Here is a 45,025-nt window from a genome sequence, read left to right as displayed (position 1 = left end):
GCAATACCCTCCAAATGTCAGAATCATTCGTGTAATGTGTTCCGGAAGAATCACACCTTCAATGGTTTTCAAAGCGTTCCAAGAAGGAGCCGACGGCGTTTTTGTAGGAGGATGCCACATAGGGGACTGCCACTATGACGCAGGAAACTACAAATGGTCAAGAAGATCCAAAATCGTTGAAGACATTCTTGAAGAATTTGGAATCGAAAGAGAAAGATTCCGCCATGAATGGATTTCAGCATCCGAAGGAGAAAAATTCAAAACAACAATGGAAGAATTCCATAAGACTCTTTCAAAATTAGGGCCATTGGAATTAGAATAGAGTTTAAAATAGTCAAGTCATATATTCGTGTAAATGGCCATGTGATCATATGGCCATTTGCTACCCTTTATTAGTTATCTTTCTAAGATTAGTATTTCTTGTACTAATGTTAGAAAAATAGTTAAAATAGCGAATATTTTGATTATTTTTCAGTTAATTATCTTTATGTTGATAATTCATCATTAGCCAGGTAATATCGATTGTTGGCATAACCAGTTGGTGTTATCTTTTTTCTCCATCAATGTAAGATAATTAATGAATAAAAAGAGATTTATATAAATTTATATATGGTTTCTTTCACTGTCTACAATAGCTATTAAAGCATCTTTCTCCTCAAGTCTTTAATAGCTATTAAATTTTAATTAATATTTTTTTGCAAAAAACTATTATTTTTGTAGTATTATTTTTCTAAAAAGTATTACTATTTTTATCATTGCATTTTTCCATATTTTTCAATTGTATACTGATGTAAATTGAATATTTTTTTAAAATAAATGTTTTTATTGTGTATTTTGATAAATTAAGTATTCATAACATTTTTATTTAATATTAAATGAATTGTTGAAATTTTCATAGTTATTATTTTTTTCCCGTTAAGGAATATCCGGGAGTATCATGTCGTATATTAACTTAAATATCTTTTGATAAGGATTTTCGTTACAGGATATTCTCTTTTTTTAATTTAACGCCCAATATGTTGAGTAATACTTTAATAATATTTATATGGTTATTACTTGTAATTATAATATAATTATCATAATTGGTTTGGTTTTTATGATAATTAAAATATGTCACGGCTCAATAGTAATTGGCCATATAACTCAAAAAAGTAAATAGCAATTTTGCTATTTACTCTCTATCTTTCGATTATTTTTCTAAGATTAGTGAGAGATTACTAATCTTAGAAAGGTAGTTAAAGGGTCTTTAATTATCTTTCATTGGTCATTTCGTATTTTGAATTGTAATCGATATGTCTTTTGGATATATGATACCTACAATTATTTCATTGGTACAAAGAAATAATTAACATATATAATAGTTATTAAAGTCACTCCTCTACTTTAATAACTATTTTTATAGTTTTTTTTGATTATTTTGTTAATGATGATGGTATAGTGGAATTAATCGGATAAGTAATAGTACTCTCCTTTTTCTTTTTGTTCACGGTCTTTGTAACTGTCGAGCTTATTCACTCTTGGTCTTTTGGTTTCCTTATCTCTTCTGAATGTAATGTTCAGATTTCCTAAAAATTCGTTCATCGCATTTCTGAGATCAGTAGGTTTTGAGGCATGACCGTTTAAACCTGGAGTTCCGTTGAATACCATTGCCCTGTCTGAGATATAATCTATAAAGACAATATCGTGGTCAACGATAAGTGATGCAGCATTTCTGCTTTCAACCATTTTACGGATAACCCTTGCAGCTATTAACCTTTGTTCAACATCCAAAAATGCTGTAGGTTCGTCGAAAAGATAGATTTCAGCATCTTTTGAAAGTGTTGTAGCAATGGCTAACCTTTGAAGTTCCCCTCCACTCAATCCTTTGACTGGTTTGTCAAGAATGTCGTTTAATGTTAGAGGTTTCATAATCTCGCTTTCAAAGATTTTGGTTCCGAAATTAGGCACATTAACATATAGGAATTCCTGCACGGTTCCTTCAAAGTTTGAAACAATGTATTGCGGTTTGTAGGCTATTGTAACGTCTTCATCAACTTCTCCGTCAGTAGGTTCTTCAACGCCTGCAAGCATTTTTGCAAATGTTGTTTTACCGATACCGTTTGAACCGAATGCGGTTACAATTTCATCATAAAAGATTTCCCCTGCATCGGCAGTTAGTTTAAATCCGTCATAGTCCTTGCTTAAGTCAGTGTAGCTTGCAAGTGCATCCCCTTCATCTTCCGGAGTTGGAGGTCTTATGGTAAATTCGATAGGATTTTTCCTGATTCTGACATTTTCTTCTGCTAAAAATCCTTTGATGTAAGCATTGATTCCTAAACGGACACCTTTTCTGCCGGACACTACACCGTATCCTCCAGGCTGTCCGTATAATATGTGGATGTTGTCGGAAAGCGCATCCAGGGTAGCAAGGTCGTGTTCAATAACGAGCACGCTTTTGCCCTCTTCAGCCAGTGATCTGATTACGCGCACTGCATTCAATCTTTGGGACACGTCAAGCCAGGAAGTCGGTTCGTCGAAGTAGTAGAAATCTCCTTCCCTTAAAACGGTAGCTGCAATTGCAACCCTTTGAAGTTCCCCTCCACTCAGGTTTTCCATTTTCCTGTCAAGCACATTTTCAAGCTGCAGTTCTTTTGTGACATAGTCAAGCTTGTCCCTTTCATTAACGTTTGAAAGCAGATCAATAACCTTTCCTTTAACAACTTTCGGAAGCTTGTCGACCATCTGCGGTTTCAGGATGGTTTTGATGTTGCCTTCGGCGAGGTCCTGGAAATATTTCTGAAGTGCTGAACCTTTGTAATATTCAATTACTCCGTCCCAGTTTTCCGGTGCATTTTCAAAGTCTCCGAAGTTTGGTATCAGATTTCCGGACAATATGTTCATTATTGTGGATTTACCAATACCGTTCTGTCCTAAAAGACCTAAAACGGTTCCTTCTTCCAGGCTTGGAAGTCCAAACAGTTCAAACTGGTTTTGTCCAAATCTGTGGATAGGTTCACCTACTGCTTCAGGTAAGTTAATAATCGTAATAGCATCAAATGGGCACCTATTTGTACAAATACCGCACCCTTCACATAATTCCTCAGATATCAACGGTTTTTTTGTATCTTCGTCAATTACTATGGTGTCTTCATCCATTCTGACACCCGGACAGTAATGTATACAAAGATAATCACATTTTTTAGGTTGACATCTGTCTTTATCTAAAATTGAAATACGGGTCATTATAATCTCCTTAAAAATATAATCATTAATAATTTTGTTAATTCTATTTAATTAAGCTTTGTAAAATTAGAATTTCGGACTTTTTTTAAAAAACTTTCTGATTTAAAATTTAAAATATTAATAATTCCAAATATCTATTTCAGCCTAATGGCAAATATTGTTGTGTCATCAAACTGCTCTTTGTTTTCGCAGAAATCGTTTATGTCCTTTTCCACGGAGCCTATTATCTTTTCCAAATCTTCATCTTTATGTTTATTTAGGATATTTTTTAATCTTTCTTCACCGTAGAAATCCTTATAATTGTAATTTGCTTCGGTTATGCCGTCTGTATATAAAACTATTGCATCTCCGGATTTTAATTGAATTTCATGTGTTTCATAAGGAAGGTCTTCCATGGCCGCCAAAACTATTCCAGGATCGATATGCACATATTCAAAGTTGTCGTTTTGCTTGATTAATGGCGGATTGTGCCCTGCATTGACGTAGGATAATTTTTTTGTCTTGAAGTTAATTTTTCCAAGCCAGCATGTGACGAAGAGATTTTCAACATTTCCCTCACAAAGAAGGTTATTCACTTCATAAAATACTTCTGAAAGATCTTCGAGGTGTATTGCATAATCTTGGATTAATGTCATTGCTTTAACCATAATCAGTGAGGCAGTTATTCCTTTTCCGCTCACATCTCCAATTACAAATCCGATATTGTCGCCATCTATTTTGAAAAAGTCGTAGAAATCTCCGGCAACTTCACGTGCAGGTTTCATCAGTCCCCAAATTTCACATTTTTCGCCATTGTTGTATTCTTCAAAATTTTTGGAAATCATTGAGTCCTGAATTTCATGAGCTAATTTCATTTCCGTTTCATATCTCTCCTTTTGGGAGGTAACTTCAATCAGCTGTTCTTTGTAAAGATTCAAATCTTCTTCCATTTTAAGCAGTGAACCTGCAAGGGATTTCAGTTCATTGTTAACGGTAATAGAATTCAAATCATCATTAAGCATTTGATAATCTTCTTCAGTATTTATAGTTCTGGATAATGATTTTGATAGCCTGTTAATCGGTTTTGTCATATTTTTTTCCAGGTAATACATATAACCTAAAACCGGAATCAGCATCAAGGATAGGTATTGGATAATAATGTATGAAAAATTGCCTAGTATTGAATCAGGTGTTATTTCTTCAGGAATAAATACGTACAGAGGCACGGTTGCCAATCCGAGCAGAATCAGCAATAGTATGAATAGGGAAGAATTGATCTTATTGAATAAATTTATATTGATGTCTTCTTTTATTTCACAATTCTCTTCCAACGGTTTTGTTATATAGATTATCAGAAGTGCAATTACTATAATACTTGTTATTGTTGAATAAAATTCATTTTCTACTGCTATGAGATTTATCATCCCAATAATGATTGCGGAAATTAGTATGATTGAGTAAGCTTTCTCAGGCAAAATCCGTTTCAGTCTTTTTTTGGGAACATATAATGGTATTTTATATTTGACTGCAATATGTATTCCTATTATCAAAATTATCACGCTTAACGGGAATATCATTATCATGTTGCCGTATAAGTCTCTTGCATCAGAATTTCCTTTAATGAGTCCATTTAACAAGATATATACTACTGTCAAATAAATTAGGAACATGATGAAAAACTTAATTATATTGTATAAAGTGTTAAAATTAGGAATTTCATGGCCGTCCCGGTTCATTATGGAATACCATAATTTCCACAGTAACATGTTGCTTATAAAAAGTATGCTGATTACTTTCAGAGTATATACGTAGTCGCTTGGGTCATATACTAAAAAATACGCACCCTCCACAAGGATAAATCCTAAAGCTCCAAAAGGACCCCACAATAAACTTAAAACGGGTATGATGACCATTTCAAAGTTTATATATGCGGAAGGATTCAAAATCTCTAAAAGCAATATTGTTATAAAAGTTATGCCCATTGAGAATAATAAACTGAATTTTCTTGATTTAAAAAGTTTTCTTATTCTATTCATAACTTTCACGACCATTATATTTTATTACCAACATGGTAATGTCATCGATAGGATTATCGTAATTGTACGCCTGATTTAAATCGTTTTTAATGCCTTCAATCATATTTTCTAACTTTTCATCTTTATATTTGTTTACGGTTTCTTTCAACAGTTCATCATTGCAGTATGATTCTGGGTTGTTCTTTCTTCCTATTGCTCCATCGGTATATAAAAACACCATGTCTCCGGGACTTAAATCCAGTTCATGTTTTTTATAATGGGCATTTTCCATGCCTCCTAAAAGATAGTCGGGTTTGATTTTCAGATATTCGAAATCCTGATTGTCATGTTTGACTAATGGAGGATTATGTCCCGCATTAACAAAACTCAATTTTCCGCTCATGAAGTTTAATTTTCCAAACCATGATGTGACAAACAGTTTATCATCATTTCTTTGGAAAGATAAATCATTAACATTTTCAAAAAGTTTTTCGAGGTCAGGGTCGAATTTACTGTGGTTTTCAATTAGCTGCATTGTTTTAACCATGAATAATGTTGAAGAAACTCCTGTTCCGCCTGTATCTCCAATAACGAAAGCTGCATTTTCACCATCCATATTAAAATAGTCATAGAATGCTCCCCCAACTTCTTTTGCAGGTTCCATTAACCCATATATCTCGAAAGGCTTGTCATTGGAGAATTCATCAAAATTTGTTTTAAGCATTCCTGACTGGATATTGCTGGCAATTTTAAATTCGGTTTCAATTTTTTCTTTTTCTGCAGTTGTTTTTTTGAGGTTATTCAAATAGTTTTCAATGTTGTTTCTTAATGTAATGAACGATTCGATTAATCTGGACATATCATCATTGTTTTTCAGATATTTCTCGAATTTTTCAGTGTAGTTATCATCAGGCTCTGTGTTTTCATTGTTCTGGTAGTGGTTCAATGAATCGATTAGGCCATAGATCGGATTGGTTATCGTTCTTTCAACATGGTAGATGTGGAACATGCAGAAGAGAATCATCATTCCGCTTCCAAAACATAAATTGAATATCTGAATGTAATCTTCATTGAAGTGGTATGTAAAAATCATACTGATTGTTATCAGCTCATCAAAAATGACGATAAACAGAATCGACAGTATTATTAAGAAAAACAGGATAATTTTTTCAATGATTGAGTATTTGACAACTCGCACTTCTATATTTGGTTCAAACTTGTTTAAACAGAATAATATTGCCATAACGACAGTCCATCCAAAGAATATGTTGTCTGTAATGTCGTTGTCTATGTTGAATATTTGAACAAGAGTTACATAAGCTGCCAGTAATATGAAACCCCCCAGAAAATATTTATCGTTGATGTCAATGAGGTTGATCCATTTTTCAGGCCTGTGCATAGGCAGTTCCTCAATGTTGAAAATGCTGATAAAGAATATTCCGAAAATTAAAGTGAAATTAAAGAGATTCAAAACATATGCTGTTTTTGCAATAAATGTTGATAACGGATAGATTACATACATGTGGTGATATGCTTCAAAGGATATGTATATTAGCGCCCAATAGACGATTGAAACAATTAATGCTATAATTAGGAATTTAAGGAGGTTATATGTTGAATTGAATTTTGGAGTGTTGATTTTTGCTTCCTTAAATGTAGTATACCATAATTTGTATGCGATTATGGATATGAAAAACATTATCGCACAATCAATTGCTGAGGCTATTGGGTCAACCCCTTCACAAAGCTGCCAGGTAAGGCTGGCGAGGGCTTGGCCTAAACCGCCAACAGGACCAAACATCATTCCAAAAACGGGTGCAATACCAACATCGGCGACAATATATTCTCCTCCGTAGGGCATATGCTCAAAAAAGAAATATAATATAAATTCCACTGTAAAAGTGAAAATAAATATGAATTTTTTATTATTAAATAGTTTTTTTAGCATTTTATCCCTACAATGTTCTATATGAAATACTTCTATGTAATATTATTTAAAAAGTTATATTTGTTTTTTTTAGTAGGCGGATAATATTTTTTTTAATTTCGCCGGCAATAGTAAATATTAAAATAGTAATAATCAGAATATTTTAATTAATGAAAAAATATTTTTAGTTTGATTTTTTTGATGATATTATGAAACAAGTAATGATTGTAAGAACAGATTTAAAAATGCGCAAGGGAAAAATCGCCGCTCAGTGCTGCCATGGTGCCATTGGAGCATATAAAAAATCATCTGCTGATAAAATTAGAAAATGGGAAAATGAAGCTTATGCAAAGGTTGTTTTAAAAGTTCAGACTTTAGATGAGCTAACTGCACTTAAAAAATTGGCTGATGAAAAGGGCATTGTCAATTATTTGGTAGTTGATGCCGGAAGGACACAGATACCTACATCAAGCGTCACTGTTTTAGCACTTGGGCCTGATGAGGATAAAATCCTTGACGAAGTGACAGGAGATTTGAAACTTTTATGAATGAAGTGTCATTTTAATGATAGCTATTTTTAATTAAACAGGGTCGTGGTCATTATCATAAAACAGGTTGTAAAAATCGGAGGAAGTCTGTTCCCGAATCATGCAATAACACTGGCGGACAAATTGAAAAACACCGGTTCATGCATAATTCTTGGAGGAGGCGAGTTTGCAAATTTGATTCGCAAATATAATGATGAAGTTAGCTTTTCAGACGAGACAAATCATTGGACAGCTATCGATTGCATGGATATTATAGCAAAACTTGTCAATGATAAGGTTGAATCTGCAAAATTGGCATACTCATTGGATGAGGTGAATGACATATCCGATGAAGGATTGACTCCTATATTTATTGTTTCCGAATTTTTAAGAAATGAAGATCCCTTCGAATGCTCATGGGATGTGACTTCAGATTCGATTGCGGCCTATGTTGCAAACATGCTAAATGCGAACCTTTTTATAGTAACAAATGTAAATGGTATATATACCCAAGAACCGAAGGAGCCAGGTTCAACATTCATAAGTAAAATTGATGCAAAAACTTTACTAACTTTTCAGGAGTCATCGATTGATGTAATGTTGCCGTCTCTTTTATTAGAGTTTGGGACTGATTGTTATGTTGTGAATGGGAAGTACCCTGAAAGGGTTTTATCTCTTATAGATGATAATGTAAATCATTATAACTTCGATTACACAAAAATAATAGGTGATTTAAGATGAAAACTGTAGAATGTATTTCATGTAAACAAGAAATTCCATTAACTGGACCTTTCGTTGAATTCGAATGTCCTCTTTGTGGAGCAAAAATTGCAAGATGTGAAAAATGCCGTACTTTTGGTCATGCTTACAAATGCGAATGCGGATTTGAAGGACCATAAATTTAAATGGAGGAATTAGAATGGGTGAAGTATTAACAACTATGAAAATCATGCCAGACAGTCCGGATGTAGATTTAGAAGCTATCAAAGCAACAATCAAAGATTCAATGCCTGAAGGTGCTAAACTTAATGATATGAAAGAAGAACCAATCGCTTTTGGTTTAGTAGCTATCATTATAAGTTTCATCACTGAAGACGGTGAAGGCGGATCCGAACCTGTTGAAGAAATGGTTTCCGGTATTGATGGCGTAGCCAGTATCGAAATTACTGGTGTTGGAAGATTAATGTAAAATCTTTCATTTTTTTCTTTTTTTTATTTCAATTTTCAAAATTTTAGGCATACCTAAAAATTTAGTAAAGTTTATATACTATGATGTCCAACTTTAATACAAGTGACATAAATTTAGGCATACCTAAATTTTCACTTTAACAAAACATATTATTAGTCAATAATAATACAATCTCCAAAAATATATTTTGATATTGAATTAGTTTCCACAATTTTCTAATTTGATATCGGGAAATTATCTGCCGAAATTTCCAAAATGATGTTTATGGTTTCTGATAGTAAACATCAAATACATACTCTCTTTAAAAATAGTGATTGGAGTTTTTCACTGTTTTTATTTCAATATGTCGTTTTAAACTCCATATTATTTTTCCTCGAAAGGTGCTTAAAGGGGTTTTTTAAGCACCATCCTATATTTTTCATATTTTAGGTTAACCTAAAAATTTCAAAACATTTAAATAGGTCTTGATACAAAATCAAGTATGGCAATAAGAAATTAGGTTTACCTAAATTTCTAATTTTGATTGCTATTGTATGTTGATATTAAATCACACTACAATTCTCCGATTATTACTAAATTAGTTTTAAACTCTTTAATTTAGTAATGGCATATGACTACTCTCATGAAATTAAATATGAACTCCATATTTAATTTCACCTATTTTAGGTGTTTTAAATGGCAAACAAGACAAATAAAGCAAAATGTTGTGAAGTAAAAGATGATTCAAAGGAGAAAAAAAGCATTTTTAAAAAATTATGGTGTTTCTTTTTTGGATGCAACTGTCACTAATTTAATATTTTTTAATTTTTCTCAATTTTTTTCAATTTTTATCTATTTTTGATAAATATTTAAGTATGTTAAATTAGATATTAAATATTACTTTAAATAACTTTAAATAGGTAGGAATTATGGACAGGACAAAAAAAATAATTATTGCCATAATAATTGCCGTTCTTATAATTCTTGTAGCAATTATTGCAAGTGCACTTTTCATAGGTCAAAATTCCGAACTCAACAATGGTAACAGAAATATTTTGGTATGTGCTATTGATGAAAGTGAAGACCGGCCTGGAATGGGAGCTTGTGACATGGCGTTTATCGTAACTTTGAATAATGGTACTCTTAAGAATTATACTCCTGTTTATCCGGGCGGTTTGACTCACCCGACAGCTAAGGAACCTGCTGAAGCTCAAGCTCAAGGTGCAGGATCTAGGTTGCTGCTTCACGATGCTTTTTGGGACTCAGATAATGCTCTTGACATGAGGCTTGCAAAGGAAATTGTGGAGCATAATACAAATTATCAAATAGATTCTGTTGTTGCAATAAATACTAAAGCTTTAGATGCAGTGCTTGACGCCGCAGGAACAATAGATGTTAATGGAAATAAAACTCATGTGAGCAGTATTGACATTATCCGTGAAGAAGACTGGGGTCAAGGAGTATCAAGAGGAACTGCTGTATTGGATGTCGTTAAAGCTGCGGCAAGAGCAGCAAAAGATCCTAACGTGAAAAAAGGCATGATAAATGCGGCTCTTGATCAATATGCAAAAGGCAACATTATCATGGATAAAGAAGGCGAATTTGTAGGATTGTTAGCATCAAAAGGAATTGAATCATTCTTCGGTTAATTCCTTTCTTTTTTTATTTTAAACTTTCGGTTCTAATCTCTTAATGAACACTCCCATAAACATCACTATCATCGGGAAAAACACAGAATATATCAACATTAACATGTTTGATGATATGACGTCTCCCATAACTGTTGAACCTGCCATCAACATTATCAGACTGATTACCGGAGCCAAAATAGCTATAAACGTATAAATCAGTATGAATGAATTTAATTTTTGGGAATATTCCTTTAACTTGATTTGCATTTCAAATGAAATGTCTTTTGCAATTATGTCCAAGCTGTATGCCAGATTTCCTCCGACCCTTAGAGTGCCTACAATCTGCTGTATTGCTCTTGTAAGGCCTTCTGATTTGATTCTTTCAGACATTTCAAGAAGGGAATCTTCGGTTGATTTTCCATATTTCACCTCTTCCAAAACACGATTGATTTCTTTTGAAAATGATCCATAACCGGAATTTCTTATTGTCATCAATGTGTCATGAAGGCCTTTCCCGGACTTTAACTCGATTCCCATGTGTCTTAAGGCATACGGCAGTTCCCGATTTAAATCAGAATAGTTTTTCTGTTCTTTAATTTTAGGATAGTATATTAAAAACACATATACCATTCCAACCATGACCAGATACATTGCACAGATTTCCGGAGGTATAATGAAAAATAACAGTAGGGATATGAGAATTATGGCTGTTATTGTTGATTTTTTAACCATTGTCGGAATTAGACGTTCTCTCAGCTCGTCTATCCTGTCCCTTTCATTTGCAGGTATCCTTTTTTCGAAATCCAGTCTTGAAAATAGTGATGATGTCTTTGACTCTTTTTTGGAATTGTTATCTTTTCTGGTAATGTTTTTGAAAAATGAAACTGAAGATAATGCGATTGTGCCAATCATTATGAAAAACTTGTTTAAAATGATATCACCCGTTCAACAGTATTCTGTTTAAGACTTTTTCGCTGTCATTGTAGTACAAATCAAAAACGCTTTTTACATCATCACTGGAATGGATGTCATGTTCAACCATATGGCTTAAAACGATTTCTCTGTTTTCAATTTCTCTGTGGATTTCGCTGACTGATTTTCCGGTCAGGTTTGCAAGTTGCGTGAGTGTTTTGCTTGATATGCTTACATTTTCAATTGCATCTGTTTCCGGGTTCCACTGGAAGATTTTGTTTAGCTGAACCACTCCTTCCTCGATTCCCACCACTTCGGCAACTTCACTGATTCTTCTGTAGGACACTCCTGAAGATGTGTAAATCCTGTTTTGCATTATAATAAAGTCGATGGCCTGAATCATTATTTCAGGAACGGACATTGGGGCATTGGTCAATCTTGTAATTGTTTCTCTGGCGTCATTTGAATGCAATGTTCCAAATCCCGAATGTCCGGTATTCAATGCGGTAAATAGTGTAATTGCCTCATCTGATCGGACCTCTCCAACAATGATTCTGTCGGGGCGTTGCCTTAATGAATTTTTAACCAAATCGTTCATGGTTAATTCGCCTTTGTTTTCCACATTTGCAGGTCTTGTTTCCATTCTGATGACATGTTCATGAGGAATCTGCAGCTCCAATGTGTCTTCAATTGTTATTATTCTTTCCTTAGGGTTGATAAAGGAGCAAAGGGCATTTAAGGTTGTTGTTTTCCCGGAACTTGTTCCTCCGGAGATAATTGCATTTGCGGATTTGACTCCAAGGCCGTCAAAACAAACCCACAGAAAGGCCGCAAGTTCTATTGAAATTGTTTTAGAATTGATTAAATCAATGATGGTAAAGGGGTCTTTCTTAAATTTTCTAATGGTTAATGAAGGGCCGTCCGGTGATACGGGAGGGATTGTGGCATTTATTCTTGACCCGTCAGTTAATCTGCCGTCTAGAATTGGAGACTCCTGGTCTATTCTTCTGTTGATCTGTCTTGCAATTGAATCTATTAGGTCTATTAGCTCCTTTTCATCATCAAATTCAATATTTGTTTTCATCATTCCGTATTTTCTGTGGTAGACGAATACTGGTTTGCTTATTCCATTTATCATGATTTCCTCCAAATCATCATCCTGAATCAGTGAATCTATTTTTCCGTAACCGATTATGTCCCTTAGAAGCTTATGGGACAGGTCATCCAAATATTGCTTTGAGACTTGAAGATTTTGATTTTCATCTGAAAGCCTCATGAATAGGAAGTTTCTTATGTCGCCTAACAGCTTCTCTTCATTTGACTGGAAATTTTCGCCTGTTGATATGGCAAGGTCAACCAGGTTTTCACGAATTTCGCCTAAGAGAATTTTTTCCTCAGGGCTGTAATTTTGTCTGGACACGTTATATTGTGGTATAATCTCATTATTGCTCATATTTTTCACCTTAAGCGATTTTTAACACATTTTAAAATTAGTATTACTGATTAATAAAGTTTTTATTACTTTCGAAAGCATAATTACTTATATAAATCAAAATCATATTATCAAATCAATTGTGAGGTTATTGCATGCTGGATATTGAGGATAGAATGGATTCATTAAACGAATGTGAAAACTGCAGGGATGTTCAAATAAAAAAATTTTCCCCTTTAAAAGACCTGATTAACTTCGATGATTATGACGGCGATTATATGAGGTGTCAATGTGGAAAAAGACCTCTTGATATTGTAATGAGCCACATACTGAAAATCATGATTGAAAACGGGATTGTAGGTGAAAAGGCAACACTCAGGCGTAACTCTCCAGTACCATTATCTGATTTTTACTTCAGCAGTCTGAACCCCCAATTCATTCAAAAAAACACACTGATATTGCTTCATCCGGATTTCACTCCAGAAGTTGCTGCCAAACTGATGGATGAAGTTCCAGAAGTAAAATGCGTTTTGAAGGGAAGTCCTCAAAATGTTGTCGGACAGCTGAATAGGGATTCTGACATTGGTCACTTTGAAATTCTCGAAGGTGACGACACTCAGATTAATGTTATGAGGACATTGCTTGATGAAAAAATAATTTTAGTTAAAAACCAGTCAAGGCACCATATTGAAGTTGCAATGACCACTGAAGAGAAATTGCTCAGGCTGCACAATTATCTCGACAATAACGGTATTAAGAAAGGCACAGCCATTGACGGGATGTGCGGTTTGGGAGCACTTGGAATCTATATGCTGAAATACGGATTTGAAAAGGTAATATTCAATGACATTAACCCTGAGATGATTGAAGCGCTGAAAAATAATCTGGAAATCAATGGAATCGGCGACGGATTTGAAATACATAATCAGGCATTTGAAGATTTAAGTGTCGAACATGCAGATTTATGTGTCATTGATGCATTTCCGGGTCAGGACATTTCTGATATTCAGGAAAAAGCAGAAAAAATAGCAGATAATGTATTGATTATCTAGCTACTTTAAAATTTTGATTTTATTTTTTATAAACATGTTTTTTCAAAGTCTTCTTGAACAATCTCTAATAATTGTTCTATTGAAGGCTCCATGTTTATTTCAGTAATATTGCAATTTGTATTGTGCTTTTGAAAAACATATTCCTGTGCAAATGATCTGCTCATAAATTCAATATTTTTGAAGTTAAATATTACCTCTTTCTCGTTTTTAATCTCTTGAAAAAGTTTTTTTGCTGTTGGACCCATTCCCAGTTTTTTAGGGTATTTCTCTTCAAGAATTATTTCAATTTTAGTCATGTTCTACTTCCTCATTGATTTTTTCAAATTTTAAATATTCATAGAGGTTATCTATTTTCTTATTATTTATTCGCAATAATATAAAAGTTCCATCTATAAATGTTTTGTTTTGAATTATGTTTATTCCATTTTTTGTTATTTTACAGGTGCCGTTTCCTGATGAAATTATCATTTTTCCTTCAAAACCGAGAGTTGTTATTCTGGCAGTTGAATTCAACCCTCTTCCATGCAGATTAAATTTCTCTTTGTCGGTTGTTTTTCCATTCACAGCATAAAAAATAGCTTTCCCATCATTTGAACATTTAATTTTAGCATCTTTAAAGCTTTTAGGAATTCCAATACCGTCATCATGGATTAATATGGTGATATTTTCATCGTTATTAATTTCTATATGGGCATTTCTAAATTTTGAATGTTTATAAACATTAATTAAAAGTTCATATAGTAAAAAATTAATACTCTGTTTGTCTACATCAGAGGGGAGTAATTTTTCTATTTCATCTGTAAAATCGGATAGATATTCTTCAATTTTTTCTGAAACATTTAAAAAATCATTAAATTCATAAAATTTTAATTTTTTAGTTTTTGTTTTGTCGATATCGCTCTTTTCAAAATCTTTAATTTTCTTTTTTATTTCTTTGATTGTTTGTATTTCATTTTCCATATTTTTCACCTAAATAAACATCTGCAAATAAATGACAATGGCAGGAATAATCAGAACTCCCATCAGATGGGATTTGCCCACTCCTATGTAGTGCGGAAGCATTCCCAGGGCAGTGGAGGTAATCAAAGCCAATGTCATATATCCGAGTGGTGCTTCATAATAAAAAATAAAAATGTAGAGAATCAGAATCTGAAGTAAGATAACTCCTATGGATAATTTCTTATAATCGACACCGCTCATAAGTCTAGAAAAAGAATCGCCGAGTTTTAGGGATAATGCCAATGAAACGGAAACCGCAATCAGAGATGCAAAAATAAAAATTGCCAGATGGTTCAGGTTCATCTCGCTAATCAGATATGACATATAGACAGCTATTCCGCTTCGTGGGTTTCCGATAATATAGATTGCAATAAGTGAAAATAAACAGTCAGAAACATTCAGTCCGGATGTTGCCAGAAGAAAATTGACAGTATCGTCATCGTCATTATCATTGGCTCCGCTTGCAGCCTGTGCAATGACGGTTCCCTGTGCAGGTCCGAATCCCGGCAGAAATCCCAGAATTGCTCCTGTGATTCCGCCTGCAAAAATGCTTTTGAATTTGTTGAAATCCAAATTAAGCTCATAAAATTTGTTTTGATGGGGTATTGTTGATGAATCGTTCAGGCTGAATAAAATGGTGCTTATTCCAAAAAGGCCGGAAAATGTGCACATTAACGATACTCCTGATGAAATTGGGGTTTGAAAAATTATCCATCCCAATATCCCTGAAAGTGTGAATAAGAGCAGGGACCATATGAAGTCTCTTCGGGTATTGGTCAATTTGTAGGTTAGATAAATTGATGCGAAAAGGAGTATTGCCCATGTAAACGGCTTTGAAATGTCATGCATGATGGGCAGGGCCATTGCAAAAATCGGAAGCATCAGTATTGTAACTATAATCGCTCCAAAACCTCCTATTGATACAATTCTTATCACTTCCTTTGATCTTCCCTGCAGAACCATCCTATGTCCGGGAAGTATTGAAGTTGCCGTTCCTTCCTGCGGCACTCCCAAAAGCATTGACGGTACAAATTCGATTAATGCATGGGCTATTGACATTGCAACCATTACTACACAGAGGAATTCCGGCGATAGGAATGTCAGTAAAAATGTTGAAGATGCAAACAGGATTGCTCCTGCCGTATTGACATGTATTCCTGGTATCATTCCGGTTATTGTTCCAATTGATATTCCTATAAAACAGGCAATAATTAATTCTATCATACCTATTAATTATTTTAACTTTAATTTATACTTTGTTGAAGCTATTAATCAATATTTACTCTATTTTACAAAATTGAAGTTATTTACTATAATTGTTTTAATTTAGAAGAATTGTCGTGGCTTTGTAAAATTGTATTCATTCAAAAAGTATTTGTGTGTATTCGGATAATATATTATTAATGTCAAGACCGAGAAATATTGTATTGCTTTTAATCATAGTGGCTATTTTAATTTTAATCAGAATAACAGTAATGGGTTATATAGCAAGTCTCATATTGCCTCCATCACATGCAAGTCCTTCAGATACATTGGTTGAGGATATTGGAGGCGATAATTTCCTTACCGCCACGTTAAAAGGATGCTTAAAAATAAAGGAGGAAAACATTTCGGATGCTTCTTTTAGAACATCCAGCGGCATATGGGAATGGTATAATGCTAAAAACATTACTTATGTGACTGAGTATGGAACGAAGAACTATATGATTGTATGGAAAGCGCCGGCTGATAAATATGATTTTAAAAATGAGGGTGTTAATCTATATTTTTCGAATTTTTTGACTGACCGTGCTGCAAAATGCTTTGTCGAATATTCCTATGAAAACAATTGCGTTTATGGAATAATTGTCGACACTTCTAATGTCAAGTATAGTGAATCCGAATTGATGTATGATATTTTAGGTCTTAACCGTACGGGATTTGATCTGACCTACAGCAATTCCGGAACAGGTCACAGCGGAGGTTACTCTGGTGGTGGAAGTTCTTATCATACGGTTGTGCCTGACAGGTACACGCTTTCAAGAACGGACCCCGGAGCATATTATGACCATTATGAATACGGTGACAATTATGATATTGACAATTATCTGGAATCGGAAGGTTTCGACTAAAATTGATTCCTGTTGAATTCCAGAGACTTTAGGGATATTTTAGTTAGCAGTTTAAGCAAATCTTCACGGGAGATATCTAATTCTTCACAGATCATATCATCCCATTCTTTTTCTTTTTCGATTAAAAATTCGGATGTTTCAATTCCTTTTTTGGTTAAAGTGATTTTATATGCTCTTTTGTTGTCTTCATCAACTTCCCTGATAATCAATCCCTTCTCTTCAAAATCCTTGAATGCCCTAGAAACTCCACTTCGGTCCATTAGGCATGCCTTTGCAATATCGGATTGGTTTGTACCCATTTCATAATATAAAAAAAGCAGCATGTAATATTGGCTGGGAAGTATCTCCGTTTCACTTTTGATGTGTTTATTGATGTAAAAGTCATGAGTTTTCATCAATGAAATCAAATGGTTAACCAAAAACGGGGAATCTCTAATAATGTCATCATATTCTATCATAATAAAATCACCTTAATTATTAATTATTTAAATTAAGATTTAAATAGTATTTGTAACATATTATTCACAACAAACAATTGGAGACCAATCATGAACAAAAAAATCATCATCATTTTTGCAATTGCCTGTGTTGGTTTGGTGTTGCTTACAAGCCCTGCTTTTGCAAAGGAAAACGTTAATGTAGAGATATCAACTGACAAGTGGTTCAACGGCAAGGGCGTTATTTTAATCAAGCTTGTTGATGACAAGGGTAGGGAAATCCATTCCAATGGGAAAATCAATTATACAATTACAGACTCTAATGGTCATTATGAATGGAAATGTAAGTCATATGGCAAATTTCTTAGAATAAAATATGATGCGGGATGGTATAACGTTCAGGTGAAATTCGATGGGGATAAGAAGTACTCTTCTGCCTTTTCATCCCAGGACGTTAATGTGCCGACATCCAGACCTAGCTTTGATGCTTACAATTATTATGACAATCATAATTGGGGTTTGAACCAGGAAATAGATGATTATATTGAGTATAATTATTGGGATGAGGAAATCTACGATGATGCCTCAAACTATGACGGTGAGGGATATTAGTTAATTTTTTCTTTGTCAATATTTTAAAAGACAGTGATTAAAATTCACTTTTAATCAGTTCCAATAATGATTTTTAATTTAAATATATTTCAGGTTTTAAATTAAATTAAAAAAGAGAAATTTGGTGTTTATTGGTTGAGGAGAGTTATAAACACCAGACTTGTTTTTTCGGGAATTATGTGGCAGATTTTCCCAATACCAAATTAGAAAATTGTGAAAAGCTAATTTGATATTTAATTTTGGAGAGTGTATTATTATTGACTAATAATATGTTTTGTTACAAGTGCATATTTTTAGGCATGCCTAAACTTTATGTCACTTGTATTAAAGTTTGTTGTCATAGTATATAAATCTTTCTAAATTTTTAGGTATACCTAAATTTTTAGATTTATCACCTTGATAAAAAATAACGTATGTTATATAACAATTGGTATGAAATGATATTTAAATGTTTTTATTAGGTATGCCTAAATATTTAAATACCATAAAATTCAAAATAGTAGTAAGTTTAGGTTAACCTAATTTATTTTAAAGTGGGGATGAACTTAAACTAAAAATTTTTTTTAGTAGGCGGATAACGGAGAGATCTGTCATCTGTCAAGTTAATAAAACGGGAGAATGGTTAATGACAGAATTAATTGTAGGATTAGCAGGAAATCCTAATGTGGGTAAAACTACTGTATTCAATCAATTAACTGGTATGCGTCAACATGTAGGAAATTGGCCTGGAAAAACTGTTGAAAGGGCAGAAGGTCATTTCAAACATGGTGGGTATGATTATGATGTTGTCGACTTGCCAGGTAACTATGCATTAAGTGCTCATTCTATGGAAGAAATCGTTTCAAGGGATTTCATTGTAGATGATGACTCTGATGTAATTATTAATGTAGTTGATGCTGCTAATCTAGAACGTAATTTATATTTAACAGTTCAAATGATGGAATTGGGTGCGAATCTGGTAATGGCACTTAACATGAATGATTTTGCAAAGAAAAAAGATCACATCATTGACATTAAGTTGATGAGTGAACTTTTAGGTTTCCCTGTCGTGGAAATTAATGCAAAAACTAAAGATGGGTTTGATGATTTATTAAAAACTGTAGAAAAGGCATCTTCAAGTCCGGTTGACTCAAGTGAAAAATTATCATATGGTAATGATATTAAAGGCCATTTGATGGATTTGCAAAAATTAATCGAGCAGGATAAGAATTTGTTGGATGTTCCTTCAGTTTGGACTGCTATAAAGTTATTGGAAAAAGACTCTATTGTTATAGATAAAGTGAAAGGATCTTCTAAAGGCTCTCAGATTATGGCCGAAGCAGACAGGGTAAGCGCACATCTTTGGGATGTGTATAAAGAAGGTCCGGAAGAAGTTATTGCAAATGCAAGATATGCATTTATTGACGGTTTGATGACAGAAGCCGTTAAAAGGCCGACTGTTGAAAAAGAAACTACAACAGATAAAATTGATAAGATTGTTACAAACAGACTTTTGGCTCCATTTATATTTCTTATTATAATGTGGGTCATGTTCCAGTTGACATTTACTGTAGGTGCTCCTTTCCAGGATATGATTGATGAGGCATTCGGAGCGTTAGGAGAATTGGTTGCAGGATATATTGCAAATGAATACTTAGCATCCTTCATCTGTGACGGTATCATCGGTGGAGTAGGTGGAGTTCTTACTTTCCTTCCGATTATTATTCTGATGTTCTTGTTCTTGAGTATACTGGAGGACTGCGGTTACCTTGCAAGAGCAGCATTTACCTTGGATAAACTTATGCACAAAATCGTTGGTCTTCATGGAAAAGCATTCATTCCTATGATTTTAGGATTCGGTTGCGGTGTACCTGCAATCATGGCAACCAGAACAATGGAAAATGAAGGGGACCGTATGCTTGCTATGATGCTTGTTCCGTTCATGTCATGTACTGCCAGATTGCCGATTTATGCTATTTTCATTGCAGCGTTTTTCACAAAAGACCAAGGTCTTGTATTGCTTTCAATTTATGTGTTAGGTATTGTTGTGGCACTTATCGTTGCGGCAATCCTTAAAAGGACCATGTTTAAAGGTCTGTCAACTCCATTTGTAATGGAACTTCCGACCTATAAGATACCGTCCATAAAAGGTGTACTGTTACACACATGGGAAAAAGTAAAAGGATTCTTAAGAAAAGCAGGTACTATTATTCTTGCATGTTCCATTGTATTGTGGGCTTTAAGCATATTCCCATTAGGTGTGGAATATGGATCCGCTCAAAGTCTGTTGGGTATGATCGGTACTGCTATTGCTCCAATATTTGCTCCATTAGGATTTGGAACCTGGCAGGCTGCTGTAGCTATTATTGCAGGATTGGCCGCTAAGGAAGTAGTAGTTGCAACATTCGGTACTCTTGCTGGTATGGAAGAGGATGATGAAGAAGGTATCACTAGTTTGGTCCATGACACTTTCACTCCATTGTCTGCATATGCATTCATGGCATTTACATTACTCTACACTCCATGTTTCGCAGCTATTGGTGCAATCAAACAGGAAACCAACAGTTACAAATGGGCATTAACTATGTGTGGTATCACACTAGTGACTGCATATATCGTATCCTTCTTGATTTACAATGTTGGTTTGCTTGCAGGATTCGGATAAATGTTGAAAATGTAATGATGATTGGAATATCCAATTATCATTTTTAAAATTTTTAGTCATAACTAAATATTTATATACTTGTTTAAACAAAGGATATATTACGAAGTTTTTAGTGTGCCTAAAAATTTATTTTAGTTATTTTGGTGATAAGATGAAAACCTTAAAAGATACAAAACCTGGTGAAACCGTAACTTTGGTTAAATACCATGATACTGGGGATGTTGATTTAAGAAGACACTTATTGGGTATGGGTTTTGTTAAAGGAGCAAAAATTACTGTTAAAAAAGTTGCTACTTTAGGAGATCCTATTGAAATGTCTGTAAAAGGATATGATGTTTGTCTTCGTAAAGAAGAAGCTGAAAATATTGAAGTAGAATAACTTCAATGTTTTTATTATTTTTTTAAAACTATTTTTTGCGGTGTTATCATGAAATGTCGTATGTGCGGTTTTGAATTTGATGAAACACAATTAGAAAACCGTGGATGTTCCAGTTGTGGAAAGCATGGGTGTAATAGCATACATTGCCCTAACTGTGGTTTTGCAAACTCTCCGGAATTGGATCAGGAATTTGAATTTATAAATAAACTTAAAAATAAAATTAAAAATAGAAAAAAAGCTACAAATTAATTTTTTGTTGCTTTTAATATTTCTTCAACTGTTTCTTCTATGCTGATTTTTTCAGTATCTACATTTAATCCGTTTTCTTTTAATTTATATAAAATTTCAGTAGTTACTGGCGCTTTCAGGTGGGCTTTTTTCAATAATTCCTTATTGGAAAATATTTGGTGCTTGTCTCCTTCAGCTATTATTTCACCATTATGCAAAACGAATATTTTATCAGCAAAATGATTTACCATTTCTATATCATGTGATGATATTACAATGCTTATTCCTTCCTTATTCAGGTCATTTAATATATTTAATACTTTATCTACTCCTTCGGGGTCCAATCCTGCAGTAGGTTCATCAAGAATCATTATTTCTGGTCTCATTGCAATAATTCCTGCAATTGCCACTCTTTTTTGCTGACCCCCGCTTAAGTGATGAGGCGTTTTTTCTTCAAAACCGTTCATTCCTACCATTTCCAGAGATTCCCTGATTCTCTTTTCAACTTCATCATAATCAAGGCCCAAATTCATTGGTCCGAAGGCGACATCTTCCTTTACGGTTGGTGCAAACAGCTGGTCGTTAGGATCTTGGAATACTATTCCTACCTTTTGTCTTACTTTAAGCAGTTCGTCACGTTCAAATATGATTTTTTTACCGTCAACTTCCACATGTCCTGATGTGGGTTCGGTTAATCCGTTAAAATGGGAAAATAATGTTGATTTGCCTGCACCGTTAGGTCCCATGATTGCTATTTTTTCTCCTTTTTTAATTTTGATGTTAACATTTTTTAAAGCCTGAGTACCGTCATGGTATGTGTAAGATAGATTTTTTGTCTCTAAATGTATTTGCTCCATTATTTCACCTAATTAATTCCTAACTTTTGACCGAAGTAACCTAATTGTCCTCCATATTTGAAAATGATGATTTCGAGAATAATTACAATAACAATTATTGTAAATAAATACATATAATCGCTTTTTTCAGGAGATTTTTTCTCATCAAACATTTCAGATGCGTCGGAAAAACCACGACTCACCATACTTTTGTGCACTCTTTCTCCCTGTTCATAGGCTTTCAAAAACATCATTGCTATTGTATATCCGACCTGCTTGACTCTCCATTTGTAGGGGGTGTTTTTAGAATGAATATTAAAATTTCTTGATTTTTGGCTTTTTCTGATAGCTGCAAGCTCATCAACAAACAAAAATAAAAATCGGACCATGATTGATAAAATCATCGCCAAATCCCTTGGCATTTTTAACTTTCTAAATGAACTTGCCATTTCCTGCAGAGGGGTTGTTGATGAATATATGATGATTGCAGTCAGACAGACAATCAGACGAACAAATAAAAGAATCCCCCAATTCAAACCAACATCGGTAATGTGCAGCCATGAATAACTCCAGATTATGTTTCCCGGTTGAATAAATGGCTGAAATATTATGATTGCTCCACCAAATGGAAGCAACATCAGCAATCGTTTAAAAGAATCAACATATGATAGATTTGCTATCTTTAGAATAATTAACAGGACTATTTCCAATATTATGGGTATAAAAAGTTCCTGTGAAATAACGCAAACAATAATTATGAAAATTGTTGAAATTAATTTAATTCTTCCTTCAAGATTATGGATTGGGCTGTCCTGTGATGCCAAATCATCAAATCTCATTATTTGCGTTATATCTACCATGGTAATTCACTATTATAATATTAAAAATTAGTAATATATTATTATTTTGTCATGTCTGTTTAATTGTTTTTCAATTACTTTTAAAAAAAGGGAAATATAGAAATTAAATTTAATTAATTTCTATTTTTAACAACTTCTGCAACTGCATATCCCACTCCCAAGGTTACAATTGTACCTATGACCAGCGCTACAATTTGTAATACTTGGTTATCAGGAGCATTTGCAAATGCATAATCCGGGAAAATGGCATCGGGGATGCCTTTAATCTCTTCAACTGAGAAGTCTTCAGGAAGACCTGAATCCTCTGCTGATTTTTCTAATCCGTCAGGATCACCAGATGCAATGTATGGTGAAAGAGCACAGATTATGACGCAAATAACAACTGCTACTGCTATTAATGTTATATCTTTTTTATCCATTTTATGCATCTCCTTCATTCCATGCGAGTAAATCTGGTCTGAATTTGTCTAATGCTACAAGAACAATTACAGTTAATACTGCTTCGATTATTCCAATGAAGAAGTGATATAATACCATTGATGGAATACCAATATTCATTGGGAAAGTTCCAGCAATACCCATTTCAATAGCACATGCTAATGCTGCAATTACTGTAGCTAACCATGCTGCAACTCCTGCAGCAGGATATTTTCCAATCATTCCGTTCAATCCTTTGAAGGTGTATAATCCTACAGAACCTCCAATGATTGCCATGTTCAATACATTTGCTCCTAAAGCAGTTATACCACCGTCTCCAAATATCAATGCTTGGATAAGTAAAACCACGGTAAATACTAATACTGCAGCTTCCGGTGCTAAAAATACAATTGCCACTAATGCTCCACCGACCATGTGTCCACTTGTTCCGAATGGAATTGGCATGTTCATGGACATGATTGCGAAAATACCAGCAGCAAGTACTGCCATAAGAGGAATGTGTTTTTCATCTAAATTGGACCTAGCCCATTTTACAGAGAAATACAATGCAACAATTAATATTACATAGTATATCAGACACTGTGTGATTGGGATAAATCCGTCAGGTATGTGCATTTTTTATCCTCCATTTTTATCAGTAATACTTTTTTCGATTTAGTATATAAATTAAGTATTACTGATTTGTATTATTTTCAGTTATTTTTAGTAATATCAAGTGTATTGGGAGTTTTATTAAGTTTAATGGTTAATAATTCCTTTTTTATGCTTGACATTTAATATATTAATTTAATTTATCTATATAAAGGTTATTAAAGTAATACAAATTAGTATTATTTTTAGATTTTTGTAATACTTAACGTCGAAAAAAAGTCTAATTTTTTGATTTTACTATGCAAATTAAGTAAATTAAAATAGCTATTGCAAAGTATAATAAAACCTGAATGTCCAATATTCCGGTTTCTATTCCTAAAATGGAATATGTTAAAATTAGGGAGTAAATTCCAATATAGAAATAATTTTTGGTTTTCTGCACAATTTTAAATCCGATGCCCAAGATGAATCCCAAAATGCACATTTCAACCGCCACTCCAAATTTACCGAAATCAACCACCATCTGTCCAATCAGTGTAGGAGTGACTGTTACTTCAGTTCTCCATGCGATAAGTTTCCCGACCATCATCCTAGGTCCCAGTTCGCTTCCGGGAATGGCGCTTGCCAGCAGTTTTCCATGGGTAAGGCCGAAGTTTCCTCCAATAAAGTCAAGCAGGTCCAGAACATGCAATGTAAAATCTGCTCTGGATTGCAGTGTATAGAACGGGTTGGTTGATGATGTTATTGTCAGCTCTCCGAGTGAACGAAAATAACCAATCCCTATGATTGCACCTACACCAAGCAATGCTCCGATAACAACTTCCCATAGTGAAACAATATTTCCATAGAAACCTATGATAATTATGATGAGAAATGCTGCAAGTAGTGGTGTCCTATAACCTAGAAGCAATAATATTGCACAGTCAATCACGAGTAAAAAAATGAATCTGAATCGGGCCTGTGAACGTGTGATTTTTTCATCCTGATAGTCCCTTAAGTATGAACTTGCAACCAGACATGTTCCAGGTATTATTAAAAACACAGGCATTGTAAATATTGGTTTTAACAGATAACGGATTGAAGGCTTTAAAAGAGGTATTCCTCCAACAGTAGCTATGCTTACAAAGAAAAATACGATACTTACCAAAATCAAACAGAATCCAATTGAATACATGTCTTTTTTGTCAAAATGCAAAATGTTTTCTATGCCGTCATTGAGAAAATATCTTGGAAGAATTGCTGATCCGATAAAAAATGCGGTAAATGCAATAATCAATGTTATTGTTAGGCTTTGGGACAGCTTATTTAATGAAAGCAATAGAAATCCTGCAAATAAGAAGATTACAATAAGCGGATTGAAAATATGATTTTTTAAAATGTTGTTCTTGTTCAGAAAGCTTAAGAAATTTTCACCGGGATATAATTTTTTGAAAAAACTGTTGACCCATTGGGTTTCAATAAACTCCAAAATAGTAAAAATGGTTGTAAATAAAAAAGATTTGTGAAATTCGTCACTTATCTTGTTTATTATTGATGTTAAAGTGGAATAAATCAAGCTCATTTTCACACAACTTAAAATGTTCGGATATTGGTGACTTCGTAGTTATTTTTGATATTGTTCATGGTACTGTCACTGCAATTGTATACCCTAATGGTTATGTCATCAGTTAACCCGTTAATATTTCCTAAAACTGAATCTCCATCCTTGATGTTTTTGGCAGTGGCTTTACTGATAACCAGCTGTTTTGTAAATTCAGCGTTTGTAGTTTTTATGGAAAATCTCTCGTTTTCCGCATCAAGTTTATTATCCAGTTCCTGCATTTTAACAGAATCGATTGAGTCAACTGTTATTGAAGTTGAAATTTCAAAATCGCTATTGCTCAGGTTTTTATTCAAATCAGCCAGTGAAGTGATATTGTAAGGTTTTACTGTAAACTCTTTTAAATTACTGTATGCGCTGCCGTCGGTTTCAATGGATATTGTATCTAAGTAGATGTCTGCATTTTTGACATTTTTGTATAATCCTGCAAGATAGGTTCCATTATTTGTTTCTATTAAAACCTTGACTGCAGATCCTTCATCAACCCATCTGACAGTACCGTTCAAGGTTACTTTTTCACCATTGGTTGCGTTTGAACCGGTAACTGTGGATTTAACTATTTTTCCATCCTTATAATAATTTAAGTAAGTTTCTGGAAGTTTATTGATTGTTGAAGCATCAAAAGCAGTTTTCTGTATGCTTGATGAGTCATCGCTGGTAATGTGGATAAATGCAAAAGCTACTGCACAAATGACCAAAATTATTATAATGTAATCGATAAGGGTAAATTTTATTTTCATATTAATCTTCGTAAATAGCACCTACTGGGCAAACGTCAACACATTCGCCGCAGTTATCGCACTTGTCAGTGTCAATAATTATGGTATAGGCTTTTCTTGAAATCGCTTCTTCCATACATACATCTATACAATCTTCGCAGACTCCGCATTCTTCCATATCAACTTGCAATTCTCACACCATTCAAATTTAATTTATAGAATATGATTATTTATTACCTTAAATATTTATATAGTTTGTTAAATAATATTATAATGTAGTTTTTTAAAATTATATTGGAATTGTATGCAAGGGTGCCCGAGCGGCCAAAGGGGGAGGACTTAAGATCCTCTGGTATAGGCCTTCGAGGGTTCGAATCCCTTCCCTTGCACTATTTTATACTTTCTCGATTTTTATTGCTTTAGTGGCTCAGCCGGTAGAGCGCCACCTTGGTAAGGTGGAAGTCGGGGGTTCGAATCCCCCCTAAAGCTCTGATTTTTTGTAACTTATTTTGAACATTTTTTTAAATTTTACATATTTTTAAATATGGTGAAGTATATAATTTTAAGAAATGTAATTTAGTAGGTGAAAATTATGAATTATAAAAAACTTATTTTAGTAGGTTTTATTTCCGCATTTGTTGCGATATTGACCTCCATTATGGGTGTTGCAGGTACAATTATAGGATCTGTTATTACATCAGTTCTTTATAATATGCTGACTGAAGCGCTAGAAAATCCTGTAAATAAAGCAAAGTTCAACCCTCGTTTTGAATGGGATGTGGCATATGTATTTCCATTAGTGGTCATTGCTTTAATTCAATTATTATTAATTTTCGCTTTACTTGCAGAAATAGGAATATTGCCTCATACATTCCTGAGTGCATATATGTCTCTTCAAGGTATTGCAGATAATAACTTATATAGGCTTTTAGGTGTTGCCCTATTGGTAATTAGTGCTTATCCTTTAATATTAAAACCGGAATTCGTAAAAAAGGAACATGGGGGCATAATTGCCTTTGTAGGTGTGGTATTTTTAGCTAGAGGTTTTGTTGATTTGGGAAATGTTGTAACCGATATCTATGATGACATATTCATACATTTTGATTTGCCTATAGCTATTATCGCATTTGTACTGCTTGCAGTGGTCATATGCAGAATACTGATTTTGTCAAGGCGTTCGCAGAGCGAATCCGCTGTTGTCCAACATGCCATTAATGAGGAAAACTTCAGCCAGGAAAATATCCATAAAGTGCATCACTCAGCAAAGCATCAGGATTTTGATTATAATGTGAAAAGGGAAAATGTTCCTGTAAAAAATGTTAAAAGAACAAATAAACCGAAAAAGAGCCCTCAAATCAAGCATGATGTCAAATTCAATAATCATGTCGGTGAAGAAAAACCTGAAAGGGGCATAAACAGGTCTTCGGAAAAAATTCGCTTTGAATCTAATGACTTGCTGGACGAGTATAAGAAATAGTTGATACAATGAGTAAAAAGGATAAAACTTTAAAGGAACTTCTGGATTTGATTTTATATGAGAATCCCTCAACTCAGGATGAAATTGCAGAACGGTTGGGTATTACTCGCAGATATGTTACTCAGCTGTTGCGTCCTTTAGTTAAAGACGGTACTGTAAAACGCGCTTACATGATTGACTTGAAAAGTTATAAGAAGTTTACAGAGTCATTGGTTGACTATTCTGCTTCAAATGCTCCAGGTAATGTTTTAATAAATGACATGTTGGACAATATGGCTTCACATGTTCACTCACAACTGGAAGCATCATTTGATGCGGTTTTGGAGTATGATGAGGATATGGCAAAAAAAGCTTTGGAAATGGATTATGCAACAAACAATATGGTCGAAAAAATCAGGACTTCTGTTGAAACTATATTGAATATTGATAAGCACACTGAATTTTCAAAATCTTTGCTTTACACTGAAATAGCTTATGATTTGGAACGTATAGGAGATTACTGTGGCCATATTGCAAAGTTTGTCATTAATGATGTCTATACGATAGATAAAACTGTAATGAAAAATTTGAAAAAGATGTATAAGACAGCTCAAAGCATGATTAGTCTGTCCATGACAGCATTCATTGAAGCGAAAACCGAACTTAAAGACGATTTGATGGAACTGGAAGATTCAATCCATATTCTTCAGGCAAAATCCATAAATTTGATTGCAACACAGATGGCCGAAAGTTCATTTGATGAAAAAGAGCGTTCAAATTATTTTATTTATTTATTCAGAGTTATTAAAGCATTCGAAAGAATGGGTGATATTTCTGTTGAGATGATGGATGTTGCTGTTGAGTTTCATGATAATATCCCAAGACCAACCACTCCACGTAGTTTCAGATAAAATTAAAAAAAGAGATAATTGATTTAAAAAAATCAGTTATCATATATTTTTGTTGTTGCATGCCTGTCTGCCCAGCATTGGACACAAACGCCAATAGGGAGACCTGCAGTATGGGTATGTGCTTTTAGAATTTTAACATCAAGGGCAGTTGTTTTTCCGCCAAGTCCCATCGGACCGATGCCTGATGCATTGATTTCAGCTAAAATTTCTTCTTCTAGTTTGGCCAATTGAGGATCTGGATTTCTTTCACCAACCTTTCCAAGCAAAGCTTTTTTACCCAGTTTTAAACATAAGTCTGATGTTCCACCGATTCCAACGCCGATTACAGTCGGAGGGCATGGTTTTCCTTTTGCTTTTAGAACGGATTCGACAACAAATTCCTTAATTCCTTCAATCCCTTCAGCGGGTAAGGCCATTTTCATGGCGTTATTGTTCTCGGAACCAAATCCTTTAGGCAGGATGGTTATTTCAAGATAATCTTCGTCAATCAGTTCTATGTCAATTGGAGGGATGTATTCTCCGATATTGATGTTTGTATTTTCACGGGTTAGCGGATCAACAATGTTTGGTCTGATTGGAATTTCTTTTGTGGCCTTTTCAATTCCCTCTTCAATGCCTTCTCTTAAATTTTCAACTTCAACATTGCCTAATTTTACAAAAACAACAGGCAAACCTGTATCTTGGCACATTGGAATGCCTTTTTCTTCAGCAAGTTCAATATTTTTTAATATAGCTTCAATATTTAAGATTGCCAGCTCATGTTCTTCTATTTTAAGAGCGTCTTCAAGTGATTTTTTTACATCATCACCAAGAACAATGACGGCCTGCTTGTAAAGCTCATAAACAGTATCTCTAATAGTTTCTTTAGTAATCAAAATAATAACCTTTTCAAATTTAATTAATTATTATTATGATTTTGAAATATAATAAATATTTTTAAAAATAGTCAGTGAATTTCAATAATTCCGATAGGGCAGACATCAATGCAGTCAAGACATTTATCGCATTTTGAATAATCGAGGGTAATCGCCCCTCCAAGTATCTTGAATGCATTATTCTTGCAGACTTTCATACATGGCGCATCTGATGGTTGGCAGTTCATACAAAATAAAGTTGGAGTGTCAACATTTGGTGTTTGTTGACAACTTCCGCAGGTTGTACAATTTGTACAATTTCCTGTATTAAACATAATTTTTTTATTCGTCTAAAACAAGTCTTGCTCTTGCTTGACTTGTTAAAACATGGACAATTCCGCCTTTTTTACTGTCAGGTTCATATAATCCTGCCATTTTAGCCAAGAATTTTTCTTGGTTTTTGGCTCTGATTTTTTCAGGATCAGCAACAGTAATAGCTCTTTTGGTACATGCTTTTATACATGCAGGTCCTTCTTCTCTATCAGCACAGAGGTCACATTTTTCAGCGACTTTTGATTGGAAAGTCATTGCACCAAACGGACAAACCATTACACATAATCCGCAGCCGATACATTTCTCGGTATCGACACCTTCATCGGTAATCGCTTCTGTCGGACAGATTTTTATACATGGTGCACTTTCACAATGTTGACATACAATGGAATAAAAGGAAGAGTCATGTTCTATTATTTTTATTCTATTAGCATTATGGACTGATGCACACATGCTTTCACAGTTGAGGCATCCATCACATAAACTGCTATTTACAACAATACTTTCCATTGTTTTCCTCCTTATAATCCTAATTCTTTACACTCTGCATCGACATATTTTTGGATTTTTTCAATGTGTTCTTCATCTAAGTGTTTGAATCTTTTTTGTGTTGACAGATAATCTTTTACAGGTCTTCTTTCTTCAGGCCTGAAAGTAATTTCGAAGTTACCATGGTCGATTTCATACAAAATCCATGAACCGGTTTCAACAGCTAATCTGCCCATTTCAATTGTTTTTTCTGAAGGGAATCCCCAACCAGTTGTACATGGTTGTTGCAAGTGAATGTATGCAGGTCCTTTGGTTTCTGCAGCTTTTTTCACTTTTTTGACATAGTCTTCAGGATATGCAATTGATGCGGTAGCCACATATGGAATTCCGTGAGCTGCCATAATCATAGGCATGTTTTTCTTAGGTTTGTCTTCTCCGAAACTTGCGGTTCCTTTAGGTGAAGTTGTGGTACTTGCACCGTATGGAGTAGCTCCACTTCTTTGAATACCTGTGTTCATGTATGCTTCATTGTCGTAACAAATGTAGAGCATGTTGTGTCCTCTTTCCATAGCTCCAGATAATGATTGTAAACCGATATCTACAGTTCCTCCGTCACCACCGAAAGCAACAACATTAACATCATCCTTTCCTTGAATTCTTAATGCGCTTTCTACACCGGATGCTACAGCACCTGAGTTTTCAAATGCTACATGTATGAATGGAACTTCCCATGAAGTTTCCGGGTATGGTGTAGTCATTACTTCAAGACAACCGGTAGCAGAAATAGCTACAGTGTTTTTGCCTAAAGCATTAAGAGCTAATTTAACAGCAATTGATGCTCCACATCCGGCACAGCCTCTGTGTCCCGGTGCTAATAAATCTTTATCAGGTATATCCATATCTATTCCTCCTTAAGTCCAATCCAGGTGACGTCGTTTTCTGGCGCTTTGGTTTTTTCGTATGCTTCCAGGATTGCTTCAGGTGTAATGTCTCTTCCACCTAAACCTGCAATAAATCCGTAAATTTCTTTATCAATTTTTACTTTCATATCAGCATAAAGTGCTCCACCAATTCCAAATGAGAAGTTTTTATCAATAACAGCTATTTTTTCACAGTTTTTAACAGCTTCGTTAATGGCTTCGGTAGGGAATGGTCTGTAAGCTCTGATTTTAAGTAAACCTACTTTTTCACCTTTTTCTCTTAATTGGTCTACCATTACTCTGAGTGTACTGCATAGTGAACCCATTGCAACAAATATTATGTCGGCATCTTCGGTTTTGTACGGTTCAACAAGACCATATTTTCTTCCAAAGATTTCTGCAAATTCATCGCATGTTTTTTGGATTACTTCCATGGATTTTGTCATTGCAACATCCATGTCATGTCTTGCTTCTGTGTAGTAATTCGGATCTGCGAAGTTACCGATTGACATTGGTTCGTTTGGATCAAGAAATGCATGTTCTGGTACATATGGAGGTAAAAACTTGTCTACACTTTCTTGATCTGGAATTTCAACAGGTTCTACTGTGTGGGTTAAAATAAATCCGTCCAAACATACCATTGATGGAAGTAAAATGTCTGGATTTTCAGAAACTTTATATGCCATTAAAGTTGTATCTAATGCTTCCTGTGCATTTTCAACATAAATTTGCAACCATCCTGCATCTCTTTGTGCAATTGAATCTTGTTGATCGTTCCAAATGTTTAATGGTGCAGAAATTGCTCTGTTGGCGTCTGCTAAAACAATAGGCACCCTCATACCTGCTGCAGCATATAAAATTTCATGCATTAACATTAATCCTTGTGAAGATGTTGCTGTAAATACTCTTACTCCAGCACCACTAGCTCCAACAGCAGCACTGATAGCACTGTGTTCAGATTCTACTTTAACATATTTAGCATCAATTTTTTCATCAGCAACGTATTGTGCTAAGTATTCAGAAATTGTAGTTTGTGGAGTAATTGGATAAACAGGAATAACTTGTGGTTTAGCTAATCTTACAGCTTCTGCAACTGCTTTATTTGAGGTCATTACTTCTTTTACCATTTAATCACTCTCTTTATTCTTTTACCATTTCGATTGCATCGGAAGGACATTCGTTTGCACAAATTCCGCATCCTTTACAGTAATCGTAATCTATATCGTGTTGTTTGTTTACGCTGGAATCTGGACAAAATATTATGCAATTGTCGCAATCAATACATTTTTCTTTATCTAAAATAGGTTTAAATGTTCTCCAGCTTCCAGTTTTGTTATTTCTACTATTACCTGGGGTTTTAATTACACATCCTATACTTACCATAATATTCACCCTCTTATCCCATATCATAAGCTTTTTTAGTAGCTTCTACATTTAGCTCTCCGATTTTACCAGGGAATGTTTCCTTAATCACTTCTAAAAGTGAATCAATACTTACCGCTTGGGTTTTCTTAGCGAAATATCCTAAAATAATAGTATTTACAATGTTTCTGCCTAACATGTCTAATGCAATTCCAGTAGCGTCAATACTGTAGACTTCATGTTCTCCACTGCCTTCAAAGTCAGTGGTGTTGATTGTCACTTCAGTATTGTCTTTGATTCCTGAAAATACATCTACTACATTCAATAATCCGTCATCTAACACTAATACGTAGTCTGGATTATATACTTGATATCTTAAGTCAATTGGCTTATCATCAATTCTTGTGAAAGCCATAACCGGAGCTCCTCTACGTTCAACTCCAAAAAATGGAAAAGCTTGGGAATAATTGCCGTCTTTGAATGCTGCTTTTGCTAAGATTTCAGCAGCTGTTACAGCACCTTGTCCGCCTCTTCCATGAAAACGAATTTCGATCATTAATTTTTCCTCCATATATTTATCATGTATAATCATTATAAATTACAAAATATATAAATTTTATGTTAAATTTTTATTTTTGAATTATTTTGTTTAAAGTTTTTTGTTTTAATCTTTTATTTTTTCTTTATTTTTCTAATAACTCTTTCAACATTTTATTTATTTTTTTATACAGTTTTTACATCACTTTTTTAATAAAATAACAATTTTTAAGCAAATAATATTTTTCAAAAGATTAAATAATATTGACATTAATATAATAATATTGTAAAAAATTTGGTTGGGAAGTTTTATGAAAGTTCTAATAATTACAGGGGAATTGGCTTATCCTTTAATAAAAGAAGTGGTTGCAGATGTAAAAGATGATGTTATTGTTCACATTGCCGACAATACTCAGGTGGCTGCATTCTTAACGCCTAGACAAATTATTAAGGAAATCAAAAATTGTTTTTCTAATCAACTTGATGAAATTGACATGATTCTGGTTCCTGGCTTAATCAAAAAGGGCACCAAAGAAATTACAAAAGAACTGGGAATTCCAACTTTTAAGGGGTCCACAGATGGTGCAGACCTTGCAATGGTTCTTAATTTGGTTGGAAATATTGATCTATCAGAAGATAAGCCTGCAGATAAATTAATTGAGGAAGAAAAACGCAAAGAAGCATTCAAATTCATAGAAGAATTTGAAAACGATAAGGAAAATATAGAAAAACTTCTTGAAAAGCCAAATAATATTTTAATTAGAAATCTCCCTGTAGGTGAAGATTTCCCAATGAGAGTCCTTTCGGAAATTGCAAATGCCCCTTTCCTGTCAAAGGAGGCATTGATTAACAAATGCCAGTATTTCGTTGATTCCGGTGCCGACATGATTGATATAGGTATGGCGGCAGGTGAGGACTTCTCGGACAAGATTCCTGAACTGATTGAAACATTAAGGCCTATTGTTGGCGACAGGCCATTGAGCATAGATACATTGAACGCCAAAGAAATTGAAGTTGCTGCCGAATGCGGAATTGATTTTGTTTTAAGTTTGGACTTGGGTAACAATTCCGAAGTTAAGGACATTCTGATTGAAAAGAACATTCCTGCGGTTTTGCTTCCAACCAATTTTTCCCAAGGCAAATCACCTAAATCTCCGGCCGAAAGAGTTGAATCAATGCATCAGCTGATAAAGGATACGGAAGGATTGAAATATGTTGCGGATTTGATTTTGGACCCTGTAAACAGTTCAAGCATTGTCGAGTCAATCATCGCATGCCATGAATTCCACAAGCAAAACCCTGCGCCGATGTTTTTTGGTGTAGGTAATGTCACCGAGCTTATGGATGCCGATTCAGGGGGAGTAAATGTTCTTCTGGCGGGAATCGGTATGGAACTTGGCGTAAGTATATTATTCACTCCTGAAGAGAGCGGTAAAACAAGGGGAAGCGTTTATGAGTTGTCCACTGCATCCAAAATGATGTTTTTGGCAAAGCATAGAAAATCAATTCCGAAGGATTTGGGAATCAATCTTGTTGCCTTTAAGGATAAGCATAAAAGAAATGACATCATTGAAAATGAATTGGACGGCGTTCCTGAAACCAGACGTGAAAAACCGTTGAAGTTCATCAGGGATAAGGCCGGAAGTTTCAGAATCAACGTTGATTATGGAACCACTGTAAAGGACAGCAGAATCATTGCCACTCATTTCAAGAAAAACAAAGCGGATCTGGTTATAGTAGGTCAGTCTGCAAAAGAAGTATATGAAGAAATAATAATAAAAGATTTGGTATCCAGAATGGAACATGCTGCCTATTTGGGTTCTGAACTTCAAAAGGCAGAAATTGCCATGATTACCGGAAAAGAATATGTTCAGGATTTTGAATTGTTCAAAAATCCTGATGAATTTAAAAATTAGTTCTAATCAAAATCTCCGCTGTCAACAGCGCTTTCATCCTGTCCGGCTTGAGAGTCTGATCCTGATTCAACATTACTATCAGAAGCTGTGTCCTGACTTGTGGATTGCGTACTTTGGTCACTGGCTCCACCATTGCCACTATCACTAACACCGCTGCCGTCGCTGCTGCTTGTGTCTGTTCCAGGTGCGACTGCTCCAGTATCGCGAACTGAACTGTTAGTTGAATTTATGGTTGTATGGTTTGAAGGTGTAACGTTTGTCACATCATTACTTTTATTGAATGAAAGTCCAACACCAGTTACAACAATGTATGCTCCAATAGAAAGAACAATAATGATTAGTAATATTATAATTATCGCATTGTCTCTATCCATGAATTTTTTCCTCCTTCAATATAGTATATTTTAATTAATAGTTAATATATATTTAATTATACTACATAAAACTTATATTATTTCACGATATATTTATTTTAATAATGGATTATATGGAAGGTTAAAAACTTGCAAACTGAAAATATTACTATTAAGGACATTGACAAATTACTTTTAAATGCAGAATATGTTTCAAATAATGAGATATCAACAACAGTATATCTGTCACTGTTTCTGGGAAGGCCAATGCTTATTGAAGGGCCTCCCGGTGTCGGAAAAACAGAACTTGCAAAGGTAATCGCCAAATCATTTGAAAGAGACTTCTTCAGGATACAGTGTTATGAAGGAATAACATTTGAACAGATCGTCGGTGAATGGAATTATCAAAAGCAGTTGCTGCATCTTGAAGCTGCAAAAAACGATTCAAATAATGAAAGCAAAATTTTTGCCGAAGAATTTTTCATAAGAAGGCCTTTGCTTAATGCATTTTTAAATGAAAACAATTCTGTACTTTTAATAGATGAAATTGATAAGGCTGACGAAGAGGTTGAAAGTTTCCTGCTTCAGGCATTGGGAGAGAAGGAAATCACCATCAACGATTTGGGGACATTCCAACTTCAGAACGATTTGATTGTTATTTTAACTTCAAACTCACAAAGGTCATTGCTTGATGAAACCAAGGACAGATGCTTGTTTTTATATATTCCATACCCGTCAGTTGAAAGGGAAATTGAAATTGTCAAATCAAGGATACCTGAAGCCGATGAGGAAGTTGTTTCAACTGTTGTCAAGCTGGTTCATGATATACGTAATCTCAATCTCATGAAAAAGCCTTCCGTAAGGGGAACCATAGACTGGGTTCGTTCAGTCACCAATCTCGGAACCAAAAACATGGATGAATCACTTGAAAACAGTATTGGTGTTGCCATCAAAAATGAAAGTGATAAAAAAAGAGTCGTCAAGGATGTTTTAAGCAAAAGATAATATGATAAATAAAATTGCAAATTTATCGGCCCAGCTAAGGCAGGAAGGTCTGCCGGTAAGCATACGAAGCACTCAGGCGGCTGTTAAAATTCACATGGATTTGGGCGAAGCAGACAGGCAGCTTTTAAAAACTGCATTAATGGCAGTTTATGTAAAAGACAAGTATGACATTCCTAAATTCAATAAGGTTTTTGAAAAGATATTCAAAATTGAAATGGAACCTAAAAAAGCCCAAGAGCTAAATAAGGGAACTGCTTACAGGGGAAAAGGTCCAAAATCCAATAAGTATATTATTAAAAAACAGAACAATGCCTATCAAAAGGTCAGAAAAGAAAAAATCAACAACGAAAAGTTAAAAATGTTGTCAGGTCAGCCCCTTTTGGAGGAAGTTAAGAAGCTTGAAAGGGACGGCGAATTGATGAACAAGGATTTGACCAAATTGAACAGGTTTGATCCGAGAATGCTTGAAATATGTCAGAGACTTGGAAAAAGAATAGCCAATAAACGTTCCAGAAGAAAAGTCAAATCAAGCTCAAATAAAATAGACATGAGAAGAACCATCCGTGCAAACATGAAATACGGTGGAGTCCCTCTGGAGCTTGTAAGGGCAAAGCCAAGGCCGCACAAGAACGAACACCTGTTTCTGAATGACATAAGCGGATCATGCGAATGGATCAGCAGCTGGTTTTTCATGTTAATGTTTTCAGCCCAGACAGCATTTAAAAAATCAAGAACTTTCGAATTTGACAATAAGGTAATTGAAACCACACAGGCCCTAAAAGAGGAATATCTCATAGATTCATTCATTAAAGTCAAGGACATGCGGATAAAGAATATGATGGTTCACGGAACTTCAGACATGTATTCCGCATTTACAAAGTTCCAGAACATGGCCCATATAAACAACAAGTCATACGTAATTATTCTGTCTGACTGCAGAGACTGGGCCGGACCTAAGGTAAAAGGAGTCCCTGCCAGCGTGGAAGTAGTTGAAGAAATGGTGAGGGACGCTAAAAAGGTAATCATATTGAATCCTGAAGACAGGAACAAATGGGATGTTGTGGACAGCTGTGTTTCGTTGTATAGGGAGGCTGGAGCACAGGTATTTGAAGTTAATACCCTTAATCAATTAGCGCAATTTGTAGAACAGATGTAGGTAGTAAATATGCAATGCAGTAAATGTGGTAATCCTAAAGTAATTTATAAAAGAGAGCAATCCGGCCAGATATTGTGCAAGGACTGTTTTATAGAATCAATAGAAAAGAAAGCCATCAGAACAATCAAAAAGGAAAAGTTACTTGATAAAGGCGATAAGGTTCTGGTTGCGCTTTCAGGCGGAAAGGACAGCGTAACCACATTGGAAATATTGGACAGTTTCAGGCAACGCAACATTATAGACATATGTGCCGTAACTGTAGACGAGGGAATAGCCAACTACAGGCAGGACGGAGTTGATATAGCTATTCGCCATGCCGAAAGATTGGGCATCGAGCATAGGGTGGTTTCACTCAAGGAGGAATACGGAATTACTTTAGATGAAATCATGCAAAGGGAAAATCATAAAGGCTCCTGCACATACTGCGGCGTGTTTCGAAGAACAATCATCAACAAAGCGGCACGTGAAATGAAAGCCACCAAAATTGCAACAGGACACAATCTTGATGATGAAGTGCAGGGAATCATGATGAACTATCTTGAGGGAAACACTGACAATTTGACCAAATTGGGTCCTAAATCAGAATCAAAGGCAGAAGAGTTCACAACCAAAATCAAGCCATTAAGAGAAATTCCCGAACGTGAAATAGGCCTTTACGTCGTTGCAAAGGAATTGGAAGTTCACTTTGACAGCTGTCCGTATGCAATGCAGTCATTCAGGGGAGAGGTTTCAGAAGCCATCAACCAGCTTGCCGAAAAACACCCTACAATCAAATATTCAACATTAAGAGGATATGATAAAATAAAAAACATACTGAAAAATGAACTTAAAAAGGATTATTCACATGGAAGATGCAGAAGATGCGGCGAACCTGCCTCAAATGAATTATGTAAGGCATGTTCCTTTTTGGAAGAATTAGGATTGTGATAACATGAAATTTACTTTGAAATACAAACAGATAAATGAAGAAAGAGAAATTCCTGATGAAAATTACTCCATTAAAGATTTACTTGATGATTTGGAACTGTCCGCTCAAACAATCGTATCCAAGCAAAACGGCGAACTTGTCATTGAAGATACGGTAATTGAAGATGGTGATGAGATACAATTAGTTCAAATTATTTATGGTGGTTAAGTGAAAATAAGTTATGAATGCGGGCCATGTTTTTTAAGACAGGCTAGGGAAGCACTGGATTTATCAACAGATGATGAAGCGCTTAAAATGGAAGTCATAGGAGATATTTTCAAGTTTCTTTCTGAAAATTTTACCCCGGGAACCAATTCGAACAGTACAGGTTCTGCAATGCATGCATTAATCAAGCAAAAGACAGGCTGTGCAGATCCATATTATGCGGAAAAAATAGAAAGCAACAGGCTGGCCCTGAAATATTTGGATGATGTTAAAAAGATATTGGATGAGGATGACAGCTTAGAAAATTATGTGAAAATAGCTATCATAGGCAATATTCTTGATTTCGGAGCATTTACTCTGGATGATGATATTGAAAGCGTAATAAAGGATTCCCTCAAAAAGGATTTGGCTGTCAAGGACATCGATGAATTTGAAAATTCCCTTAAAACCCAGGATAAGGTACTGTATCTGGTGGACAACACCGGCGAGATAGTATTTGATAAGCTATTGCTTGGAAAAATAAAGGAATATGGCTTAGCCATTACAATAGCAGTTAAATCGGAGCCTATATTAAATGACGCATGCATGAAGGAAGCATTGGATGCAGGTTTGGATGAATTCGGAGAAATTGTTGAAATCGGTGCCGGAACTGTGGGTTACGTTGACAGCGAAATCTCAGATGAATTTAGGGAGATATTCAACAGTCATAAATTCATAATCTCAAAAGGCATGGGCAATTATGAGGGGCTAACAGAAATTGATTTATCAGATAAGGATATCTACTTTATGTTGTGTGCAAAATGCAATACAATTTCATGGGATATCGGTGTTAATTTACATGACATGCTTCTTTTCAAAAAATAATTAGCTGTGATTTTATGATAATAGGTTTTATAGGTTTTGGAAAGGTTTCCAAAATTCTTTTCAATTTATTGGATTCTGAAGATATTGTATGCATCACTTCGCCCGAGCAGAGGTCGGAAAAGACTATTGAAAGCATTAATGAGTCCGGCATTGAGGTTTTTGAATCCATAAAGGAAGTTGCAGCCGCATCTGATATTCTGATTTCGGCAACATCCCCTAAGTCAGCTTTGGACGTTGCCAGAAAATACGGCAAGTATTGCAGGGGAATTTATTTGGATTTGAATAATATTTCTCCGGATACCACTAATGAAATAAGCTCTCACATTGATAATCTGGTAGATGGGGCAATCATCGGCAAAATAGATTCAGACAATCCTATCTTATACATTTCCGGTGAAAATGCCGACGATTTACTATTTTTAAATGATTTCATCAAAACAAAAAAAATAAGCAGTAACGTCGGCGATGTAGCCACTTTAAAGATGCTTAGAAGCAGCTATACAAAAACCCTTTCAGCACTTTTGATTGAATCAAGTGAAATCGCCCAAAAACATGGTCTGGAAGAGGAATTCTTTGACATACTGACATTAACAGAAGGGGAAGATTTCACTCAAAAATCCCTTTCAAGAATTGACAATACACTGGCAAATTCCCAAAGAAAATGTGAGGAACTGGAAGAAATAATTAACTGCTTCAGAGATTGCGATTTGATAATGGTCAGGGCGGCACTTGAAAAACTCAACCGATAACCACTTCAACCTTAAAACCCTTTTTAGCTTTTTTTATGCTGCCGGTAACTGGAATAAAATGAGAATCCATAATATATCTTAAGTAAGTGACTTCAACCGCCGGAAGCCTTAGGTTTGTTTTGATCTTTTTGCCTTCACTTTTAAACTGAACAGAAATTTTGCCGTTTTTATCGACATATAAATCGGTAGCTATTCCCTCTTTTGTAATCTTTGTTTCGAATTTGGTTAAATTAAGGCCGGCTTCCAATCTCAAAGGCGCATCTACATTGATGTTTTGGCTCCTGAATTTTTCATTTGCCTGGCGGGCACTCACGCCCTTTTCGCCTTCGCTTGCAACATACCATGCCCTGTCAATAACCCTTTGGACCTTCTGATTATCCGGTATGACCCCCTGGGATTCGTAGCTTTTCATCAAATCCATGACCTCTTTTTTGGTGACTTCCATTTCAATTGCACTGATGGCAAGTCTTGTCATTACCGGTCCGTAATCTGATCTTCTAAAGACGGCCCAAATTGATTCGGGGTCTCTGTAAACCCTTCTTTTGATTATTTCATTAATTGTATTTCCATTGAGATAAGCTATTTTTTCAAGGTTTCCCCTGGAGTACGTATTCATTCTTTTGTAAATGTCACTCCAGTTTCTCTCTCCAGGGACTCTGCCGGCATCAATTTCGCGCTGCAGGATTTCAACAGTGGTTTCCGGAAGCAATTCTGCAATCTCGTCAGTGATTATCATGTCATTGTCAATTATTGACTGTCTGATTAGTCTGCCGGAATATTTGTCCTTATTGAATTCCTTCACGACATGATAGTCAAGTTTGGACCCGAGAAATTCATTTATGGCATACCATCTGATTTCATTCCTGTTTGTGTATGATTTCGGCATCCCCACAAAGTTTCCTTCATCAATGAACGGCTGTGCTTTTTTTCTGATTTCATCAAGTGAAATGCTTGCGGAAGTTATATAATCTGTTACTCCGTCATCTATCATCTGTTTTAGTCTGATTGGAACGCTGTATGACAGGACTAATCTGTGGTGAAGTCCTTCAAATGATTTTACATCGTCTGCTCCCAGAGCCAGTGCCATTTCACGGCGGGCTTCAAAATTCACAAAAAAAGGGGCGTGATTTGCACTGAAACCTTTATTTAGATATACCACTAATTTTTTATCTTCCTTATCAGCAAGTTTGCGAGCTTCGCTGATTAATTTTGCATGACCTTTATGAACGGGGTCAAAATCTGCGCTAATTCCAATCAAGATAAACACCAAAAAAAGAAATTAAGGATAGTTTAACCATCCATTAATTTTAAAATACCACTAATAATTAACCATAATCCGATTAATGTTCCGAGAATAATCGGATCTGCAACGTAAGTTCCAATAATAATATACAGTAAACCTAGTACGATACCTGCTATTCCAATATAAAATCCATATCTGGACTGGCGATTATTTACAAGGGAAACAAGTCCGACAACAATCAATGTTATTCCTGCAAGATAAAATGTTATCTGTGCTAAAACTCCGATTATGGCAACATTGAATATTAAACAGATACTCAGTATAAGCAACACGACTCCCAAAATCAAATCCAATATTGCTCCACTTTTATTATAGTCAATTATTGCAACTCCAACAACAAGCAGATAAATTGATATTAATAATAATGACAAACCGATTAATGCACCTGTTTTAATGAGTCCCATTACTGGAAATATGATAATTATCAATCCAAAAATTATGGCAAGTATGCTAATAAATTTAGTTTTCATTTTTTCCTCCTAATACTAATTAATATTTTTTAATATTTCAATATAATGGAATATGTTTTATCTCAACGGTAGAGTTATTCATGTCTGAATTGTTGACTTCAGCCAACCATTCGTTTTTGCATTCGCATTCATATTCTATTTTGCTTTGGGTTAGATTGTTGGCTATAATCATATGTTTCAAATCTTTGTTGCATTTTTTACAATTGTACGGGCCACGTCTTGAACCGAAACCTGATGTGTCCATAAGTGCAGGTATGTCAAGCTCATCTCTGACTGTATTTATTATTTCAATACATGACCAGATCCATGGCGGCTGATATGCTCCCTTTCTCCAAAAGCGCTCGATAACTGTTCCGCTGTGTATTGTTGCAGGGCAAAATGAAAGTCTGCTTACTCCAATTGAATCACAGTATCTTGCGGTTTCTATGGCTTCTGTGATTGCTTGTGATTCAGACACTAGAATAGGTTTAACGAAGATATATGCTTTTGATTTCAGATTATATCCTTTATTTTCTTTTAAGTTTTGCATCAATCTGACTGCATCTTCAAAGTCCTGACGTGTAAATCCCTTGTTGATCTTTTTAAGGCGGGTATAATCATTGGATGTTTCAAGACCGATACTCACTTCGAATAATGTGTCTCCAATTATTTCAAAAATTTCATCCAAAACTTCCTCTTTGACATATTCGGGTCTGGACTCAACGATTATTTCGGTAACGTTGCCCAATTCCATCAATGTCCTTAGGATTTCATCACGTGCATCCTTCGGAAGTTCATATGGATTTAGGAAACTTCCTGATGCAAACAGTTTCACAGAAATTTTATCCTCTTCGGATATGGGATGTCTTTGGAGGTGTTCATTAAAAATTCTTAAAATTGTTTCAGTATCGATTGGTTCTAATGTACAGTCAGAAACATAACTGCACATGGTGCATCCTCCACTGTCTCCGAGTGCCCATGCACAGCCGGGAGTGGGTAGTATTATAAATAATGTTTTGGCAACGCCATCGTAAGTCAAATCATCATTATACCAGCTGGCTCCCACCTGTTCGGGGGTTTTCGGGTCTTTTCGATCAAATGCTCTTTGTCTAATGTCTTTTGTTAAATTTTCGATTTCCATTATAATACCTGCAATAATATAATTATAATATTATATAATTAGGATTTTTTTATAATTAAAATTGTTGTTGAAAAATAGTATGTTGATAAGTTGTGTATAAGGGTTTAAAAAAATAAAAAAAGAAAGAGTAAGCAAGTTTAGAAACTTGCAATTACGTCTCCTAATAATTTAATGGATTCTTCTACGTTTTTACCAACAGGGGAACCTGCTACGTATTGAGTTACACCCATTTCAGCTAAGCCTTCAATTTTTGGAATGAACTCATCAGGAGTACCACATACGGAGAATGCGTCGAGTGCTTCATCGGTTACAGCACCAATAGCTCCACCGAAGTCACCTTTAGCTAAGAATTCACCCATTTGGGTGTTGAATCCGTCAGGTAATCCGTGTCTTTCTATAACTGGAGGTGGGGAACCTGCTGCAATAAATGCAACTACGATTTTAGCTGCGTTTTTAGCTGCGTCAGAGTCTGGTCCGATAGAGGTTGCTGTGTATGCACCAACATCGAATTCTTTGTCTCCAGCTTTTGCGAGACCTGCTTTGATCATAGGCATAGCTGCGTCGTAATCTTTAGGGTTGGATGCGTTAATTACCTTGTGCACCCATGTAAATAGGGATGTGTTCTTGGACAGCTTTTACTCCGCCTAATTGTGCTCCGCCTTCAGTTTTGTCTCCAGCTAATAAAGTATTAATGTCAGCGATTGCTGCTTTAATAGTGGATACAGGTTTGGTCCATTCGATTCCTAAAGCGTCGAAAGTAGCTTTGTCACCAGGTCCAATACCGAAGGTTGCTCTTCCTTCTGAGATTTCGTCAATGGTTGCGATTGCAGAAGCAGAGATTGCAGGACTTCTTACGTATGGGTTGGTTACACCAGGACCCATTTTAATGGTTTCAGTGTTAGCTGCAAGTAATGCTAAGGTTTCGTATACGTTTTTATTGTTGTAGTGGTCTGTGATCCATGCGTATTCAAAACCGACGTCTTCTGCTAATTTTACTAATTTTACAATTTCATCCAAAGGTTGATTTGGTACGAATTCTATACCGAACTTCATATTTTATCACCAATTAATATTTTAGTTAGCAATATATAAAGTAATTTTTATTTGAATTAGATAGAAAGTTTTAAATATGAATCATGTTTCGTGTTTCCATATGTTATAAAAAAATAACTAGTATTAAAAATTTTATTTTTTGTAATATTGGCATGTTTGGTGATCTTCTATGATTTTCCATAATAAATTTATTTTAATTTATCTTAACATGTGGGTTTATTTTTGTAATTAAAAATTATAATTGTATATTTTTCAATAAATGTCATTTATATCTATTTTTATTTGATTACATTATATTTTGCAATGTTTTTTAATTGAATTTGTTACTCAAACTTGTCTATCTATTAGATGTGCTATGTGTTTTATGGCGTTGGTTTAAGTCATATTGTATTTACAATTCTGACTATGATGACTGCTTTTCCGCATGTAGCTATAATTTATCATGTTTATCGTATTAATTAAATTATTAATATCATGAATGTGCTTTTTGTGAGTACTTGAGTTTCTTCAAGTATGATGTAAGTTTTGTAGATGTGGTGAAATTTGATTATAGAATCTTTTATATCAAATTTAATTAGTGTATTACACTCGTCTATATTTTTTTAGTGTACTTCAAAAATAGTACTGTTATGTGTTCAATTCTGTTTGATCCTGGCAGATGCTACTGCTATTGGGATTCGATTAAGCCATGCAAGTCGAACGAGTTTAGGCTCGTGGCGTACG

Annotated in this window: 48 protein-coding genes, 2 tRNA genes, 1 rRNA gene and 1 pseudogene; 24 read left to right on the top strand and 28 right to left on the bottom strand. The window is 34.8% G+C overall.

The window, feature by feature from the left end:
- The coding region (locus QZU83_RS07100) for a hydrogenase iron-sulfur subunit (protein WP_295610817.1) at positions 1-322 on the top strand (322 nt) is incomplete at its 5' end.
- A gap of 1,121 nt (positions 323-1,443) precedes the next feature.
- Here QZU83_RS07100 and QZU83_RS07095 read toward each other — a convergent pair.
- The 3 genes from QZU83_RS07095 to QZU83_RS07085 form a co-directional block, all read right to left on the bottom strand.
- Positions 1,444-3,222, bottom strand: coding sequence for a ribosome biogenesis/translation initiation ATPase RLI (locus QZU83_RS07095; protein ID WP_295610815.1), 1,779 nt, complete (start codon positions 3,220-3,222; stop codon positions 1,444-1,446).
- A 134-nt stretch (positions 3,223-3,356) separates the two neighbouring features.
- Positions 3,357-5,237 (bottom strand): PP2C family protein-serine/threonine phosphatase, encoded by a 1,881-nt coding sequence (locus QZU83_RS07090; protein ID WP_295610813.1) that lies wholly within the window; start codon positions 5,235-5,237, stop codon positions 3,357-3,359.
- A complete protein-coding gene (locus QZU83_RS07085) occupies positions 5,230-7,077 on the bottom strand; it encodes a SpoIIE family protein phosphatase (protein WP_295610812.1) in 1,848 nt (615 codons plus the stop codon). The genes QZU83_RS07090 and QZU83_RS07085 overlap by 8 nt, the downstream gene beginning before the upstream one ends.
- A gap of 275 nt (positions 7,078-7,352) precedes the next feature.
- Here QZU83_RS07085 and pth2 point away from each other — a divergent pair, with 275 nt between their 5' ends.
- From pth2 to QZU83_RS07060, 5 genes are all read left to right on the top strand, one after another.
- The gene (gene pth2, locus QZU83_RS07080) at positions 7,353-7,691 is read left to right on the top strand and encodes an aminoacyl-tRNA hydrolase (protein ID WP_295610810.1); all 339 of its coding nucleotides are present in this window, start codon (positions 7,353-7,355) and stop codon (positions 7,689-7,691) included.
- 45 nt (positions 7,692-7,736) lie between these two features.
- A complete protein-coding gene (locus tag QZU83_RS07075; RefSeq protein ID WP_295610808.1) occupies positions 7,737-8,411 on the top strand; it encodes a delta 1-pyrroline-5-carboxylate synthetase in 675 nt (224 codons plus the stop codon).
- On the top strand, positions 8,408-8,569 hold the full coding sequence (locus QZU83_RS07070) for a zinc finger domain-containing protein (protein ID WP_292818647.1): 162 nt from the start codon (positions 8,408-8,410) through the stop codon (positions 8,567-8,569). The genes QZU83_RS07075 and QZU83_RS07070 overlap by 4 nt, the downstream gene beginning before the upstream one ends.
- 20 nt (positions 8,570-8,589) lie before the next feature.
- Positions 8,590-8,859, top strand: a complete 270-nt coding sequence (locus QZU83_RS07065; protein WP_295610806.1) for an elongation factor 1-beta — start codon at positions 8,590-8,592, stop codon at positions 8,857-8,859.
- A 908-nt stretch (positions 8,860-9,767) separates the two neighbouring features.
- Positions 9,768-10,487 carry a DUF4012 domain-containing protein gene (locus QZU83_RS07060; RefSeq protein WP_295610804.1) on the top strand — a complete coding sequence of 240 codons (720 nt, stop codon included), beginning with the start codon at positions 9,768-9,770 and terminating at the stop codon, positions 10,485-10,487.
- A gap of 18 nt (positions 10,488-10,505) precedes the next feature.
- Here QZU83_RS07060 and QZU83_RS07055 read toward each other — a convergent pair whose 3' ends face one another.
- Both QZU83_RS07055 and QZU83_RS07050 read right to left on the bottom strand, forming a co-directional pair.
- On the bottom strand, positions 10,506-11,381 hold the full coding sequence (locus QZU83_RS07055; protein WP_295610803.1) for a type II secretion system F family protein: 876 nt from the start codon (positions 11,379-11,381) through the stop codon (positions 10,506-10,508).
- Between the two features lie 25 nt (positions 11,382-11,406).
- Positions 11,407-12,834: a CpaF family protein gene (locus tag QZU83_RS07050; protein WP_295610801.1), complete on the bottom strand. Its 1,428-nt coding sequence runs from the start codon at positions 12,832-12,834 to the stop codon at positions 11,407-11,409.
- 134 nt (positions 12,835-12,968) lie between these two features.
- Here QZU83_RS07050 and QZU83_RS07045 point away from each other — a divergent pair, with 134 nt between their 5' ends.
- The gene (locus tag QZU83_RS07045) at positions 12,969-13,865 is read left to right on the top strand and encodes a 50S ribosomal protein L11 methyltransferase (RefSeq protein WP_295610799.1); all 897 of its coding nucleotides are present in this window, start codon (positions 12,969-12,971) and stop codon (positions 13,863-13,865) included.
- 26 nt (positions 13,866-13,891) lie between these two features.
- Here QZU83_RS07045 and QZU83_RS07040 read toward each other — a convergent pair whose 3' ends face one another.
- The 3 genes from QZU83_RS07040 to QZU83_RS07030 are packed head-to-tail and all read right to left on the bottom strand — an operon-like array spanning position 13,892 to position 16,088.
- Positions 13,892-14,161 carry an STAS-like domain-containing protein gene (locus tag QZU83_RS07040; RefSeq protein WP_295610798.1) on the bottom strand — a complete coding sequence of 90 codons (270 nt, stop codon included), beginning with the start codon at positions 14,159-14,161 and terminating at the stop codon, positions 13,892-13,894.
- A complete protein-coding gene (locus QZU83_RS07035; protein WP_295610796.1) occupies positions 14,154-14,825 on the bottom strand; it encodes an ATP-binding protein in 672 nt (223 codons plus the stop codon). The genes QZU83_RS07040 and QZU83_RS07035 overlap by 8 nt, the downstream gene beginning before the upstream one ends.
- 9 nt (positions 14,826-14,834) lie before the next feature.
- A complete protein-coding gene (locus tag QZU83_RS07030; protein ID WP_295610794.1) occupies positions 14,835-16,088 on the bottom strand; it encodes a tripartite tricarboxylate transporter permease in 1,254 nt (417 codons plus the stop codon).
- Positions 16,089-16,267: 179 nt separating this feature from the next.
- On the opposite strand from QZU83_RS07030, the gene QZU83_RS07025 reads away from it, so the two are divergent.
- A complete protein-coding gene (locus QZU83_RS07025) occupies positions 16,268-16,975 on the top strand; it encodes a hypothetical protein (RefSeq protein WP_295610793.1) in 708 nt (235 codons plus the stop codon).
- On the opposite strand, the gene QZU83_RS07020 is transcribed toward QZU83_RS07025, so the two are convergent.
- The gene (locus QZU83_RS07020; RefSeq protein WP_295610791.1) at positions 16,972-17,433 is read right to left on the bottom strand and encodes a MarR family winged helix-turn-helix transcriptional regulator; all 462 of its coding nucleotides are present in this window, start codon (positions 17,431-17,433) and stop codon (positions 16,972-16,974) included. The two genes, QZU83_RS07025 and QZU83_RS07020, sit on opposite strands and share 4 nt — an antisense overlap.
- Before the next feature lie 90 nt (positions 17,434-17,523).
- Here QZU83_RS07020 and QZU83_RS07015 point away from each other — a divergent pair, with 90 nt between their 5' ends.
- From QZU83_RS07015 to QZU83_RS07000, 4 genes are all read left to right on the top strand, one after another.
- Positions 17,524-18,024, top strand: a complete 501-nt coding sequence (locus QZU83_RS07015) for a hypothetical protein (RefSeq protein ID WP_295610789.1) — start codon at positions 17,524-17,526, stop codon at positions 18,022-18,024.
- Between the two features lie 625 nt (positions 18,025-18,649).
- Positions 18,650-20,668, top strand: coding sequence for a ferrous iron transport protein B (feoB, locus tag QZU83_RS07010; protein ID WP_295610788.1), 2,019 nt, complete (start codon positions 18,650-18,652; stop codon positions 20,666-20,668).
- Between the two features lie 151 nt (positions 20,669-20,819).
- Entirely contained in the window at positions 20,820-21,047 is a 228-nt protein-coding gene (locus tag QZU83_RS07005; protein ID WP_292827637.1) for a FeoA family protein, read from the top strand.
- 48 nt (positions 21,048-21,095) lie between these two features.
- Entirely contained in the window at positions 21,096-21,296 is a 201-nt protein-coding gene (locus tag QZU83_RS07000; protein ID WP_295610786.1) for a hypothetical protein, read from the top strand.
- Here the strand turns inward: QZU83_RS07000 and QZU83_RS06995 are convergent.
- The 7 genes from QZU83_RS06995 to QZU83_RS06965 all read right to left on the bottom strand — a co-directional run bounded on the left by QZU83_RS06995 (position 21,293) and on the right by QZU83_RS06965 (position 26,509).
- Positions 21,293-22,132 carry an ATP-binding cassette domain-containing protein gene (locus QZU83_RS06995; protein ID WP_295610784.1) on the bottom strand — a complete coding sequence of 280 codons (840 nt, stop codon included), beginning with the start codon at positions 22,130-22,132 and terminating at the stop codon, positions 21,293-21,295. The two genes, QZU83_RS07000 and QZU83_RS06995, sit on opposite strands and share 4 nt — an antisense overlap.
- An 8-nt stretch (positions 22,133-22,140) precedes the next feature.
- Positions 22,141-22,971 carry a cobalt ECF transporter T component CbiQ gene (gene cbiQ / locus QZU83_RS06990; protein WP_295610783.1) on the bottom strand — a complete coding sequence of 277 codons (831 nt, stop codon included), beginning with the start codon at positions 22,969-22,971 and terminating at the stop codon, positions 22,141-22,143.
- A gap of 113 nt (positions 22,972-23,084) precedes the next feature.
- Positions 23,085-23,390, bottom strand: coding sequence for a PDGLE domain-containing protein (locus tag QZU83_RS06985; protein ID WP_295610781.1), 306 nt, complete (start codon positions 23,388-23,390; stop codon positions 23,085-23,087).
- 1 nt (position 23,391) lies between these two features.
- Positions 23,392-24,024, bottom strand: a complete 633-nt coding sequence (cbiM, locus tag QZU83_RS06980; RefSeq protein ID WP_295610780.1) for a cobalt transporter CbiM — start codon at positions 24,022-24,024, stop codon at positions 23,392-23,394.
- A 256-nt stretch (positions 24,025-24,280) separates the two neighbouring features.
- Positions 24,281-25,561: an oligosaccharide repeat unit polymerase family protein gene (locus QZU83_RS06975; RefSeq protein WP_295610779.1), complete on the bottom strand. Its 1,281-nt coding sequence runs from the start codon at positions 25,559-25,561 to the stop codon at positions 24,281-24,283.
- 11 nt (positions 25,562-25,572) lie between these two features.
- Positions 25,573-26,340: an adhesin gene (locus QZU83_RS06970; RefSeq protein ID WP_295610777.1), complete on the bottom strand. Its 768-nt coding sequence runs from the start codon at positions 26,338-26,340 to the stop codon at positions 25,573-25,575.
- A 1-nt stretch (position 26,341) separates the two neighbouring features.
- The gene (locus tag QZU83_RS06965; protein ID WP_295610776.1) at positions 26,342-26,509 is read right to left on the bottom strand and encodes a 4Fe-4S binding protein; all 168 of its coding nucleotides are present in this window, start codon (positions 26,507-26,509) and stop codon (positions 26,342-26,344) included.
- A 116-nt stretch (positions 26,510-26,625) separates the two neighbouring features.
- On the opposite strand from QZU83_RS06965, the gene QZU83_RS06960 reads away from it, so the two are divergent.
- The 4 genes from QZU83_RS06960 to QZU83_RS06945 all read left to right on the top strand — a co-directional run bounded on the left by QZU83_RS06960 (position 26,626) and on the right by QZU83_RS06945 (position 28,686).
- Positions 26,626-26,708, top strand: a tRNA-Leu gene (locus QZU83_RS06960).
- Positions 26,709-26,735: 27 nt separating this feature from the next.
- Positions 26,736-26,808: transfer RNA gene (locus QZU83_RS06955), tRNA-Thr, on the top strand.
- A 103-nt stretch (positions 26,809-26,911) separates the two neighbouring features.
- The gene (locus QZU83_RS06950; protein WP_295610774.1) at positions 26,912-27,796 is read left to right on the top strand and encodes a hypothetical protein; all 885 of its coding nucleotides are present in this window, start codon (positions 26,912-26,914) and stop codon (positions 27,794-27,796) included.
- An 8-nt stretch (positions 27,797-27,804) separates the two neighbouring features.
- Complete coding sequence (locus QZU83_RS06945; protein WP_295610773.1) at positions 27,805-28,686, top strand: phosphate uptake regulator PhoU; 882 nt, start codon at positions 27,805-27,807, stop codon at positions 28,684-28,686.
- Positions 28,687-28,718: 32 nt separating this feature from the next.
- On the opposite strand, the gene QZU83_RS06940 is transcribed toward QZU83_RS06945, so the two are convergent.
- The 7 genes from QZU83_RS06940 to QZU83_RS06910 form a co-directional block, all read right to left on the bottom strand.
- The gene (locus QZU83_RS06940; RefSeq protein ID WP_295610772.1) at positions 28,719-29,561 is read right to left on the bottom strand and encodes a fumarate hydratase; all 843 of its coding nucleotides are present in this window, start codon (positions 29,559-29,561) and stop codon (positions 28,719-28,721) included.
- A 71-nt stretch (positions 29,562-29,632) separates the two neighbouring features.
- Positions 29,633-29,875 carry a 4Fe-4S binding protein gene (locus tag QZU83_RS06935; protein ID WP_295610771.1) on the bottom strand — a complete coding sequence of 81 codons (243 nt, stop codon included), beginning with the start codon at positions 29,873-29,875 and terminating at the stop codon, positions 29,633-29,635.
- A gap of 7 nt (positions 29,876-29,882) precedes the next feature.
- Positions 29,883-30,383 carry a 4Fe-4S dicluster domain-containing protein gene (locus tag QZU83_RS06930; RefSeq protein ID WP_295610769.1) on the bottom strand — a complete coding sequence of 167 codons (501 nt, stop codon included), beginning with the start codon at positions 30,381-30,383 and terminating at the stop codon, positions 29,883-29,885.
- An 11-nt stretch (positions 30,384-30,394) separates the two neighbouring features.
- A complete protein-coding gene (gene porB / locus QZU83_RS06925; RefSeq protein ID WP_295610768.1) occupies positions 30,395-31,261 on the bottom strand; it encodes a pyruvate synthase subunit PorB in 867 nt (288 codons plus the stop codon).
- Positions 31,262-31,263: 2 nt separating this feature from the next.
- Positions 31,264-32,409 (bottom strand): pyruvate synthase subunit PorA, encoded by a 1,146-nt coding sequence (gene porA, locus QZU83_RS06920; RefSeq protein WP_295610766.1) that lies wholly within the window; start codon positions 32,407-32,409, stop codon positions 31,264-31,266.
- Between the two features lie 13 nt (positions 32,410-32,422).
- The gene (gene porD, locus QZU83_RS06915; RefSeq protein WP_292752555.1) at positions 32,423-32,665 is read right to left on the bottom strand and encodes a pyruvate synthase subunit PorD; all 243 of its coding nucleotides are present in this window, start codon (positions 32,663-32,665) and stop codon (positions 32,423-32,425) included.
- Between the two features lie 13 nt (positions 32,666-32,678).
- Complete coding sequence (locus QZU83_RS06910) at positions 32,679-33,200, bottom strand: pyruvate ferredoxin oxidoreductase subunit gamma (protein WP_295610763.1); 522 nt, start codon at positions 33,198-33,200, stop codon at positions 32,679-32,681.
- A gap of 292 nt (positions 33,201-33,492) precedes the next feature.
- Between QZU83_RS06910 and QZU83_RS06905 the strand changes: the two genes are divergently transcribed.
- The gene (locus QZU83_RS06905) at positions 33,493-35,097 is read left to right on the top strand and encodes a dihydropteroate synthase-like protein (protein ID WP_295610762.1); all 1,605 of its coding nucleotides are present in this window, start codon (positions 33,493-33,495) and stop codon (positions 35,095-35,097) included.
- Between the two features lie 2 nt (positions 35,098-35,099).
- Here QZU83_RS06905 and QZU83_RS06900 read toward each other — a convergent pair whose 3' ends face one another.
- Positions 35,100-35,471, bottom strand: coding sequence for a hypothetical protein (locus QZU83_RS06900; protein WP_295610760.1), 372 nt, complete (start codon positions 35,469-35,471; stop codon positions 35,100-35,102).
- Between the two features lie 129 nt (positions 35,472-35,600).
- Between QZU83_RS06900 and QZU83_RS06895 the strand changes: the two genes are divergently transcribed.
- The 6 genes from QZU83_RS06895 to QZU83_RS06870 are packed head-to-tail and all read left to right on the top strand — an operon-like array spanning position 35,601 to position 40,356.
- Positions 35,601-36,455: a MoxR family ATPase gene (locus QZU83_RS06895; protein WP_295610758.1), complete on the top strand. Its 855-nt coding sequence runs from the start codon at positions 35,601-35,603 to the stop codon at positions 36,453-36,455.
- 1 nt (position 36,456) lies between these two features.
- Positions 36,457-37,611 carry a VWA domain-containing protein gene (locus QZU83_RS06890; protein WP_295610756.1) on the top strand — a complete coding sequence of 385 codons (1,155 nt, stop codon included), beginning with the start codon at positions 36,457-36,459 and terminating at the stop codon, positions 37,609-37,611.
- Positions 37,612-37,620: 9 nt separating this feature from the next.
- Positions 37,621-38,538 carry a TIGR00269 family protein gene (locus QZU83_RS06885; protein WP_295610754.1) on the top strand — a complete coding sequence of 306 codons (918 nt, stop codon included), beginning with the start codon at positions 37,621-37,623 and terminating at the stop codon, positions 38,536-38,538.
- Positions 38,539-38,542: 4 nt separating this feature from the next.
- Positions 38,543-38,746 carry a MoaD/ThiS family protein gene (locus QZU83_RS06880; RefSeq protein WP_295610752.1) on the top strand — a complete coding sequence of 68 codons (204 nt, stop codon included), beginning with the start codon at positions 38,543-38,545 and terminating at the stop codon, positions 38,744-38,746.
- Complete coding sequence (locus QZU83_RS06875) at positions 38,747-39,607, top strand: DUF89 domain-containing protein (protein WP_295610751.1); 861 nt, start codon at positions 38,747-38,749, stop codon at positions 39,605-39,607.
- 14 nt (positions 39,608-39,621) lie between these two features.
- Entirely contained in the window at positions 39,622-40,356 is a 735-nt protein-coding gene (locus QZU83_RS06870; RefSeq protein WP_295610749.1) for an NAD(P)-dependent oxidoreductase, read from the top strand.
- Here QZU83_RS06870 and QZU83_RS06865 read toward each other — a convergent pair.
- The 4 genes and pseudogenes from QZU83_RS06865 to mer all read right to left on the bottom strand — a co-directional run bounded on the left by QZU83_RS06865 (position 40,346) and on the right by mer (position 44,302).
- Positions 40,346-41,623: an adenylyltransferase/cytidyltransferase family protein gene (locus tag QZU83_RS06865; RefSeq protein WP_295610747.1), complete on the bottom strand. Its 1,278-nt coding sequence runs from the start codon at positions 41,621-41,623 to the stop codon at positions 40,346-40,348. The genes QZU83_RS06870 and QZU83_RS06865 overlap by 11 nt on opposite strands.
- Before the next feature lie 23 nt (positions 41,624-41,646).
- Positions 41,647-42,129 carry a DUF308 domain-containing protein gene (locus QZU83_RS06860; RefSeq protein ID WP_295610745.1) on the bottom strand — a complete coding sequence of 161 codons (483 nt, stop codon included), beginning with the start codon at positions 42,127-42,129 and terminating at the stop codon, positions 41,647-41,649.
- 37 nt (positions 42,130-42,166) lie between these two features.
- Positions 42,167-43,249 (bottom strand): archaeosine biosynthesis radical SAM protein RaSEA, encoded by a 1,083-nt coding sequence (locus tag QZU83_RS06855; protein ID WP_295610743.1) that lies wholly within the window; start codon positions 43,247-43,249, stop codon positions 42,167-42,169.
- Between the two features lie 137 nt (positions 43,250-43,386).
- A pseudogene (gene mer, locus QZU83_RS06850) lies at positions 43,387-44,302 on the bottom strand (5,10-methylenetetrahydromethanopterin reductase).
- Between the two features lie 638 nt (positions 44,303-44,940).
- Here mer and QZU83_RS06845 point away from each other — a divergent pair.
- Positions 44,941-45,025, top strand: a 16S ribosomal RNA gene (locus QZU83_RS06845); the annotation flags it as partial.

Source organism: uncultured Methanobrevibacter sp., assembly GCF_902771435.1.
Lineage (GTDB): Archaea > Methanobacteriota > Methanobacteria > Methanobacteriales > Methanobacteriaceae > Methanocatella.
The sequence above is the reverse complement of the archived record's forward strand: the minus strand, read 5'-3'. Positions and strand labels throughout refer to the sequence as shown.

Excerpts from the sequence above, each read along its gene's own strand:
- QZU83_RS06935 (WP_295610771.1), bottom strand. The coding sequence starts at position 29,875 with ATGTTTAATACAGGAAATTGTACAAATTGTACAACCTGCGGAAGTTGT.
- QZU83_RS06910 (WP_295610763.1), bottom strand. The coding sequence starts at position 33,200 with ATGATCGAAATTCGTTTTCATGGAAGAGGCGGACAAGGTGCTGTAACA.
- porA (WP_295610766.1), bottom strand. The coding sequence starts at position 32,409 with ATGGTAAAAGAAGTAATGACCTCAAATAAAGCAGTTGCAGAAGCTGTA.
- QZU83_RS06900 (WP_295610760.1), bottom strand. The coding sequence starts at position 35,471 with ATGGATAGAGACAATGCGATAATTATAATATTACTAATCATTATTGTT.
- cbiM (WP_295610780.1), bottom strand. The coding sequence starts at position 24,024 with ATGCACATACCTGACGGATTTATCCCAATCACACAGTGTCTGATATAC.
- QZU83_RS07015 (WP_295610789.1), top strand. The coding sequence starts at position 17,524 with ATGAACAAAAAAATCATCATCATTTTTGCAATTGCCTGTGTTGGTTTG.
- QZU83_RS07055 (WP_295610803.1), bottom strand. The coding sequence starts at position 11,381 with ATGATTGGCACAATCGCATTATCTTCAGTTTCATTTTTCAAAAACATT.
- QZU83_RS06985 (WP_295610781.1), bottom strand. The coding sequence starts at position 23,390 with ATGGATAAAAAAGATATAACATTAATAGCAGTAGCAGTTGTTATTTGC.
- QZU83_RS06890 (WP_295610756.1), top strand. The coding sequence starts at position 36,457 with ATGATAAATAAAATTGCAAATTTATCGGCCCAGCTAAGGCAGGAAGGT.
- porD (WP_292752555.1), bottom strand. The coding sequence starts at position 32,665 with ATGGTAAGTATAGGATGTGTAATTAAAACCCCAGGTAATAGTAGAAAT.
- QZU83_RS07085 (WP_295610812.1), bottom strand. The coding sequence starts at position 7,077 with ATGCCCTACGGAGGAGAATATATTGTCGCCGATGTTGGTATTGCACCC.
- QZU83_RS06855 (WP_295610743.1), bottom strand. The coding sequence starts at position 43,249 with ATGGAAATCGAAAATTTAACAAAAGACATTAGACAAAGAGCATTTGAT.
- pth2 (WP_295610810.1), top strand. The coding sequence starts at position 7,353 with ATGAAACAAGTAATGATTGTAAGAACAGATTTAAAAATGCGCAAGGGA.
- QZU83_RS06995 (WP_295610784.1), bottom strand. The coding sequence starts at position 22,132 with ATGGAGCAAATACATTTAGAGACAAAAAATCTATCTTACACATACCAT.
- QZU83_RS06930 (WP_295610769.1), bottom strand. The coding sequence starts at position 30,383 with ATGGAAAGTATTGTTGTAAATAGCAGTTTATGTGATGGATGCCTCAAC.
- QZU83_RS07025 (WP_295610793.1), top strand. The coding sequence starts at position 16,268 with ATGTCAAGACCGAGAAATATTGTATTGCTTTTAATCATAGTGGCTATT.
- QZU83_RS06870 (WP_295610749.1), top strand. The coding sequence starts at position 39,622 with ATGATAATAGGTTTTATAGGTTTTGGAAAGGTTTCCAAAATTCTTTTC.
- QZU83_RS06880 (WP_295610752.1), top strand. The coding sequence starts at position 38,543 with ATGAAATTTACTTTGAAATACAAACAGATAAATGAAGAAAGAGAAATT.
- QZU83_RS06945 (WP_295610773.1), top strand. The coding sequence starts at position 27,805 with ATGAGTAAAAAGGATAAAACTTTAAAGGAACTTCTGGATTTGATTTTA.
- QZU83_RS07090 (WP_295610813.1), bottom strand. The coding sequence starts at position 5,237 with ATGAATAGAATAAGAAAACTTTTTAAATCAAGAAAATTCAGTTTATTA.
- cbiQ (WP_295610783.1), bottom strand. The coding sequence starts at position 22,971 with ATGGTAGATATAACGCAAATAATGAGATTTGATGATTTGGCATCACAG.
- QZU83_RS06950 (WP_295610774.1), top strand. The coding sequence starts at position 26,912 with ATGAATTATAAAAAACTTATTTTAGTAGGTTTTATTTCCGCATTTGTT.
- QZU83_RS07000 (WP_295610786.1), top strand. The coding sequence starts at position 21,096 with ATGAAATGTCGTATGTGCGGTTTTGAATTTGATGAAACACAATTAGAA.
- QZU83_RS07040 (WP_295610798.1), bottom strand. The coding sequence starts at position 14,161 with ATGACTAAAATTGAAATAATTCTTGAAGAGAAATACCCTAAAAAACTG.
- QZU83_RS07030 (WP_295610794.1), bottom strand. The coding sequence starts at position 16,088 with ATGATAGAATTAATTATTGCCTGTTTTATAGGAATATCAATTGGAACA.
- QZU83_RS07005 (WP_292827637.1), top strand. The coding sequence starts at position 20,820 with ATGAAAACCTTAAAAGATACAAAACCTGGTGAAACCGTAACTTTGGTT.
- QZU83_RS07035 (WP_295610796.1), bottom strand. The coding sequence starts at position 14,825 with ATGGAAAATGAAATACAAACAATCAAAGAAATAAAAAAGAAAATTAAA.
- QZU83_RS06885 (WP_295610754.1), top strand. The coding sequence starts at position 37,621 with ATGCAATGCAGTAAATGTGGTAATCCTAAAGTAATTTATAAAAGAGAG.
- QZU83_RS06975 (WP_295610779.1), bottom strand. The coding sequence starts at position 25,561 with ATGAGCTTGATTTATTCCACTTTAACATCAATAATAAACAAGATAAGT.
- QZU83_RS06860 (WP_295610745.1), bottom strand. The coding sequence starts at position 42,129 with ATGAAAACTAAATTTATTAGCATACTTGCCATAATTTTTGGATTGATA.
- QZU83_RS06970 (WP_295610777.1), bottom strand. The coding sequence starts at position 26,340 with ATGAAAATAAAATTTACCCTTATCGATTACATTATAATAATTTTGGTC.
- QZU83_RS07095 (WP_295610815.1), bottom strand. The coding sequence starts at position 3,222 with ATGACCCGTATTTCAATTTTAGATAAAGACAGATGTCAACCTAAAAAA.
- QZU83_RS07020 (WP_295610791.1), bottom strand. The coding sequence starts at position 17,433 with ATGATAGAATATGATGACATTATTAGAGATTCCCCGTTTTTGGTTAAC.
- QZU83_RS07045 (WP_295610799.1), top strand. The coding sequence starts at position 12,969 with ATGCTGGATATTGAGGATAGAATGGATTCATTAAACGAATGTGAAAAC.
- QZU83_RS06905 (WP_295610762.1), top strand. The coding sequence starts at position 33,493 with ATGAAAGTTCTAATAATTACAGGGGAATTGGCTTATCCTTTAATAAAA.
- QZU83_RS07065 (WP_295610806.1), top strand. The coding sequence starts at position 8,590 with ATGGGTGAAGTATTAACAACTATGAAAATCATGCCAGACAGTCCGGAT.
- QZU83_RS07060 (WP_295610804.1), top strand. The coding sequence starts at position 9,768 with ATGGACAGGACAAAAAAAATAATTATTGCCATAATAATTGCCGTTCTT.
- feoB (WP_295610788.1), top strand. The coding sequence starts at position 18,650 with ATGACAGAATTAATTGTAGGATTAGCAGGAAATCCTAATGTGGGTAAA.
- porB (WP_295610768.1), bottom strand. The coding sequence starts at position 31,261 with ATGGATATACCTGATAAAGATTTATTAGCACCGGGACACAGAGGCTGT.
- QZU83_RS07050 (WP_295610801.1), bottom strand. The coding sequence starts at position 12,834 with ATGAGCAATAATGAGATTATACCACAATATAACGTGTCCAGACAAAAT.
- QZU83_RS07070 (WP_292818647.1), top strand. The coding sequence starts at position 8,408 with ATGAAAACTGTAGAATGTATTTCATGTAAACAAGAAATTCCATTAACT.